This is a genomic window from Kribbella sp. NPDC051952, from assembly GCF_040680855.1.
In the GTDB taxonomy this organism is placed as follows: domain Bacteria; phylum Actinomycetota; class Actinomycetes; order Propionibacteriales; family Kribbellaceae; genus Kribbella.
The window spans coordinates 167818-224717 of sequence record NZ_JBFAXQ010000014.1 but is presented as its reverse complement, the minus strand read 5'-3'; the positions used below and the strand labels follow the sequence as shown (position 1 = coordinate 224717).

Sequence of the window (56900 nt, the reverse complement as noted above, 5' to 3'; positions counted from 1 at the left end):
GGCAGCAACTCCTCCATCGTGTCGGTGACGACCTTCCAGTTGGTCGCGTCCCCGGCGACGTGGCGACGGCAGGTGAACGTGCCCCAGGCCATGTGCCGGCGTTCGTCGTCGCCGATCCGGCGGATCAGTTCCTGCATGCCGGGCAGGATGCCGCGGGAGGTGCAGAGCAGGTTCCACGCGTGGTAGCCGGTCAGGGCCAGAGTCCCTTCCACCACGTGGTTGTACGTCACCGAAGCGCGGACCTGGTTCGACGGAGACGGGTCGTCGGCGAGCGATTTGAGGGCGACCGGCAAGGCTTCGTAGAAGATCGCGCGGTAGCCGGGATTGTTCTCGACGTAGTGGTGCAGGTCCTCGGTGACGCCGATCGCGTCCAGCCAGAGCCGGAAGACCGCGGTGTGCTTGGCCTCCTCGAAGCAGAACTGCGTCAGGTACATCTCGTCGCCGAACCGGCCTTCGGCCGCCATTGCCTGCAGGAACGGTTGCAGGTCCTCGGTCACCGCCTCCTCGCCGGCGATGAACTGCGAGCACAGCATCAACGCGTTGTCCTTGTCGTTGTCGCTGAGATCCTGCCAGTCCTTCGCGTCCTGGCTGAAGTCGATGTCGCGCGGGTTCCAGAACTTGCGGTTGCCCTTGTCGAACAGCCGCAGCGGCAGCGCGTCCCAGTTGAAGCCACCGGACCGGAGTGAGCTGAAACCCTGCCTGTGCAGCTGGTTCATACGTGTTGCCTCCGGTTCTCAGAAAGACTGTGTTCCTTCAAAAACGGTGACAGGACGCGAGCCAGTTGCGCGGCCACCTCCGCCGGGGGAGGGCCCGGGGTGACGATGTGGCTGATGACGACGCGCAGAGCGACGTCCACGCAACTGGTCGCGTCCTCCGCCGGGACCTCCGGCCAGTGCTCCCGCACGTGCGCATCAAGTCGGAGGTGGGCCAGGCCCAGCACCTGCTGCCCCCGTGTGGTCAGCAGCTGACTGGCCTGGTCCGATCCCGGCTGGCTCAGCGCCGCCCTCACCAGCGGGTTGACCGCAGCCAGCGTGAGCGCTCGCTCGACCGCGGCCCGGAGGCCGTCGATCGGGTCTGGCTGCTCAGCCAGCGCGGCGTTGACGTCCAGCAGGAACCGTTCGGTCTCACGGGCCGCGACCGCTTCGAGGACGGCCCACTTGTCGCCGAACTCGTTGTAGACGGTCTGCCGGGACACCCCGGTACGCCGGGCTACGTCGGCCATCCGGAGTCCGTCGTACCCGCCGGCGACGACCGCGTCGTACGCGGCATCGAGCAGTTCGTCCCGGAGACGGCGCTTGGTCCGGTCGCTGAACGAATCCATGACCTTGAGGGTTTACATTTCCATTCAGAATGTCAAGTAGCCAGACAGAGTGTCCTCAGTTGTCAAGTGCGGAGAAGTGCGCCGCATCGCCGGTGCGCGGCGTACTGCGGATGCCGTCGACGCTCACCGGGACGTCACCGGCCAGCGTGATCCGGTGCAGCCGGCGCGGCTGGTCGTCGTAGTCGGCGACGCCGTAGTGCTGGGTTGCGCGGTTGTCCCAGATCGCCAGATCACCTGGCTGCCACTGCCAGCGGACGGTGTTGTCCAGATTCGTCACCCGGTTCTGCAGCAGCTGGTACAGCGCGGTCGTCTCGGCGCTGCTCAGTCCCACGAACCGGCGGATGAAGTGTCCGAGCACCAGGGAGCGCTCGCCGGTCTCCGGGTGGATCCGGACGACCGGGTGCTCGGTCTCGAACAGCTTGGATTCGAACTGCTCGCGGTGCTCCTCCTCCTTCACGTCGATCCCGCCGATCCGTCCTTCGTCTGTATGGCCCGCGTAGTCGTAGACGTTGCTGTGCACTGCCCACAGTCGATCGACCAGAGCCTGCAACGGCACCGGCAGATTCGCGTACGCCGTGACCGTGTTGGCCCACGTGGTTGCGCCGCCGTACGTGGGCAGCGTGACCGCGCGGAGCAGGCTGATCGCGGGGATCCGGTCGACGAACGTGACGTCGGTGTGCCAGCTGTTCGCCTTGCTGTAGTCGGAGTCGATCGGCAGGACGTGGGCCGCGCCGTCGAGGCTCTTCGAGGTCGGATGCGCGAGGGTCGGCGTACCGAGCAAGCGGGCGAACGCGAGCTGGCCTGCGTCGTCCAGGTGGTGCTGCTCGCGGAAGAAGATCACCTTGTGGTCGAGCAGGGCTTGGCGGATCGCGGCGACGGTCTCCGGGCTCAGGTCCCCGCCGAGCTGGACGTTCCCGACGACGGCCCCGATCGCTCCGCCGGCCTTGGTGACGGTGATCTCGGGTGCTTCGAGCTGAGTGGTCATGGTGTGGACTCCTCATCCTCTCCTCCCCGCCCCGAGCGAAGCGAGGGTCATTGTTGGTCCTTCTCCATAATCCAACTGTTTTAGTAGACAATTCGTTCGTTTCGGGATGCGAGACCTGGCAGACGCACGGACGACGTAGGGTTGGGGACGTGTCAACCGCCGAGATCCAACCCACTGCCGCCACCGCCGATGTACCGGAGTTGGTGGTCGGGTTCGACCTGGACATGACGCTGATCGACTCGCGGCCGGGGATCCAGGCGGTCTGGGATCTGCTCGCCGCGGAGACCGGCGTACACATCGACTCCGAGTTGGTGGTGAGCCGGCTCGGGCCGCCGCTGACCTGGGAGATGTCCAACTGGTTCCCGCCGGAACAGGTCGACGCGATGGTCACGCGGTACCGGGAGCACTACCCGGCGCACGCGATCACCGGCAGTCTGCCGATGCCGGGCGTGACCGAATCGCTCGCCGCGATCCGGGCGCTGCGCGGCCGGACGATGGTCGTCTCGGCGAAGTACTCCCCGTCTGTGCGGCTGCACCTCGACCACCTCGGCCTCGACGTCGACGAGCCGGTCGGTGACCTGCACGGAGCTGAGAAGGGTACGGCGCTCCTCGAGCACAAGGCCACGATCTACGTCGGCGACCACACCGCCGACATCGACGGTGCCCATGCGGCCGGTGCGGTGGCGGTATCGGTCGCCACCGGCCCGTTCACCGCTGACGAACTCCGTGCGTACGGCGCTGACGTCGTACTGAACGACCTGACCGAGTTCCCGGCCTGGCTCGATGCGTACGTGCTCGAGCAACGGCTCGAAGCTTTGATGCGACGCCTGTCGAGCTACGACAAGATGGTCGTCGCGTTCAGTGGTGGCGCCGACTCGGCGTTCCTGCTCGCGGCCGCGGCCCGGGCGATCGGTCCGGCCAACGTCGTCGCGGCGACCGCGATCTCGCCGTCGCTGCCGGCGGCCGAGCTCGAGCCCGCGGCGCGGTTCGCTGACGGGATCGGCGTACGGCATGTCACGCCGCACACGCACGAGATGGAGCGCGAGGGGTACCAGGCCAACTCGGGTGCCCGGTGTTATTTCTGCAAGGCCGAGCTGATCGAGACGCTGCAGCCGATCGCGGACGAGTTCGGCATCACCGCGATCGCGACCGGGACGAACGCCGACGACGCGATCGCCGGCTTCCGGCCGGGCATCCGGGCCGCGTTCGAGCGGGGTGCGCTCACGCCGCTGAAGGATGCGCGACTGACCAAGGCGCAGATCCGCGAGGCGTCCCGCAGTTGGGGACTCGAGACCTCGGACAAGCCCGCGGCGGCGTGCCTTTCCAGCCGGATCGCGTACGGCATCCGGATCACTCCGAACCTGCTCGCCCGGGTCGATCGCGCCGAACAAACGGTCCGCTCACTCCTCACGCCGTACGACGTCCAGAACGTGCGCGTGCGTGATCTCGGTGAGTCGGCGAGCATCGAGATCGACGAGGCGTTGCTCGATCAGGTCGACCGGCAAGCGCTGGTGGATGCGGTCGTGGCGGAGGGATTCCAGACCGCGCAGGTGGACCCGCGCGGGTTCCGGTCGGGGTCGATGAACGAGCGGCTGAAGAATCCGGAGAAATACCGGTGAGGTGTGCGGTAACGCGGATGCGGGAAGCCTGCTCGTTCAGGTAGTTTCCCGGAGGCGCCACGGCGCCGGTTCACGTACGCTGGGTTTCCGTTCCGACGATTGACATGCTCCACCGGATTTCGATGTATAGAGGGGTTCCCGTGCCTGTTGGCAAGGTCAAGTGGTACGACTCCGAGAAGGGGTTCGGCTTCCTCAGCAAGGAGGAGGGCGGGGACGTCTACGTCCGCGCCGAAGCCCTGCCCGCGGGAGTGACCAACCTCAAGCCGGGCCAGAAGGTCGAGTTCGGTGTCGTCGAGGGACGCAAGGGCGAACAGGCCCTGCAGGTCCGGCTGATCGACCCGCCGCCGTCGGTGGCGAAGGCGATGCGGCCGAAGCCGGAGGAGATGCAGCTCGTCATCGAGGACCTGATCAAACTCCTCGACAACCTCGGCGAGAGTTACCGTCGCGGCCGCCAGCCCGACGGCAAGGCCTCCCGCCAGGTCGCCACCGTCCTGCGCGGAGTGGCCGACAAACTCGACGTCTGAGTTCAGCCCGCCCGTTCGATCCTGGCCTGGATGCCGTCGAGGACGGTGTTCAGGCCGTCGCGGAAACCCTCGGTCTCGAAGTCGACGTCGAGCTGCTCCGGAATCGGCTGCTGGGTGATGGTCGCGATGGCGGGGAAGCGGTCCTCGGTCGCGAGCATCCGCAGCCGGTCGTTGTAGAGCCGGTCCGCGGCCGCGGCCTCCTCGGGGGTGCGCGTCAGCAGGCCCATGGCCAGCTGGACCGTGCCGCGGACGTAGATGTTGACCAGCAGCATCGACGACAGCCGCTCGTTCGGTGCTAGTGGTGTGCCGTCGAACGCGTCCATGGCCGACTCCATCCAGGTCAGCTGGTTGGGTGACAGCGGCGGCTCCGTGACCGGGACCTGCAGGATCCACGGGTGCCGCCGCAGGCCGTCGCGGAACGCTTCGGCCCAGGCGGTGATCCGGCTCCGCCAGTCCTCGCCCGGGGGTGACCCGGGCGCCTCGCCGAACGCCTGGTCCAGCATCACGACGTACAGATCGTCCTTGGCGTCGATGTACCGGTAGAGCGACATCGTGGTGAAGCCGAGCTCGGCGGCCACCTTGCTCATCGAGACCGCGGCCAGCCCGCCGGCGTCGGCCAGCTTGATCGCGGCCCGCCCGATGTCGCTCAGCTGGAACGCCGGTTTCGGCCCCGGTCGCGCCGGCGCCTCGATGCCCCAGAGCCGCTGCAGCACCTGCGGCAGATCTGCCATCGCCTCGTCCACGGTGATCACTCCCATCCGACTTTCAGCTTATCTGTTTACATCATAGACAGTCTTGGCTATGGTCTGTCTATGGCGCACACAGTGTGCGGCATAGACAGATCGCCTGGGAGGGCATCATGAGCTCGACTGAACGAGCGGGACGCAAGGAATGGATCGCGCTCGGCGTGCTCGCCCTGCCGCTGCTGCTGGTCTCGATGGACGTCTCGGTGCTGTACTTCGCGGTCCCGTTCATCAGCGCGGACCTGGGCGTGAACGCGACCGAGCAGCTGTGGATCTTCGACATCTACGGCTTCGTGTTGGCCGGCCTGCTGATCACCATGGGTTCGCTGGGTGACCGGATCGGGCGGCGCAAGCTGCTGATCTTCGGTGCGATCGGATTCGGGCTCGCCTCGGTGGCAGCGGCGTACGCACAGAACCCGGAGCAGCTGATCGCGGCCCGCGCCATCCTCGGCATCGGCGGCGCGACCCTGATGCCGTCGACCCTGGCGCTGATCCGGAACATGTTCCACGACGCGGGGCAGCGGTCGAAGGCGATCGCGTTCTGGAGCGCGGTGATGATGGGCGGGATCACTCTCGGGCCGGTGCTCGGTGGGTTCCTGCTCGAGCACTTCTGGTGGGGTTCGGTGTTCCTGATCAACACCCCGGCGATGCTTCTGCTGCTGGTCCTGGCGCCGATGCTGCTGCCTGAGTTCAAGGCTCCGGCCGGTGGCCGGTTCGACCTGATCGGTTCGGTGCTGTCGCTGGCCGCCGTACTACCGGTGATCTGGGGGATCAAGGAGTTGGCAGCGAACGGGTTCTCCGCGCTGCCAGTGGTGTCGATCGTGGCCGGCGTCGTCTTCGGGCTGGTGTTCGTGCAGCGGCAGCGGACTGCGGCGTACCCGATGCTTGATCTGTCGATGTTCCGCAACCGCGCCTTCAGCGGTTCGCTCGCGGCCAACACCATCGGGACTTTGGCGCTGGTGGGCAACGCGGTCTTCCTGACCCAGTACCTGCAGTTGGTGCACGGGCTGAGCCCGTTGAAGGCGGCGCTGTGGTCGCTCGCACCGTCGGTCCTGGTTGGTGGCGCGGCTCCGCTGGCGACCGTGCTCGCGGGGAAGATGGACCGGGCGTATGTGATCGGTGGAGCGTTCGTGCTCGGTGCCTTCGGGTACGGCGTACTGACTCAGGTGCATGTGGGTTCGTCGCTGGCGGTGCCGCTGGTTGGTGCTGGTCTGCTGGCCGCCGGTCTGGTGATGGTGATGACTCTGGTGACCGAGGCCGTCGTTGGCTCGGTCGCTCCGGAGCGGGCCGGTTCCGCCTCTGCGGTGATGGAGACCTGCGCCGAGTTCGGTGGCGCGCTGGGCATCGCCGTACTGGGGTCCATCGGGACCGCGGCGTACCGGTCAGACCTTCCGGCGGATGCCGCCGCGCCGCTTCGTGAGGGCCTGCCGGCCGCGACTGCTGCGGCCGCACACCTCCCGGGTCAGGCGGCCGAGGCGCTGCTGGCGACCGCCCGTCACGCCTTCACCCACAGCATGAACGTCGTCGCGGTAGTCGGCTGCATCCTCCTGCTGGCCACCGCTGTAGTCACCACCCTCACCCTCCGAGGCACCACCCACACCCCGCAGCAGCCCACCCCCGCCCCCGTCGAAGACGACGCCTCCGCCGACCGCCTCCAAATGGCCTCCTGAACTGACTAGTTACCGGCAACCGGGGACCTCGTGGATGAGGTCCCCGGTTGCTGGTCGTAGTGGGGTGCGGGCCTGAGGCACTCACTAAAGGCGGGATTGTGGTCGACGCGAGGCTTGAGTGAGCGCGGGAGCTCTCGGCTCGCGAGGGTTAGTGAGTGGCACACGTCCGGCCCCCGAGCGCGCGAGTCGGCGCACGTCCTGGGTCCGAGCATGCGAGTCGGCGCACGTCCTGGGTCCGAGCATGCGAGTCGGCGATCGCGTCGGCGGCGGGCTCGTCCCCGTGGTGGGCGTCAGCGTGGTGGGCGGCGGCCGTCGGGGCGGCGGCGGGTGAAGAAGCCGCGGTCGCGGTCGCGTTCGACGGTGGGCTCTTCGGACCAGGGGGTCGTGTCTTCGCGGGTGTCGTCGGCGTCGTCCTCCGGCTGCCCACTCCACCACCGCCCGGCTGCCTGCGGTCCGCTTGATCCACTCACCGGCGGCTGCGGAGTCGTCCCACCGCGTCGTGCCTCCGGGGTTGTCCCACCGTGACGTGAATCCTCAGGAGTTGTCCCACCGTGACGTGAATCCCCAGGAGTTCTCCCACTGCCGCGTGAATTCCCAGTGGTTGTCCCACTGCCGCGTGAATCCTCGGGAGTTGTCCCGCTGCCGCGTGAGTCCCCCGGGGTTGACCCGCCGCGGTGGGGATCGTCGCCGCCTGGGTTCCATTCGACGGTGGGTTCGTCGTGGGTGGTGGAGCGTTGGGCTCGGTTGGCGCGTTGTTCGGCGACGCTGGTGGTGAGGATGGTCCGGCTCGTACTCCCGGGCCGCTGCTCCGAGCCCTGCGGCTGGGGCTGGTGCGTCCCGCCGGAGCGCGGGCCGCCGAGACCGCCCGGTTTGAGCGGGCCCGGGGTGGCCTTGTTCGTCGGGCGCATCCGGATCACCAGGAACACCACGACAAGGAGTACGGCGGCCAGGAACCCGAAGCCGAGCCGGGGGATCAGCGGAAGCACGATCCCGCACCCGCCACCGATGACCCAGGCCAGTTGGAGCACGGTCTCCGACCGCGCGAAGACCGACGTACGCACGGATTCCGGTACGTCGCGCTGGATCATCGCGTCCAGCGACAGCTTGCCGAGCGAACTGCACAGACCGGCGATCAGGCCGAGCGCGATCAGTAGCGGGAACCCGTAGAACACCGCGACCCCGACCGCGACCGTCGCGTCCGCGATCAGCACGATCAGTACGACGCCCTCGGGTTTTCGGGCCTTGAGCAACGATCCGATCAGGGTGCCGGCGCTGTTCCCGATGCCGGCCGCCGCGATCACCGCACCGGCCGCGATCGCGCCGTCGATCCCGCTGATCGGCTTGTCCCGGAGCAGGAACGCCAGATACATGGTCAGGAAGCCGGACACGAACCGCAGTCCGAGGTTGCAGCGGATCCCGCGCGACACCGCGGCCGTGATCGCGCGCCGCCTCGCGTCGCGTCCCTCCGTCCCCGTCATCTCCTCGCCGGCCGGTGAGTCGACCGCACTCGGCAACCGGATCGCCAGGATCAGGCCGACCGTGTAGACCACCGCGGCCCAGCGCAGTGACCACTGCGGCCCGATCGCAGCGAACGCACCCGCGATCCCGGCGCCGATCGTCGCGCCCGCGACCCCGGCCAGCGAGATCCGGGAGTTGGCCGTGACGAGCGTGATCTCCTTGGGCAGCAGCCGCGGTACGGCGCTCGCCCGGGTGACGCCGTACGCCTTGGACGCGACGAGACAACCGAGCGCGGCCGGGTAGAGCCACGCGGATCCGTTGCCGGAGATCGAGGCGGCCAGACTCCAGACGAGGAACCCGCGGAGTCCGAGCGTGGCACCGATGGCCCAGCGGCGACCGTGCCGGAACCGGTCCAGGATCGGGCCGATCAGCGGTGCCATCAGCGCGAACGGCGCCATCGTCAGCAGCAGGAACAACGCGACCCGATCACGGGCCTGGTCGCTCGGAACGGTGAAGAACACCGTCCCGGCGAGCGATACGGCGAAGGCGGTATCTCCCGCGGCGTTGACCGCGCCCAGCTCGATCAGCCGGGACAACCCCGACTCGCGGGCACCTTGCGCACCGGTCAGGCCCTGGATCCGCCGCCCGGTCGCGCGGCCGACCTTCCCGCTGACCTTGGCCGTCTTCTTCGACGCCGATGCGACACCACTCGCGCCGACCTTCGAGGCACGCCCGACCTTCTTGCTCGCCGTCCCCAGCTTCTCCCGCGCCTCGGCGAAGCGCTCACCCGCGGACTTCCCGTCACCCGTTGCCGGGCCGTTCCCCGGGGCGCCGCGGGAGGGATCGCCGGCGGGCTTGCCGCCGGGCGTCGCCTTCGGCTCGGCCGGATCCGGGGGATGCATAGAACCATCCTGCCTCGTCCCGGGGACAGACCGCAGTCACCGCGCGTACCAGCTGTGAATTGCGGACGTACGACGGGGGTTCGGAGCATTCGGCCCGGCGTGCGAGAATGGGCGATTGTGACTTCCGTCAGAACTCCGGACCCGGTGCGTGCCAAGGCTGACACCATCTGTGTCGCCGCCGTCGAACCGGCCCGTGAGGCCGCGATCGTGGAGGCCGGTGCCGCGCAGATCGGTGCTCACCTCGGCCATCTGGTCGAGGGTGAACGCCTCGTCACCCACTACTTCGCCTCGGCCCACCCCGGGTACCGCGGCTGGCGCTGGGCGGTCACGCTCACCCGCGCCTCCCGCGCGAAGACGGTCACCGTCAACGAGGTCGTCATGCTCCCCGGCGATGAGGCGATCGTCGCGCCGGAGTGGGTGCCGTGGTCCGACCGGGTCCAGCCCGGCGACCTGCGCCCCGGCGACCTGTTCCCGACCCACGCGGACGACCCGCGCCTCGAGCCCGGCTTCACCGACACCGGCGCCCCCGAGGACGTGCTCGCGGTCGTCGAGGAGCTCGGACTGGGTCGCGAGCGCGTCCTGTCGCAGTTCGGGCGTGAAGACGCGTCCGACCGTTGGTACGCCGGAGACTTCGGCCCGACGTCCGCGATCGCCCAGGCCGTCCCGTACAAGTGCAACTCCTGCGGCTACTGGATCCGCCTGGCCGACAGCCTCGGCCAAGCCTTCGGCGCCTGCACCAACGAGATGGCCCCCGGCGAAGGCCGCGTCGTCGCGTACGACTACGGCTGCGGCGCCCACTCAGACGCCGTCATCGACATCTCCGAGCCGCCGGTCGCCGAGCACGCCTTCGACACCACCGGCTACGACGCGATGGAACTGGCTGCCGAAGCCAAGACCGAGGCGCTCGAGGCCGGCGCAGTCGAGCCCGAAGTCACCGTGACCGAGCCCGCGGCCGAAGAAATTGCTGCCGCCGACCGCGCGGACGAGAACTAATCCGACGGCTTCGCTCGCCGGGCAATGCGGAGTAGAGCTTCGGCCGCGGCGGGTAGTGGGTGGGATTTGGGCCAGACGGCGCGGAGGCGGCGGTGCAGGTCGGCTTCGGCCAGGCGGACTTCGACCAGGTGACCTAGGGCCAGGTCGTCGACGACTGTGGCTGCGCTGAGTACGGCCGGGGCGATCCCGGCGGCAGCGGCACGGCGTACGGCGGCGTTGACCTCGAGGACCATCAGCGGCGGCACGGGCTTGAGGCCGGCGGTGGCGAAGATGCGGTCCAGGGTCTCGCGGGTCCCGGATCCGTGTTCGCGTACGACGAGTGGGGTGTCGGCCAGTTCGGTCAGCTGGACCGGCTGACGGCGGCGGGCCCAGGGGTGCGAACGCGCGACGACGACCGCGAGCCGGTCGGTGGCAACGGTCCGGGAACTGAGTCCGGCCGGCACGGTGGGTGCCTCGATGAAGCCGATGCTGATCTCGTGGCGCGCGGCGAGCGTGGCGACCTGCTCGGAGTTGGTCACCTTCAAGCTGAGCTGCAGGCCGGGCGTCTGCCGTTGCAGTTCGGCGACCCAGCCCGGGAGGTAGCTCTCGGCCAGCGTCATGCTGGAGGCGAGGCGCAGGTCATGGGTCCTGGCGTCGCGAAGAGCGGCGACGCCGGCCATCAGGTTCCCGGCCTCGGCCAGCACCCGTTCGGACCAGTGACAGACCGCCTTGCCTTCCGTCGTCAGAGCAGAGCCGCGAGTGCCGCGCTCGGCCAGCGGCAGACCGAGTCGGCGCTCCAGCATGCTCAGACGTTTGCTGGCAGCCGGCTGGCTGATCCGCATCCGCTCGGCGGCCTGGCCCAGGCTGCCGAGTTCCGCGACCAGGGTCAGCAGCTTCAGACTCTCGAGATCCGGCGGTACGTCGCTCATAACCATTGATTATGAGCAGTTGCCGGATTGGCGGCTACCCCCGCAGCGCCGGCACGGTGATGCTCGGTGGCGGACCGAATCCCACTCCGCGAAGGGAACCAGCCACCATGTCGCACCACCTCGATACCCCACTGGCCAGGCAGAACGGACAGCTCTACATCGACGACCTCTACGTGTTCGCCGGGCCGGAGAGCACGGTGTTCGTCATGGACGTCAACTCGACGATCTCCGAGCCCGATGTCCAACCAGGCTTCCATCACGAGGCCCGCTACGAGTTCAAGGTGCACGTCGACGGCGCGGAGTACGAGAAGCTCACCTACCGCGTGTCCTTCGGTGAGCGGGACGGCGATGGCCGGCAGTCGGTGGCGCTGCACGTGCTGACCGGCGACGACGCGCGCCACGATGACGCCGAGGGGGAGTTGGTACTGCGCGGTGCCACGGGCGAGCCCGTTGACGGGTCCGGCGTACGACTGTGGGCTGGGCGGATCGCCGACTCGTTCTACATCGACCTGTCCCTGCTCGCCCGCATCAACGGCGCCGTACACGATGGGGCCGCGGTTGATCTGTCCAGGTGGCAGCCCGAGTCCGCGGTCAACAGCTTCGCCGGTACGACGGTTGAGTCGATCGTGCTCGAGGTCTCGCATCAGGACGCGGTGCTCAGCCCGGGCACGTCCATCGGCGTGTGGTGTACGACGAAACTGGCCACCGATGCGGGTGGTTGGCGGCAGATCAACCGCGCCGGCAACCCGATGATGTGGCCGATCTTCTGGCCCGACGACACCCGCTTCACCTACCCGGCCAACACCCGGCACCCTTCCCAGGATTTCGAGGCCGACGGCAAGAACCTGGCCGAACGCGTCGCCGCGGTGGTCGCGGCGAGCGGTACGTCGGACGATCCGCAAGGGTACGGCGAGAACGTCGCCCGCCAACTGTTCCCCGACGTTCTCCCATACGTCGTCGGCACGCCCGCGACATTCGGCTTCGCCGGCCGCAACGGCAGAACCCTCGCAGACAACGCCCCCGAGCTCATGCTCTCGATGATCACCGGCACCGCAGTCCCGTCCGGCCTGAACCCCTCAACCGCCACAAACCTGAGGCAGAAGACCTTCCCGTATGTGACTGCCGGCTGACAGGGTTGGCGGCATGATCGATGAGCGGGCGAAGGAGTTCATGTACGGCGAGCTGCGGGACCTCCGGAAGGCCGTCGTGTGGAAGCTCGATGGGCTCAGCGAGTACGACGTACGCCGTCCGCTGACTGTGAGCGGGACCAACCTGCTCGGGCTCGTGAAGCACCTGACCCTGTGGGAGTCCCGGTACCTCGGTGAGGTCTTCGACCGGCCGTTCCCAGAGGCGCTACCGCGCTGGGACGACAAGGCTCAACGAGGCGCCGACATGTGGGCGACCGAGCACGAGACCCGGTCGGAGATCATCGACCGCTACCACCGCGTCTGGGAACACTCCGACGCAACGATCGCCGCCCTACCCCTGGATGCCCCCGGCCACGCCGCCTGGTGGCCGAGTCCCAGCGTGACCCTCTTCAACATCCTCATCCATCTGCTCCAAGAAACCAGCCGTCACGCCGGTCACGCCGACATCCTCCGAGAATCCCTCGACGGCTCCACCGGCACCATCCCATCCCGAGCAAACGCCGAACCCGCCTCGGCCCGAGAAACGCGCCACACCCGAATAGAACAAGCTGCCCGAGGCTGGTTGCAATAACCGTCTGAATCGCCCGTAGTCCTTTTGGCCGTGGAGCTTTGTGCGGACGGTTGATGTCGCGACCGAGCAGAAAACTAGATTTCTGATGACCGTACCCGGCGCCTTGTGCGCCCTGTTGGAGGACATCAGATGCACAGGACATTCACCCTCGCTCTTGCCGCGACCGCGGTAGTGGCGGCGGCCGTGCCGGCCGTGTCGATGGCGGCGACCAACGCCGACGCGAACGCCAAGACTGCGCCGAACACCCTGCACTGGGGAGCATGCCCGGCGGACGTTGTCGCCTCCGTGCCGCTGGAGTGCTCGACGGCCTACCGGAGGACGTGCAGAACGCGTACGACGTGATCGGCATGGACCCCCGCGGTGTCGGCCACAGCACACCGCTGACCTGCGACACCACCATGGAGCAGCAGGCCCTCGGTGGCTTCGCGACGTACGCGCACAGCGCCTCTGACGTCACCAAGGAGGCCACGTACGCGCGAACCCTCGCCAACCAGTGCGCCAACTCGAAGACCGGGTCGCTGCTGCCGCACATGACCACGCCGAACACCGCACGGGACCTGGACCGGGTCCGCGCCGCACCGCGTTCGCCACGATGTACTCGGATGTCGTCTTTGCGAACTTGGCCGAGCTCTGGCACAACCTCGACACGAACCAGCCGCTGAACCGGCCGCCGGCGACGGACGCCGACAACCTCATGTCCGCCCGCCTGACCGTTGCCTGCAACAACCCGGGCTGGCCGGAGCAGGTCCGCGAGTACCAGCGCGACGTCGCGGTCGACCGGATCAAGTACCCCATGCTGGGCGGAGCCGCGGCCAATATCGGACCGTGCGCGTTCTGGCCGAACGAGCGCCGCGAGCGGGTGAGGATCAACGACCGCGGCCCGGCGAACGTCCTCATGGTGCAGTTCGAGCGTGACCCGGGCACCCCGCTCGCCGGCGCCAAGAAGATGCGGCAGGCGTTCGGTCAGCGGGCCACGATCGTGACCGATCCCGGCGGCGGACACGGTGTCTACCCGCGGTCCACCAACCTGTGCTCGAAGAACGCGGTGACAACGTTCCTACTCACCGGAGCCCGCCCAGCCAAGGACCTCGCCTGTACGCCGAACATCTAACAGACGAAACCGCACAACCGAAGGGAGTACAGGCATGTTCCCCCAGTGGCAGCAGCACCGCGACAGCGACCGGAGGTCGTGGCGGTTCAGTCTTCGGTTTCGGGGCGGGTGCCGGCTTTGATGGCGGCCCAGCGGCGGCGGCAGTACCAGAGGCCGATCAGGCCTAGGCCGAAGCCGGCGACGGTGACCCAGAGCCACCAGTCGAGGCCGTCGTCCTCGAGTCGGCCGCGGAAGATCAGCAGGACCACGAACGCGACCGCCCAGGCGGCGATACCGGTGATGACGCTGGGGATGCCGGACAGGTCGAGCGGCTTGACCTCGGCGTGGACCAGCTCGCCGCGGGCGAGTTGACTCGTCGGGTCGGTGCGCTTCTTCGACCCCGCAGGCTCCTCCGTCACAGCACCAACCTTAGACCCAGCTTGAGAACACCTTGCCGTTAGTGCTCGCAACCGGCCGGTAAGAACTGGCATCATCCGCTCATGAGCTCGTCAAAGGCTGCCATCGCCCGCTCCCGTTCCGGCTTCCTCGACTCGTTTTTCAAGATCAGTTTCCGCGGGTCCACCGTCGGCCGGGAGGTCCGCGGTGGGTTGGTGACGTTCTTCACGATGGCCTACATCGTCGTGCTGAACCCGCTGATCATCGGCACCGTCCCGGACGGTGAAGGCCAACTGATCGGCGGCGGGACAGATCCGGCGGTGTCGATCGCCAAGGTCGCCGTCACCACCGCACTGGTCGCCGGCGTGGTCACGATTCTGATGGGCGTCGTGGCGAACTTCCCACTCGCCCTCGCCACCGGACTAGGACTGAACGCGTACGTCGCCTTCTCGATCGCCGCGATGAAGACACCGGGCGGCAACATGACCTGGGCCGACGCGATGGGCCTGGTCGTGCTCGAAGGATTGGTCATCCTGGTCCTGGTGCTCACCGGGTTCCGCAAGGCCGTGTTCGAGGCGGTTCCACTGCAGTTGAAGGTGGCGATCAGCGTCGGTATCGGCCTGTTCATCGCGTTCATCGGGTTGGTGGACGCAGGCGTCGTACGCCGTCCTGCCGATCCGACCGCCCCGCCGGTGGAGCTGGGCGCGGCCGGTGAGCTGCGCGGCTGGCCGGTCCTGGTGTTCGTGTTCGGCCTGCTGCTGATCGCCACGCTGTACGTGCGCAAGGTGAAGGGCGCGATCCTGATCGGCATCGTCGCCGCGACGGTACTGGCGCTCATCCTGCAGGCGATCTTCAGCCTCGGCCTTCGCAAGGACTCGCCCGGCGGTTGGGGTCTGACGATCCCGGAGCTGCCGGACAAGTGGTTCTCGACCCCGAACCTGGATCTGCTCGGCGAGTTCAACCTGTTCGGGTCGTTCGAGCGCATCGGTGTGATCTCGGCGCTGCTGATCATCTTCACGCTGATGCTGGCCGACTTCTTCGACACGATGGGCACGATGACCGCGATCGGCGCCGAGGCCGGGCTGCTGGACAAGAAAGGGATCCCGCCGAACTCGCAGCGGATCCTGATCGTCGACTCGGTCGCGGCCGCCGCTGGTGGTGCCGCCTCGGTCTCGAGCAACACGTCGTACATCGAGTCCGCGTCAGGTGTCGGCGAGGGGGCCCGGACCGGGCTGGCGAGTGTGGTGACCGGGATCTGCTTCCTGATCTCGATGGTGGTCGCGCCGCTGGTCACGCTGGTGCCGTACGAGGCGGCCACACCGGCGCTGGTCCTGGTCGGGTTCCTGATGATGACGCAGGTCAAGGGCATCGACTTCAACGATCTGGAGGTCGCGATCCCGGCCTTCCTGACCATCGTGCTGATGCCGTTCACGTACTCGATCTCGGCCGGTATCGGCGCCGGCTTCGTCTCGTACGTCTTCCTGAAGGCGGTCCGCGGGAAGGCCCGTCAGGTCCACCCGCTGCTCTGGACCGTCTCCGCCCTCTTCGTCATCTACTTCGCCATCCACCCGCTCCGCGACTGGCTCACCTGAGCGCGCGGAGTTCCAGATACTCGGCGCGGGCCGTGAAGAGGGTGCGGAGCTCGGTGCTGATGTTGTCGAGGAACTCCTCGCGGTACGTCGAATCCGTCAGCAACGCGATCGAGTAGTACAGCCCGGTGAAGTTGGCGATGCCGACGGCAACTTTCACCAGCGAGGCGCTGATCAGCAGTGGGTGATGCATCAGATCGAGGTGGTACGACCAGCCACCTCGGTCGATGCCCCACTGCTCGTAGATGTGGTCGCTGATCGCGAGCATGCCGAAGGCAACGAAGAACAGGCCGACGCCGGAGCTGACCACGAACACCTGCATCCACTGCCGGATCACCAGGCTGACGCTGACGTTGAACCGCTGGATCCGGCGTAGCGGCGGCCCGGTGCTGGCGTCCCGCTCGATCGTGTCCACCTCCCGCGGCAGCCGGATCAGCAGGAACAGCGTGCTGAGCACGGTGAACGCGAGTACGGCGAACACGATGAAGACGACCGGCATCCCGGCGAACACCTGCCACATCTCGGTGTTCACGAACAGCACCAGCGAGAACACCAGCAGCAACGGCAGCGCCCGGACCAGGCTGGCGACCGAGTTGGCCAGCTCGGTGGCCAGCGTCCGCAGGCCCCAGAACGTCGTACCGATCAGGCCGTAGCCGACGACGACGTACACGATGCCGACCAGTACCAAGTTGCCGAAGGCAATCCCGAAGAACTGCCGGAGCTGGCCCTGCGTGACCAGCGGGAACAGTGCCGGCAGCAGCACGAAGACGGCCAGTTCAGGGATCCCGAACCGGGTCGGCAGCGACCAGAACGGCCGGCCGCGGAACCCGTTCAGCAGGCCGGACCCCGCGATCAGCACCACCAGCGCACCGAGCGCCGCCAGCACGTTCACCCAGGTCGGCCAGTTCAGCGAGGTCGCCCCGAGCACCTCCGCCAGGAACACCACCACCAGCAGCGGGGTAGCCCGCGTGAAGATGTCATGCGTCGGCGAGAAGTCCTCGATGAACAGCGGCAACCCCGCCCGCCGGAACCGCTGCTCGTACCGCGCGAGCTCATCACTCGTCCCCATGCCCGCGAACTCTAGCGTCAACCGGGAATATCACGGCTCAAGCGTGCGTTTTCCTTAGCAAAGGTAATGAGTTAAGGTAAAGGTATGCCCGAAGTCGTAGCGCAGCAGGTGAAGAGTGACGTCGGGCTGGCGAGTGCCCTGCGGTCGTCGACCCTCAGGCTGTCCCGGCAGATCCGGCGGCAGCGTGAACCCGGTCACGACCTCACCGCGAACCAGCTCAGCGTGCTCGGCGCGTTGAGCAAGCACGAGGCGATGACGATCGGCGAGCTGGCGTCCCACGAACAGGTGAAGCCGCCGTCGATGACGAGGATCGTGACGGCGATGGAGGATGCGGGCCTGGTGGCCCGCAGCCCGCACCCGACCGACAAGCGCCAGATCATGGTCGAGCTCACCGCGCACGCGGACGAGCTGATCCTGGCCAACCGCCGGCGCCGCGACGAGTGGCTGCAGAAGAAACTCAAGCAACTGACTCCCGAGGAGCGCGACATCCTGCGCAAGGCAGCCCCTGTCCTCGAACGCCTGGCGGCCACATGAGCCCCACCTTCCGCGCGTTCAAGGTCCGTAATTTCCGTCTCTACGCCTCCGGTGCGATCGTCTCGAACGTCGGCACCTGGATGCAGCGCGTCGCCCAGGACTGGCTGGTCCTGGAGCTGACCCATTCCGGTACGGCGCTGGGCATCGTCACCGGACTGCAGTTCCTGCCTGCCCTGTTACTCGGCCCGTACGCCGGACTCGTCGCCGACCGCTTCCCGAAGCGGACCGTGCTGACCATCACCCAGATCGCGATGGCCACCGTCGCCCTGACTCTGGGTGGTCTGACGATCGGCGGCGTCGTCGAGACCTGGCATGTGTACCTGCTGGCCCTTCTCTTCGGAGTGGGTACCGCCTTCGACGCGCCGACCCGGCAGTCCTTCGTGGTCGAGATGGTCGGCCGCGACGAGCTGTCCAACGCGGTCGGGCTGAACTCGGCGTCCTTCAACGCCGCCCGGCTGCTCGGCCCGGCGCTCGCCGGTCTGCTGATCAACTGGATCGGCACCGGCCCGGTGATCCTGATCAACGGGTTCACCTACGCGGCCGTGATCATGTCGCTGCGGCTGATGCGGGTCTCCGAGCTGCACACGCCCAAGCCCGCCGGCCGGGACAAGGGCATGATCCGCGACGGCATGCGCTACCTGTGGCGCCGGCCGGACCTGATGATGGTGCTGGTCGCGGTGTTCTTCGCGGGCACCTTCGGGCTGAACTTCCAGCTCACCTCGGCGCTGATGGCGACGAGCGTGTTCCACAAGGGCGCGGGGGAGTACGGGATCCTCGGCTCGGTGCTGGCGATCGGATCGTTGTCGGGTGCGCTGCTCGCGGCTCGCCGGGTCCGGATCCGGGCTCGCCTGGTGATCGGCGCGGCGGTGGCGTTCGGTGCGCTGGAGATCGTGAGCGCCGTGATGCCGTCGTACCTGACCTTTGCCTTGGTGTTGCCGTTCGTCGGGCTGGCCTCGCTGACCATGCTGACGTCGGCCAACGCGACCATGCAGCTGAGCATCGAGCCGACCATGCGCGGTCGCGTGATGGCGCTGTACATGACCGTTCTGATGGGTGGTACGCCGATCGGGTCGCCGTTCATCGGGTGGGTCGGGCAGGAGTTCGGCGCTCGCTACTCGCTGATCGTCGGCGGTGGGATGACCGTGCTCGGCACGGTCGGATCGGTGCTGTACTTCTCCCGTCGGCGCGGTCTGTCGATCCGTCCGCGACTGCTTCCGCGACCGCGGCTCGAGGTGCTCCCGCAAACCGAGCTCCTCGGCGAGAAGGCCGTGATCGACGCGGCCCCCAAGGACGTCGGTCCCCGGGTCGCCTAAGGCCGGATGCGGGTTAGTAGCCGGGCTGCGAAGAACAGGGCGTCGACGTCCGTACGGCGTTCGGTCAGCATCGTGGCCGGGTCATGGCGCGGCTTCGGCGGCTCGGGTGGCGTTCGGGCCGTGCTGATCCGCAGGTAGCCGCCGATGCCGAGCCGGCGCTGGTTCGGCATCCACTCGACGTCGATGATGTCGGCCAGCGGTACCGGCCAAGGATCGCCGTTCGCCCGCTTCTTCCGTCCGGCCGTCCGCTTGTACGCGAAGACGAGCTGCCCGCTCTCCACCGACAGGATCGCGTCCCGGCCCTCGAGCCGGTCCGGCGCGACCGGTGGTGCGACCAGCCAGCGCGCGGCGGTCGTCGGTACGTCGCGGCGAGCGAGCTTCGAGCGCAGGTCGATGGCGAGGCGTTCGGCGAGGTCCCGATCGGTGACCGGGAAGGTGTACGGAGTGACGAGCTCGTCGAAGTACCCGCCGGAGACGGCCAGCAGCGGGTCGGCCTGATCCCGCAGCACCAGCTGGAGCAGCGGCGCGTCCGGGCCTGGGCTCAGCTCGACTGCTTTCAAGGCCTCGACGGGTACGACGCGTTCACCGAGTCGGGTCCGCAACGAGCTCGCGAGTCGGCCGAGCCCTTCGACGGGTGCGTCGTACCGGAGCCGGAGCGCGCCGACGCCGTCCCAGCCGATCGTGCCGTTGCTGCTCTCCAACTGCATGGTCAACGGCCGGCCATCGACAGCACTCGGGCGCCGAAGAACAGCGCGTCGGTCTCACTCAGCGGCTGGGTCACAAGCGTCTCCGGGTCCTTGGCCGGCTCCGGCCGTTCGGCCGGCGTGCGGGAGCTGGTGATCCGCAAGTACCCGTCGTTGCCCCACTTACTCGTGATCGGTTTCCACTCGATCGCCGTGACGTCGGCGACGGGGAGTCGCCACGGGTCGCCGTACACCTTCTTGTCCTTCGGTGCCGCGAAACCGTAGTCGAAGACCAGGTCGGTGCCGTCGAGGGTGAGTTTCATGCTCTGGCCCTTGAGGGTCGCGGGGGCGGGTGGTGGTTCGATCAGCCAGTGGTCGGCGGGTTCGGACGCGACCTGATGGAGGGCGATCGACGTACGGATCTCCTGGGCGTAGTAGTCCGCGAGCAGCCACTGGTCGTTGGAGAAGTCGAAGCGGTACGGGTCGATCAGTTCGTTGAGTTGCCCACCGGCGACGGTCATCAGCGGGTCGGCGCCGTCGCGGAGGACGAGCCGGATGGTCGCGTCCTCGGTCCCGCCGGGCATCACCAGCTCGACACCCGCGAGCGCCTCGACCGGGACGGTTCGTTGCCCGAGCTTCTTCAGCACGAGATGTGTCAGCGTGCTCTTCTGCTTGATCCACGCACCTTCATACCGAAGCTGCACCGTCCCCAGCCCGTCCCAAACCAACACCGCATTCCGCCCGCGCAACTCATCCCCACTCACCACCCCCACATCCTCCAGCCAACCAGGGTCAGCCCACCAATCCCCCCTCACCCCAGGCGAGGTTATGGGTCAACGACACAATCCTCGGCCCCGATCCGTTCTTTCCCTACCCCTCGCCCGAGGTCAGCCCGCACCCTCGGCGCCACAATCTCTTCCCTTCCAGTCTTTCCCTTTTGCCCCTCGCCGCAGGCGAGGTTGTGGGTCGGCGCCACAATGGGGTGTGACTCATTTCGATCTCGTCATCATCGGGACTGGTTCGGGTAACACGATCGTCAACCACCGGTTCGCGGACTGGAAGGTGGCGATCGTCGAGCGTGGCACGTTCGGCGGTACCTGCCTGAACGTCGGCTGCATCCCGACCAAGATGTTCGTGCACACCGCCGACCTGGCCGCCACCCCGTCGGTGAGCTCCCGGTACGGCGTCGACGAGCAACTGCTCGGGGTCCGCTGGCCGGAGGTCCGGGACCGGATCTTCGACCGGATCGACCCGATCGCGGCGGGCGGTTCGGAGTACCGGCACCACCACCCCGACAACGCCAACGTGCACGTGTACGACGGCACCGGCCGGTTCACCGGCGACAAGGAACTGACCGTCGACGGCAAGGACGGGTCGACGAGCGTGTTCAGCGCCGACCGGTTCGTGATCGCGGCCGGCAGCCGACCGGTGATCCCGCAGATCCCCGGCCTCGAGGAGGTCGGCTACCACACCTCGAACACGATCATGCGCATCCCCGAGCTGCCCCGCCGGCTCGCCATCATCGGCAGCGGCTTCGTCGCAGCCGAGTTCGCGCACATCTTCTCGTCGTACGGCGTCGAGGTCACGGTGATCGCCCGCTCCGACCGGCTGCTGCGGCACGAGGACACCGAGATCTCCGAGCAGTTCACCGAGGTTGCCCGCGGCAAGTACGACGTCCGCCTGGAGCACGAGACGATCGGCGTCGACCGCCAGCACGACGGCTCGATCCGGGTCCGGATGCTGGACCCGGACGGCCGCGACGAGGTCATCGTCGACGAGCTCCTGGTCGCGGTCGGGCGTACGCCGAACTCCGACCTGCTCGACCTGGATGCGACCGGGGTCGAGGTCGACAAGGACGGCCGGGTGGTCGTGGACGAGTACCAGCAGACCGCCGTCGACGGCATCTACGCGCTCGGCGACGTGACCACGCCACACCAGCTGAAGCACGTCGCGAACCACGAGGCCCGGGTGGTCAAGCACAACCTGCTCAACCCGGACGACCGGATCAAGGCCGACCACCGCTTCGTCCCGCACGCCGTCTTCAGCTCCCCGCAGATCGCCGCCGTCGGCCTGACCGAGGACGAGGCCCGCGAACGCGACATCCCCTATGTGGTGGGGATCGAGCGGTACGCCGATATCGCCTACGGCTGGGCGATGGAGGACACCACCGGGTTCGCGAAGATCCTGGCCGACCCGAAGTCCGGCCAGATCATCGGCTGCCACATCCTCGGCCCGCAGGCGTCCGCGGTGATCCAGCCGGTCATCCAGGCGATGAGCTTCGGCCTCGACGCCCACTCGATGGCCCGCAACCAGTACTGGATCCACCCCGCGATGTCCGAGCTGATCGAGAACGCGTTGCTCAAGCTGAAACTAGACCCGAAAAGCTGAGATCACGTCGGCGACCGTGTCGAGGGTGTCGAGGTCGGGCAGGCTGATCATCACCTCGGCGACGCCTGCCTCGGACAGTTCGCGGAACCGGCCGATCTGATCGTCGACCGTGCCCGCGTTGACGGAGGCAGCGTACCGGGCGGGGTTCTGGTTGCGCGGTCGCAGCTTCTCGACGAGGCCGTCGACCTCGTGATGGTCCTTGCCGACCAGCGTGGTGGACAGGTGCGTGACCTCGACCGGGCGGTCGGTGAGTGAGCGGAGGTAATCGGCGCGTTTGCGGACGGTGGCGACGTCCCCGAAGACGTTGACGGCATCGGCGTACCGCGCGGCCAGCCGGAGCGTACGGCGGCCACTCCCGCCGACCAGCAGGGGCAGATGCTCCTGCAACGGCCTGGGATAACAGGTGGTGTCCGGCACCTCGAGCACCTTGCCATGGAACGGTTTGTTGCCTGGTCCCCATAAAACCGGCAGGAGCTGCAGCCCGTCCTCGAGCAGCGCATAGCGTTCCCCGACCGACGGGAAGTCCCATCCGTACGCGAGATGCTCCGCCTCGAACCACGCCAGCCCGACACCGCAGACCGCGCGCCCGCCACTGAGTACGTCGATCGTCGCGGCGATCTTGCCCAGATGAGCAACGTTCCGGTAGGTGATCCCGGAGACCAGGGTCCCCAGCCGGACTCGCGTCGTACAGGCGGCCAGGTACCCCAGCGTCGTCCAGCTCTCCAGGAAGTCGTCCCAGGCCCGGCCCACCTGCGGAATCTGCCGGAAGTGATCCATCACGTAGATCGAATCGAACCCCGCGGCCTCAGCCTTCGAAGCAACCTCGCGAATCCATGCAGCCGTTCCGGTCCGTCCAGCCTTGTGCATGTAGCTGCTCAACTGCAGCCCGAATCGCAGCCCGGTCGGAGTCTCGACCTGTCGTGCCGCGGCCGCTCCCGTCTCCACGAACGCCTCCGGTACGACGCGCAACGCGGTCGGCTGCAGTACGTCGTCGTACCCCTCGGTCGGTAGCTCCTTCTTCACCGCGTTCCACGTCCGCAGCTGCGTCGTCAGTACGTCGGCCGGGATCCGCTTGGCCCGGGACCGATTCCGCCGACGGCATTCGGCCGCCGGAGTGTCGAAACCGACCGCAACACAAGGCATTCCGGCCTCTCGCGCCAGCCCGAGCCATCGCAATCGGCGGTCGCGATCCAACCCGAGCGTGTCGATCACCGTCGTCAGCCGCCGCCCGATCCGTTGCCGCACCACCTCTTCCAGCAATGCGAACGCGTCCGCACTGGCCGCGAGGTCGTCCTCCCCGGCCCCGACCAGCGCCCGCAGCCGATCGCTCGACACGATCAACTCCGCCCCGAAATGCTCCGCCGCCCACGTCGACTTCCCCGACGCGCCCGGCCCCACCAGCACGACGACGCACGGCGACGGCAGCTTCAGTTCGTCCACAGGTGCAGTCTGACCTGCAGTCACCGCGAAGCGGAAGACAATCTCAGCAGCGCAGCAGCAAGTCCGACTGCGACTGAAGGTACGACGAACGCCGCGACCGGACCGCCGTGGTCGATCAACGCCCCGCCGAGCGCGGATCCGAGCGCGGTCCCGATGGCTTGCCCGGTCGAGAGCCAGGAGAAGGCCTCGGTACGGGAACCGGCAGATGTCTCCGTCCGGATCGGCAGATATGCCGCGGCCGCGAGCGGAGTGGTCAGCAGACCGGTCGCCAGCAGTGTGAGGGCAAGTCCCACGAGCCCAGCCGGTGACTCGATCATCGCGAACAGCGGCAACGGCAGCAGACAGAACGAGTACCTCGCCATCAGGCCCAGGTAGGAAGAACCTTCAACGGTTCGGAACGTGCCCACCACCCCGCCGAACGTCAACGCGGCCTGCACGATCCCGGCCGCGGCGGGCAGCCCCGCCCGCGTCGACGCAGCCACCAGTGCGACCGGCATGACACCAAAGGTCATGCTCTGCAGCAACGTGCTGACGCACAGGATCCGTACGGCGGCAATCCGCAACGCACCGTGGAGGCCCGGCGTGCGCCGATCCGGGCGCGAACCCCTGATCGCGACCACGAAAGCAACGGTGCCTCCGGCAAGTATCGCCGCGGCAACGGCAGTCGCGACTGCCGCGCCGGCCAACGCGATCAGGCCGGTTGCCGCGAGCCCCAGGAGTCCGACCACGGCCAGCAAGTGCAGCACCACGGCCGGGACGAACGTGCGGGCAGCGCCGTACCGGTCGACGAGCCACCCCTTCCAGGGCGCGGTCGCGGCGTCTCCGGCCGCGAAGAGTGCGGCGACCGCGCCGGCCACGGCGTACGAACCTGTCTGCCGGCCGACCAGCACGACAAGCGTCAGCGGCAGCATGCCCTTGGGCAGGCGCGCGAGCAGGGAACTGACGACCAGCGGCCGCACGCGGGGGAGTAGAAGGACCGATCGGAAAGAGCCGAACACGGGGATCACCTCGGGCGATTGACGGGCACAGTGAACTGCGCCGACGTCGCCCTACCAGGCTTTTGCCCCTTCAGATGCCCACCGTCGTGGTGGGTCGTGGCGCTCGGACCAGCCCGCCCGAAGGCGGCGGAACCCTAGCCACGTCCTGTCGATCGAGCCCAAATTAACACGCGGCCAGGACCGCCGACCCCCTAATCTCGGGGGATGCGATTGTTCGTGGCCGTGGTGCCACCCATCGAAGTTGTGGAGGATCTGAGCGAGTTCGCGGAGCCGCGGCGGGAGTATCCGGACGAGGACATCCGGTGGGCCGCGGACGAGCACTGGCACATCACGCTGGCGTTCCTCGGCGACGTGCCGGACTGGAAGACCGATGAACTGGGGGAGCGGCTGGAGACGGCCGCCAAGCGGCAGAAGCCGTTCGAGCTGCAACTGACCGGAGCCGGCGCGTTCCCGGGTGTCCCCGACGCCCGCGTCCTGTACGCCGGGGTCCGCGACGACACCGAATCACTCAAACACCTCGCGATGACGACGCGTTCCGCCGCGAGCCGGTCCGGCGTCGAGGTCGACGGCCGGAAGTTCACCCCGCACGTCACGCTCGCCCGGCTCCGCCGGCAACTCGACGTGACCCGGTGGGTCAGAGTCTTCGACACGTACGCCGGTCCGGTCTGGACCGCCGAGAGCGTTCAACTGATCGAATCCCGGCTCGGTGAGGGTCCGGGACACAGTGCGGCGTACGCCACAGTGGGCGAATGGGACTTCTTAGGTTAACCTCAGGAAGGTTAGCCGTACCTAATGACGTGAGAGAGTTCCGCCATGCTCGCGAACTACCTGATCGGACTCCGTGAAGGACTGGAGGCCTCGCTGGTCGTCAGTATCCTCGCCACCTTCCTGGTCAAGTCAGGGCACCGAGATCGGCTCAAACTGGTCTGGATCGGAGTCGGTGCGGCTTTGGCAGTGGCGGCCGCGGCGTGGGGCCTGTTGCAGTTCGTCACCGCCCTGACCGCCAAGTCGTTCACGACCCAGGAGACCGTCGGCGGGGTGATGTCGATCCTCGCGGTCGGCTTCGTCACCTGGATGATCTTCTGGATGCGCAAGGCGTCCCGCAGCATCGCCAGGGAGCTGCGCGACCGGATGAGTCAGGCGCTCGAGATCGGGTCCCGGGCCGTCGTCATCCTGGCGTTCCTGGCGGTGTTCCGCGAAAGCATCGAGACCGCGTTCATCGTGTACGCGTCGGCCGCCACCGCGACCACCGCCGTACCGTTCGTCGGCGTACTGCTCGGCCTGGCCACCGCGGTGGTGCTCGGGTTCGCGATCTACAAGGGCGCGGTCAAGATCAACCTGGCCGTGTTCTTCAAGTGGACCGGCGCGGTGCTGATCCTGGTCGCGGCGGGCATCTTCGCCTACGGCTTCCACGACCTGCAGGAGGCGAACATCCTGCCCGGTCTGCAACACCTTGCCTTCGACATCTCGAACGTCATCCCGCCGGACAGCTGGTACGGCGTACTCCTCAAGGGCATCTTCAACTTCAACCCGGCCCCGACCGTGATCGAGGCGATCGCCTGGGTCGCGTACCTCGTCCCCGTCATGGTGCTCTACTTCCGCCCGGTCAAGACCAGCACGCCACCCGCCGTCGCGGCGAAGACCGCTGGAGAAGCGGCCTGATGTCCATCTCACCGCTCAGGAGAAACATGTTCACGTCCACGGCCCGACGGGCCACCGTTGTCGGCGTTGTTCTGGGGCTCGCCACACTGACCGCCTGCGCCGACGACAAGCCGGCCGCGTCCTCCGACGACGGCACCGGCCCGGTCTCGGTGAAGGCCAGCGACTCGGGCTGCGACCTGAGCCGCCGCGACGTCAAGTCCGGGACCAGCACGTTCTCCGTCGCCAACGGCGGGAGCAAGGTCACCGAGTTCTACGTGTACGCCGAGGGCGACCGGGTCATGGGTGAGGTCGAGAACATCGGCCCCGGCCTGAAGCGCGACCTGATCGTCGAGCTGCCGACCGGCAAGTACCAGGCGGTCTGCAAGCCGGGCATGGTCGGCGACGGTATCCGCGGCGACCTGACCGTCTCCGGTGACGCGGCCGCGCAGGTCGACGAGGACACCCTGCTCAAGCAGGCCACCGAGAGCTACCAGCGGTACGTGAACTCGCAGGCCGTCGCGCTCGAGCAGAAGACGACCGAGTTCGTCACCGCGGTCAAGGCCGGCGACGTCGCGAAGGCCAAGGAGCTGTTCCCGGTCTCGCGCACGTACTGGGAGCGGATCGAGCCGGTCGCGGAGTCGTTCGGCGACCTCGACCCGAAGATCGACGCCCGGGTCAACGACGTCGAGCCGGGCACCGAGTGGACCGGGTACCACCGGATCGAGCAGGCGCTCTGGGTCTCGAACACCACCAAGGGCATGGAGAAGTACGCCGACCAGCTGCTCGTCGACGTGAAGACGGTCGTGGCGAAGGCCAAGGTCGTGAAGCTCAACCCGCTGCAGCTGGCCAACGGTGCCAAGGAACTGCTCGACGAGGTCGCGACCGGCAAGATCACCGGTGAAGAGGACCGCTACTCGCACACCGATCTGTGGGACTTCCAGGCCAACGTCGAGGGTTCGCAGGCCGCCGTACAGGCGCTTCGGCCGGCGCTGCAGGCCCGGGACGCCGCGCTGGTCACCCAGCTCGACACCAACTTCAAGGCGGTCTTCGCCGCGGTCGACAAGTACCGTGACGACGCCGGCTTCAAGCCCTACCAGGTCAGCGAGGCCGAGAAGAAGGAGCTCAGCCGCGTCGTCGACGGTCTGGCCGAGCCGGTCAGCAAGGTCGCCGGAGTGATCGCGAAGAAATGAGTCAGGGCAAGGGAATCTCGCGCCGCGGCCTGATCGGGGCCGCGGGCGCGGCGGTGGCGACCGGGGTGGCCGGATACGCCGCTCACTCGGTGCTGTCGGGTGAGGAGTCGCAAGCGGCGGACACTAACGGACCGGTCGAGTTCCACGGTCCGCACCAGGCCGGCATCATCACGCCGGTCCAGGACCGCCTGCACTTCGCCGCGTTCGACGTCACCACGACGAGCCGCGCCGATCTGATCGCGTTGCTGAAGGAGTGGACCGCCGCGGCCGCGCTGCTCACGGCCGGCCGCGACATCGGTCAGTACGGCGCTGTGAACGGACCCGACGAGGCTCCGCCGGAGGACACCGGCGAAGCGGTCGGTCTGCCGCCGGCGCGGCTGACGCTGACGATCGGGTTCGGGCCGTCGTTGTTCGACAAGCGATTCGGGCTCGCGGCGAAGCGGCCCAAGGCACTGGTGGATCTGCCGCACTTCATCGGGGACGACCTGGAGCCGGCGCGGTCGGGTGGCGACATCGCCGTACAGGCGTGCTCGGATGATCCGCAGATTGCGGTGCACGCGATCCGCAACCTGGCCCGGATCGGGTTCGGCCGGGTCGCGATCCGCTACTCGCAGCTGGGGTTCGGGCGGACGTCGTCGACGTCGCGTGCGCAGACCACACCGCGGAACCTGTTCGGCTTCAAGGACGGGACGAACAACCTCAAGCTGGAGGACGCGGACAAGGTCGAGCAGCAGGTCTGGGTGCAGCCGGAGGACGGCCCGGACTGGATGGTCGGCGGCTCGTACCTGGTGTCGCGCCGGATCCGGATGAACATCGAGATCTGGGACCGTACGTCGCTCGGCGAACAGGAAACGATCATCGGCCGGGGCAAGGGCACCGGCGCTCCGCTGGGCAAGGCCGACGAGTTCGACGCGATCGACTTCACCGCGAAGAACGCCGACGGCGAGCCGAAGGTCCCGATGGATTCACACGTCCGGCTCGCGCACCCACAGTTCAACAAGGGCGCCGAACTGCTGCGTCGCGGCTACAACTTCGTCGACGGCTCGGACGGCCTCGGCCGCCTGGACGCCGGCCTGTTCTTCCTCGCCTACCAACGGGACCCGCGCAAACAGTTCATCCCGATCCAGAACCAACTGGCGAAGAACGACACCATGAACGAATACATCCACCACGTCGGCTCCGGCATCTTCGCCTGCCCCACCGGCGTAACCCCCGGCACCTACTGGGGCGAAAAACTCTTCACCTGACGGCTGCGGACCGCCAGCACTCACCAACTCCGCCTGCTGAGCGGCGCCCGCGCTCGAGAATGCCTACCGAGCGAGGTTGATGAGTGCTGCAGGTCCGCTTACTTCACAGCTCCGGCGGTTACGCCGGCTACGAAGTGGCGTTGGGCCAGGAGGAAGCCGATGACCACGGGGACGCTGACGACCAGGGCCGCGGCCATGATCTGGTTCCAGTAGATGTTGGTCTGGGTGGAGTACTGGCGCAGTCCGACCGCCAGTGTGCGGTTGGCCTCGGTGGTCATCACCGACGCGAACAGGACCTCACCCCAGGCGGTCATGAACGAGTAGATCGCGACCGCGATCACACCGGGCCGCGCGGCCGGCAGGACAACCCGCCAGAGCGCACCCATCGGACCGCAGCCGTCCACCAGCGCCGCCTCGTCGAGCTCGCGCGGAATGCTGTCGAAGTACCCGGCCAGCATCCAGATCGAGAACGGCAGGCTGAAGGTCAGGTACGTGATGATCAACCCGAGCCGCGATCCGACCAGCTGCAGGCCGAACGTGTTGTTGATGTTCACGAAGATCAGGAACAACGGCAGCAGGAACAGCACACCCGGGAACATCTGCGTCGACAGCACCGTCGTGGTGAACACCGTCCGCCCACGGAACCGGAACCGCGACACCGCGAACGCGGCCAGGATCGCCAGCGCCACCGAGAACAGTGTCGCGACCACGGACACGATCGTGCTGTTCACGAAGTACCGGGCCAGCGGCACCGTCTTCCACATGTCCACGAACGGCGCCAGCGTCAGGTTCGACGGCCACCAGGTGAACGCGCCCTGCACGTCCTTCAACGGCTTGAGCGACGAGGTCGCCATCACGTACAGCGGAATCAGCACGAACAGGCCGAGTACGACCAGCACGACACCGCGGTAGAGCTTGAATCCTCTGGTCTCACGCACGACGTGACCTCCTTCCGGTGACGAGCAGGTAGGTGCCGGTGACAATCATCAGGAAGATCAGCAGCAGCACGGACATCGCCGCACCACTCCCGAAGTTCCAGGTCAGGAACGACGCGTTGTAGATGTGGAAGGTGATCAGGTCACCCGCCGGCGGTTGCGCCGTACCGAACAGCACGTACGGCGTGTTGAAGTCGCTGAACGTCCACAGGAACAGGACCAGCACGAGCACCAGGTTGACCGGACGCAGCGACGGCAGCGTGATGTTGCGCCACTGCCGCAGGTTGCCGGCGCCGTCGACCGCCGCGGCCTCGTAGACGTCCCGCGGGATGCTCTGCAACCCGGCCATCAGGGTGAGGAACGCGAACGTCCACAGCTTCCAGGTCGCGACCGTGATCAGTGAGATCAGTGCGTTCCCGCCGATCAGCCAGAACGGCCGGTCCGAGGTCAGGTGCAGGTTGTCCACGATCACGTGGTTCACCACACCGGTGTCCCGCTGCAACATGAAGTTCCAGGTCAGGATCCCGGCGTACGCCGGAAGCGCGTAAGGCACCAGGAACAGGGTCCGGACGAAGCTCCGGCCGCGGAACGGCGGCTGCAGTGCGACCGCCGCGGCCATGCCGAGCCCCCAGGACAGCGCGAGCGTGATGAGCGAGAACGCGACGGTGACGCCGAAGGACTTCAACAGCCCCTCGCCGACCGCGTTGTCGAAGTCGAGCGCGACCTTGTAGTTGTTGAACCCGGCCCACGGTGCGGCGGACCAGTTCGCGATGAAGAACTTGGTCAGCTTGACGAAGCTCATCCAGATCCCGACCAGCATCGGGATGATGTGGATGAGCAGTTCGGCCAGCACGGCCGGTGCCAGCAGCAGATAGGGGAGCCACCGGTTCAGACCGGGACGGTGCTCCGGGCCGCGCTTGGTCTTCTTCGCAGGCTTCGCGGCGGCCGGCGTCGCTTCCTGTGTGGCGACGGACATCCTCGGTGTCGCCTCCTGTCTGTCGGGATCGGTGGGCGGACGTGGTCAGTGGCCCGGACGGGTCGTCCGGGCCACCGATCCTGGGTCAGCTACCTGCGGCCACTTGATCCTCGGCGGTCTTGAGGGCCGCCTTCACATCATCGGCCGTGACTGTTCCGCCGGTGGCGATCTTGGCGAACATCGTGTTCATCGCCTTGCCGACGGTGCTCTCGAACTGGTCCTCGGCCGGCACCAGCGGCAGCGGCTTGGACTTGGTGTTGTAGACGTCGGCGAAGGTCGCTGCCTCGGCCGCGTCGGTGGTGAAGACCGGCTTTGCGTCCTTCAGTACCGGCAGCGAGGAGAACGGCTTGCCCAGCGTGGTCTGGGTGGTCGCGTCCGTCATGTACTTGACGAACTTCAGCGCCGCGTCCTTGTGCTTGGTGTTCTTGAAGATCGACAGGTTGATACCGGCCACGTGGCTGGCCACCTGCTCGCCACCGGACGGGGCCGGGAACGGCACGACGCCGTACTCGCCGGCCTTCATGCCGTTGGCAACGATCGAGGAGTCGGCGTTGTTCTGGTTGATCACCATCGCGACCTTCTTGGTGGCGAAGTCGTTCACCGACTTGGTGCCGTTGTCGTACTGCGCGTTCGACGGGTTCGCGACCTTGTCCTTCTGCATCAGGTCGAGGTACCGCAGTACGCCCTGCACGTTGCCGTCACCGGTGAAGGTCGGCTTGCCGTCCTGGTCGAACCAGTCGGCCTTGTTCTGCGCGGCGTTGATGAACGCGAAGTGCACGTTCTCGGTGTAGCTACCGGCCGCCAGCGCCATGCCCCACTGCTTCTTCGCGGGGATGGTCAGCTTCTGCGCGTCGGTGACCATCTCTTCCCAGGTCTTCGGCGGCTGCAGACCGGCCGCGGCGAACATCGCCTTGTTGTACTACAGGCCGTAGGCCAGACCGTAGAGCGGGACCGAGGTCGGGTCGGTGCCCTCCTTGCCGCCGGTCGCCAGAGCCGTCGGCACGAACTTGTCCTTGCCGCCGATGGCGGTCATCGCGTCACCGTCGAACGGCAGGAACGCGTTGGTGGCCTGCAGCGAGGCCGCCCAGGTGTTGCCGATGTTGACCACGTCCGGACCCTGACCGGAGGTGGTCGCGGTCTGGATCCGCGTCTGCAGATCGTTCCAGCCGATCACCTCGAGGTTGACCTTGATGCCGGTGTCCGCGGTGAACTTCTGCAGGACCGGGGTCAGCACCTCCTTGTCGTTGTCCAGGCTGGTGCCCTGGTTGCTGGCCCAGTAGGTCAGCGTCTGGTCGCCACCCGAACTGTCGCCGGAGGAGTCGCCCGAGTCGCCGCTGCCTCCGCAGGCGGCCAGGCTGATTCCCAGGGCGGTCGCCGCTGCCGCGGCTACAAACGAACGCAGTCTCACGTCGGACTCCCTCGTCCTGTCGAGCCTTCACAGACCTGCGAAGGCGGATCGGCCCCATAGTGACCTAACCGGTTAAGTTTCGAAACCCTAACCGGTTCAGTAGAGGCATGTTCGTTATTACCTCGTGACTCATCCAACCTCTACCGAGACCCCGGCAAACGCAATCCAACACTCTCCGAATCCACCCGAATTCACAGAGTCTTGAACTCGTCCGCCCGGAGTCTCGCCGGGATATCCCCTCGTGTTGACCGTTCTCCCCTCTCGCACGAGCGGAGAACGGTGTATTCGCGGGGATATCCCCCGCCGGTGCCGGTGCCCCCGCCGGTGCCGGTGCTAGCGGGGTGCCGGGCCGGAGGATTCTCTTGCTCGCAGTTCCCCGGCGGGGGCCTGTTCATGCAGGTCGGGTTCGCCGGCTGCTATCCGGAGCAGGAGATCGGCGGCCGCGCGGCCGCGTTCCATCGTTTTCTGGTCGATCGCGGTGATCCCGGGCCGGGCGAGCTCGCACAGCGGGGAGTCGTCCCAGGCGAGGATCGAGACCTCACCGGGCACCGCCGTACCGAGGTCCATCGCGACCCGGAGGGCGGCGACCGCCATCAGGTCGTTGCCGAGCACGATCGCGGTCGGCGGGTTCGGAGCGGTGAGCAATTGCCGGGTCAGTTCGGCGCCGTCGTCGTACCGGTAGCTGCCCTCGACGTGCCGCACCGTGATCCCGTGCTGCGCTGCCTGTTCCTGCAGCATCCGCACGCGCAGTTGCTCGTGGACGAACGTGAACGGCCCGCTGATGTGCGCGATGTCGCGATGCCCCAGTGCGACCAGGTGGTCGAGCAGGAGCGTGACGGTCTCCTCGGGCGAGCTGATCAGCCGCCCGACAGCGTCGTCCGGATCGTTCGAGCTGACCACCACGCACGGCACCCCGAGCTCTTTGAGCACAGGGATCCGCGGGTCGTCGTTGTGCTCGTCGAACAGGATGAACCCGTCGACCCGCCCCTGCCGGGACCAGCGCCGCAGTACGTCGAGATCTTCGCCGTGCTCGCCCGTGAGTCGGAGCAGCAGCGACGAGTCGACCTCGTTCAGGTACTGCTCGATGCCGACCAGCGTGCGCATGTAGAACGCTTCGGTCGAGATCAGCGCCGGGTCACGGGCGACCACGATGCCGATCGTCCGGGTCCGGCTCGCGGAGAGGGCGACGGCGGCCGAGTTCGGGTGGAAACCCAGCTCCTCGGCGAGATCGAGCACCCGTTGGCGGGTCTCCTCGGAGACGCCGGCCCGGCCGTTCAGTGCGTACGAGACCGAGGCCTTCGAGATGTGCAGACGGCGCGCGAGATCGCTGATGGTGACCCGGTGACTCCGGCGCCCACTGGTGCTCGCCGTACCGTCGTCGTCACCTTCACCGCCGGCCAGAGTCCCGGTTGTCGTCATCGTTGCCTGCTACCCCGCACAGACGGGAGATTAGCAGCGGCATCCGTGGGCAAGGGTTGGTTCGATCACTCCTCGGATCGGGCCTAGCGGTAGTCTCGAGATTTGGATAGCGTTTTCCCATGACCTCTGACGAGCCGTTGCGACTGGATTTCCTGCCGTGGGAGTACGCGCGGAAGGCCTCGGAGGAGGAGCGCGCGCGCCAGGCCGAACGCCAGTCGGGTCTCGACGGGACGGTCGAACTGGCCGCCGACGTGTACGTCGCCGAGTCGGCCGCCGTGTACTGCGACGAGCTCCGGATGGGGGAGCGCTCGTACATCGCCGCGCACGCCTACGTGACCGGCCAGATCGTGCTCGGATCCGACTCGACGATCAATCCGTTCGCCACCGTCCGCGGCCGGATCACCATCGGCGACGGTGTCCGGATCGGCGCCCACACCTCGTTGCTCGCTTTCAACCACGGCACCGAGCCCGGCCGCCCGATCTTCAAGCAGCCACACACGGCGATCGGCATCACGATTGCCGACGACGTCTGGATCGGCTCGAACGTCACCATCCTCGATGGCGTCACGATCGGCCCGCACACGATCATCGGCGCCGGCGCGGTCGTCACGAAGGACGTTCCCGCCAACACGATCGCAGCAGGTAATCCCGCTCGAGTGCTGAGATCCCGCGAGCCGGCCCTCACCACCACAGCTACCGAAGCGACGCCGGCCGCCCCCATCATCTCCGCCTCGTTGATTGCTTCCGGCGATCTACCTGAGCGTCTGACCACCTTCGCCGCCAAAGCCCGGGATCAGGTGGACGACCTCCTCGCCAGGTCCTGGGATGGCGAACGGTTCGTCGACCGCCCCGGACTCAACCACGAGCCGGCCATCCGCCCGTGGTGCGATGCGATCGAGATTGCCGACGTACTGCTCCGTCGTACGCCGGCCGGTCACACTCGCGACGACCTGGTCCGCCGGCTCCGCGCCCGCCAGGATCCGACCACCGGACTGGTCGCGCCCGGAGACCTCTCCGACGCCGGTCTCGAGCTCCCGTCCGACGCGGAACTCTCCGTTCTGAAGGGCCCGGCGAGCTACCACATCCTGTGTGTCGGCTACGCACTCCAGGTCCTCGACAGTTCCTTCGAACACCCCATCCGGACGGACTTCACCTTCGACCAGCTCGACAACTTGCCCTGGGCAAGAAATGCCTGGTCGGCCGGTTCCGGAATCGATGCCCTCGGCACCGCTCTGGCCCGGAACCTCCACGACCACAAGGAGTCCGGCCCGTTGGAGCCTCTGATCGGCTGGCTCACCATCGCCGCCGACCCATCCACCGGAGCTTGGGGGCAGCCGCATCCCGACGACGGCTGGCTGCAGGTGGTCAACGGCTTCTACCGCCTGACCCGCGGCACCTACGCCCAGTTCGGCCTACCGCTGCCGTACCCCGAACAGGCCGTCACCACGGTGCTTGCTCACAGCAATGACCGGCGGATGTTCACCGGCGACAACTACAACTCGTGCAACGTCCTCGACGTGATCCACCCGCTCTGGCTCGCCCGCAAGCAGACCGAACACGGTCAGCAGGAGGGCCTCCGCTGGGCCGAGGACCAGCTCACCCGGATCCTCGACCGCTGGGTCGACGGCGCCGGTTTCGCCTTCGCCCCGGACGGCACCGACGACCGCGCAATCCCTGGCCTGCAAGGCACCGAGATGTGGCTGTCCATCATCTGGTTGCTCTCCGACTACCTCGGCCTGTCCGACGACCTCGGCTACCGCCCCCGCGGCGTGCACCGTCCCGAGCCGCTGGTCACGCCGAGGTAGGGGCCTGAGAGGTAGATCACGCGCCGGGACGTCACAAGCGCGACGGTGGGCCGTGTCCTGGGGTGCGGTGGCTGACCCATTGGGGGTGGCCCAAGCATTCTGGAGATCGAAGTGCGACACCTCATCACCTTCATCGCCGCGGCTGCGGCGGTGACGGGCCTGGCCGCCCCGGCACAGGCGGCCGACTGCGATGTGCAATGCCAGCTGGATCTGCAGCAGCAGAACGCCGTACCACGAACCTCGTTCTACGATCCACCACCGGCGTCGCCCTGGGCGCTGCCGGGAACCGTGATCCGGAAGCAGGTGACGACCGACTACAGCGTCGGCGGGGTCACTGTGCCGGCAACGCGCATCATGTACCACTCGCGGACCTCGTCCGGTCGCGATGTGGCCACGACCGCCGTCGTCCTGGTGCCGAAGGGCAAGGCGCCGGCCGGTGGCTGGCCGGTCGTCGTGGACGCGCACGGCTCGAGCGGGATCGGCCGGCCGTGTGCGCCGTCGCTGATGAAGGACCTCTACCACGGCAACCAGATGCTGGCCTTCGTCAACCGCGGCTTCGCGGTCGTCGCGCCCGACTACGCCGGCCTCGGCACCGACGGTAAGCCTGAGCTCGTCAACAAGACCGCCGAGGCGAACGACGTCATCTTCGGCCAGCAGGCCGCCCGTCGGGTGCGGTCGGACCTGTCGTCCCGGTGGGTGCTCTGGGGTCACTCACAGGGTGGCGGGGCGGCAATGGGCGTTGCCGAGCGGCAGCGCATCCTCCCGCAGCCCGGGTACCTCGGGACCGTCCTCACGTCTCCGGTCGCCGACCTGTCCGAGGTCGTCGCCCACGTTGCCGCGACCCCCGGGTACGGCGCCTTCGCGGCGATGATTGCCCAGGGCGCGCACTTCAGCGACCCGTCGGTCCAGCCCCAGCGCCTGCTCAGCGCCGAGGCCTACTCCCGGATCGGCATCACCGCGGTCGGCTGCCTGGGTGCGGCGTTCGCGGCGTACGCCGATCTGACCGGGCCGCAGCTGGTCACCCCGGCGTACTCGACCGACCCCGCCTTCCGGAAGTACCTGCGGGACAACTCGGCCGGGACCCGGGCGCTCGGCGGACCGGTGCTGCTGCTCCAGGGCGAGGCCGACACCGTCGTTCCGGTCGGCGTCACCGACCAGATCGCGAAGAACCTGTGCCGGCTCGGGACGCGCCTGACCTACAAGACTTACCCCGGTCTCGAGCACGACACCTACCCGTGGGTGCAAGGCATCGACGACGGCGCGATGCCCGACATCCTCGCCTGGACCGCCGACCGCTTCGCCGGGCGCACCGCCCCGGCAACCTGCACGTCCTGATCCCTGGTGTGAGCGACCCGGACGGGGGTCCACTAGCCTGAGCGAGTGGACCCCCGGACCCGTCGACTCGTCACCTCTGTCGTACTGGCAGCGCTCGTCGCGATCGTCGTGATCGCAGCGTTCATGCGCTGACGGTCGCGGAGCCCAGGACGACGTACGGCTGGTTGGACAGGTCGGCGGCCAGACCCGGGTAGAGCGCCTGCCCGCCGTCACGGTGCCGCACGCTGAAGAAGTACATCAGCGGGTACGTCGAAGCCGTGTAGTCACCGTCGATCTGTCCGGACAGGGTCTGCCCGGACAGCTCCATCGGGACCTGCTGCCAGGACTCGGACTGGTCCACGTGCCGGTAGTGCAGGGTCGCGCCGACCACCGCCGGAGCCACCACGTCCAGGGTGAGCGTGACCGGTTTGCCCCTGTCGAAGCTCTCCGGCACTGTGTGCTCCACGCCGGGCGCAATGGGCCGGATCGGTGCCGCCAGCAACGCGGCCGCCGGTTCCGTGCCCGCCGCGTCCCGCAGTTCCTCGTTGAGGGCGGCCAGGTCGGCGTCCATGTCCGGGACTCGATCCGCCCAGTGGCCGTGTTCGGAGGCCTCGATCCCGAAGCGGAGGTCCCGCTGGTACACACCCTCGACGATGCCCGGGATCTCGGCGTACGCGTCCCGTGCGACCCGGTAGTGGCGTAGGGCCGACTGCAAAGAGCTGATGTCCTCGGTGGTGCGGAAGATCGAGTAGTCGACCGCCGCCCGGAACTTGCCGGCGAAGAACCGGCCCAACCGGACCAGGATCTCCAGGTCGATCATCATCCGGCGTACCTGCGCGTCCGACTGGTCCGCTGACGCTTGGGCTCGCGCGAGGGCCTGTTGTCCGTCGGTGACCAGTTGCTCGATCCATGCGGCCACTTCCAGCGGCGTGTACTTCGCGGAGAGCGTCCGACCGGCCAGAGCCGCGACGTACTCGTCGATGCCGTAGAAGGTGGTCGGGTCGAACGGGCTGACGCCACCCCAGTTCGCCGGCGGCTCGGTGTCGCCGGCGTAGTGATCCGAGTGCACGCGCGACGAGATCGGGAGGTTGAGGTAGACCTCCGGCCAGTAGCCGTTGTTGGACCCGCCGACGCCGTGGACCACGGTCACCAGGGGGAGGATCCGGCTGAGCGGACTCAGCGCGTCCTCCACGTCCGCCGCGGCCTCGCCGTACGTCGACCGCAGATGGCGGCGCCACGTCTCGGGCTCGGCATCGGGGTTGTAGAGCAGCCGGCCCCACAAGAGGTAGCCGTAGCGGTATTTGGTCCACTCCCGGTTGCCGGGGAGCTTGAGGTCCTCGCGGACGTACGGATCGCGCCCGCCGACTTCACCACTGCCGTGGCGGCCCTTGAAGAACAGGGGTTCACACAGGTCGACTCCGCGGGATCCACCGAACGTGGACAACCGTCCGTACCCGGCCGCGATCGCGGGATCGCCCCACGCGAGGAGCTTCTGTGTTCCCGGCCAGACCCGGAACATCAGGTCGACCGTCCGGTCCTCGCGCAGGAAGTCGCCGTACCCGTAGCGGGTGAACCGGCGGGAGAACTCGGTGATGCCCTTCATCTCGTGGCCGGCCGGGATCGGCTTGGCGGTCTCCTTGGCCCGGATCGAGGCCTGGTGGTACGGGAGCCCGACGTGCTCGGCCCAGTACTTCGCGGACAGCACCGGGGACAGGTTCGGCAGGTCGACGGCGTCCAGCAGAGCCTGGTCGACACCCTTGGCGTGCATGTCGATCTCGAGCGGCCGGCCGACCGAGTTGGCTCCCTCGAACACCGCGCGCCAGAAGATCTCGTGCTTGTCGTCGGGGATGCCGCCCTCGTAGTGCACCCGGAACGTGAGCCCCTCGATGTCAGGAACGTCGGTGAGCAACCGAGCGATGCCCGCCTTGCAGTACGCCGCGTGGTTCTCCGCGTCGATCCCCGTGATCGGGTATCGGTGCACCGAGTCCCGGCCGTAGTCGTACGCGTGGTTCCACAGACCGAGCTGGAACTTCAGCCCACGCCGCTTGCTCTCGGCGGCGATGAAGCGCAGTGTCTCCAGGTTGCGCTTCTGCTCGTCCGCGTCGACCCCTTCGGCCCGTACGTCGTAGCCGTCGACGTCGAACAGGAACGGATAGGCCAGACAGAGGTAGTTGTCAGTGGCACCACGCCGGTCGGCGCCGTAGTTGTACTGCATGCCGAGCGCCAGGTGGAACCGGTTGAACCGGGACGCGGCCAGCCAGGTCAGGTAGTCGGTCCAGAACTGCTTGTCGTGGAACCAGGGCGTGTCCTCGTCCACGCTGGAGAACGACCGCACCACGCCCCGGACCGGTACGGCGGGCTGCTCGGCGAAAGGCGTCGTACTCGCGAGGTCCTGGCCGGCCGCGACCCGGTCCGCGAGCTCGAGCAGCGCGCACCGGAGGCCCACCTCATCGTTGCTGACGACAACGATGTCGCCGTCGACGCGGAGGACGGCGTACGACTCGGGTACGGCGGCGAGGTCGGCGGCGGGGACCTCGTCCGGGGTGGCCGGCCGGATCACCGGCGCATCGGTGATCCCGTTCGCTGCCAGGGCTTGGGCGAGTTGCTCGGTCGCCCAGGTGACGACGGGGCCGGTGGTGGTCTCAGACATGGGACTCCAATCACTTGCCGTCAAGGGTTTTGCCGGCGTCGGCGATGAACTTCGGTACGCCCTGCTTGATCGAGATCTTCCCGAAGGCGATGTCCTGGCTGGTCTTCAGCAACAGGTCGCCGACGGCGGTCGACGCGGCCGGACTGGCCTGCGGCGGGGCGAAGGCGTTCTTCAGGGCCAGGTCGGTATAGGCAAGCACCTGCTTCTCGCTGGCCGACAGGTCGCTGCCCTTCAGCAGCACGTCCCGGCCGGCCGCCGAGGCGGGCGGTCCGCTGATCAGCCGCAGGGTCTTCGCGGCCTCCTCGCCGTTGGCGAACCAGTTGATGAACCCGGCGGCGTCGTCCGCGCGCTGGCTCTTGGCGTTCAGCGACAGGTAGCTGCTCGGCGCCGGGAACGTTCCGCACTTGCCGTCCTTCGTGTTCCGCGGCGGCAGGGTGATGTCGATGGTGTTCTTGGTCAGGTCCTGGAAACCGCCCTTGAGGTTGGGCGTGTGGATGTGCGCGAGCGCGGCCTGCTTCTTGACCAGCGGGCTGGTCGGCCAGTCGCCGTACTTGGCCTGCGCGGCGATGTCGGCGGGGATCGTGCCGCCGGTCGCCCGCAGCGCGGCCCAGTACTCGAACCACTCGGTCAGCGAGGCCTCGGTGAACGCGAGGGCGCCGTCCCTGTACAGGTCCTCGCCCTTGCCCCGCAGGAAGATCTGCAACGACGCAGTGTCCCCACTGGGGTCTTCCGCGCCGTAGATCTTCTTGCCGGACTTCTGCCGGATCTCGTTGGCCAGGGTCGCGAAGTCGGACCAGGTCCAGGTCTCCTTCGGGTGCTCCAGACCGAGCTTGTCGAGTACGGTCACGTCGTACCCCATGCTGTAGGCACCCATCGCGACCGGGATGCCGAACTGCTCGCCCTTCAACTGGCCCTGGCTGAGCAGGTTCTTGTCGAACGGTTTGGTGTCGATGGTGTCCGGGATGTACTTTTCCAGCGACTGCAGCGCACCGGCCGCGCCGTACTGGCCGATCCGGGCGATGTCGATGTTGATCACGTCCGGCGCGTTGCCGCCGGCCATCTGGGTGGCGAGCTTGTCCCAGTACTCCGCGGTCGCGGTGCCCTCGAAGACCATCTTCACGTCCGGATGGCTCGAGGTGTACTGGTCCGCGAGCTTGCTGCGCAGCCCGAGCTTGGTCGGGTCGCCGTAGCTGCTGAACCGGACCGAGTTCTTCGCGTCCTTGGCCGCGGGGTCGAGGTTGCAGGCCGACAGCAGGGGTGCGAGTACGCCGGCCGCGAGTCCGGCCTGCAGGAAGCGCCGCCGGTTGAGTGGTGTGGTCATGACTGAGGTCCTTTCGGGCTAGCCCTTGAGGCCGGTCGTGGCGATGCCCTCGACGATCCGGCGCTGGGCGAGGAGGAAGACGATGAAGGTCGGCACCAGCGACAGCACCGACATGGCCAGCAGTTGCCCGTACGACGAGTCGCCGGTCGCGTCGACGAAACGCCGCAGGGCGACCGGTACGGTCTCGCTGCTGGGATAGGACAGGTAGATCAGCTGCGCGAAGAAGTCGTTGTAGGTCCAGATGAAGGTGAAGATCATCGTGGTGATCAGCACCGGCCCGGTCAGCGGCAGGATGATGCGGCTGAAGATGCGGACCTTGCCGCAGCCGTCGATCATCGCGGCCTCGTCCAGCGTGCGCGGGATCGTCCGGATGAACTGGACCATCAAGAAGATGAAGAACGCGTCGGTGGCCAGGAACTTCGGCACCACCAGCGGGAGATAGGTGTTCACCCAGCCGAGGTGGAAGAACAGCACGTACTGCGGGATCAGCAGCGCGTGCGCCGGCAACATGATCGAACCGAGCATGATGCCGAAGAACACCTTCTTGCCGCGGAACTCCAGCCGGGCGAACGCGTACGCCGTGAGAGTGCACGCGATCACGTTCCCGGCCACCGCGAGTACGGCGATCAGCAGCGAGTTGACGTAGAACCGGGTGAAGGTCGGATCGGTCGCGGTCCAGCCGGCGATGTAGTTGCGCGGATCCAGCGAACCGGGGAACGGATTGAGCTGGGAGAAGATGTCCTGCTCGTTCTTGAACGATCCGCCGACCATCCAGAGCAGCGGATAGACCATCACCAGGGTTCCGGCGATCAGTGCGAGGTGGGTCAGCCACCGGCGTCCGCGCCGGCGGTCTGCGGGAAGGTGCTGGAGAGTCGTCATCAGCGGTCCTCGTAGTAGACCCAGCGGCGGGCGAGCCCGAAGTTGATCAGCGTGAAGGTGGCGATGATCAGCAGCAGCACCCACGCCATCGCGGACGCGTAGCCCATGTTCAGGTTCGTGAAACCCTGCTGGTACAGGTACAGCGTGTAGAACAACGTGGAGTCCGACGGGCCACCGCTGCCGCCGCTCACGACGTACGCGGGGGTGAAGGCCTGGAAGGCCTGGATGATCTGTAGCACCACGTTGAAGAAGATGATCGGGGTCAGCAGCGGCACCGTGACCGACCAGAACCGCCGCCAGGGATTCGCCCCGTCCACCGAGGCCGCGTCGTACAACTCCTGGGGGATCTGTTTGAGCCCGGCCAGGAAGATCACCATCGGCGAGCCGAACTGCCAGATGTTCAGTAGTACGAGCGTGTAGAGCGCGGTGTCCGGGTTGGAGATCCAGCTGCGGCCGCCGACGCCGAAGAACGCGAGGAAGGCGTTCAGTACGCCGTCGTCGTCGAACAGTTGCCCCCAGATCACCGCGATCGCGACACTGCCACCGAGCAGCGAGGGGATGTAGTAGATCGACCGGTACCACGCCATTCCGCGCAGTGGGCGGTTCAGCATGACCGCGACCGCCAGCGCGAAGCCCAGCTGCAGTGGGACGGTCAGCGCGACGTAGATGAAGGTGACCTTCAACGACTGCAGGTAGCGCGGGTCGTCGGTGAACATCTTCACGTAGTTGCCGAAGCCGTTCCACGCGGGTGGCTGCAGCAGGTTGAACTTGGTGAACGACAGGTACAGCGACCCGATCAGCGGTCCCGCCGTGAGCAGGATCAGCCCGACGAACCACGGGCCCAGGAAGAGATACGCGACCCGATCAGTGCGTCGACGGGGTCTGGGTCGTGCCGCCGGGGGAGGGATCTCAGCTGTCGGTGCGCGGCCCGCCGGAGCAGAGAGCTCGGTTCTCATGCTCATGGTGGCCTCCTTTCAAAGTCCTTCTTCACCGATGTAGAAACCGGCCGGAAAATCGGCCGAAGCCTTCAGTTCGGGTCTCTCGAAGGACTTCGGCCGGTGGGGTTGCGGGCAGGCTGCAATGCCGCAGAGTTACCACTTGGTGGAAGTGATGTTCCGCTACGCGAGAGATTAGGTCGCTCTCGGTAGATGCGCAATACCGGAGTGCATTCGTATTCATGAGCGTGAAACGGGCCTTGGGCGGTGAGTTGGCGCCAAGACGGGTAACGTCCCGCCAATGACGAGCACCACCGGCACGCGATCGTCGTACCTGATGAGGGCCGGGCTGGTCCGCAACGTGCGGTCGGCCGAGCACCTGACCACCTTCGTGGTGTCCGGGGTAGCGACGGTGCTGGTGACCCGCCTGATCCTGAGTCTGAGCGGCTACCCGCAGATCGGCGGGAAGGGCCTGCACATCGCCCACGTGCTCCCGGGCGGACTGTTGATGCTGGTGTCGATCTCGCTGCTGCTCGGGTACGTCGGACCCGTCGTACGTCCCGCGGCCGCACTGGTCGGGGGCGTCGGCTTCGGCCTGTTCATCGACGAGGTGGGCAAGTTCGTCACCTCGGACAACGACTACTTCTACCAACCGACCGCGGCGATCGTGTATGTCGTCTTCGTGCTGATCGTGCTGGCAACCAGGTTCCTCACCACCCGGCGGCCGATCGACGAGCGGGAGCAGCTCGCAAACGTGATCGACCATGCGGTGGAGGGTGTTGCGGGCGGACTGTCCCGGCGGCGGTTGGCGAAGGCCTCGGAGCAACTGCGCCAGGTCAGGCTGGAGGTGGCCGGGCGTCAGGAGACGCGGGCGCTGCTGGCGGCGTGCCCTCCGGACGAGGTTGAGCTGGCCGCTCCGGTGGATATGACGTGGCGGGCGATCCAGCGCGGGTTCGACCGGCTGGCCACGCATCCACTCGCGCCTCGCGTGGCTGTCGTCGTACTGGTGATCCAGGCGATCGGTGCGCCCGTGATCGCGGCCGGGGTGCGGTTCGACAACGGTGTCTTCACCGACTTCGCCGTACTAGGAGTGGCGGCCGGGAGCTTGCTGTCGGCATCCTTCACGGCGCGGGGTGCGTGGCAGCTGCGGAGGAGGAATCGGACCCGGGCGGTCCGGCTGTTCGAGCTGGCGGTGCTGGTGTCGTTGTTGATGACCCAGGTGTTCCAGTTCGCCGGGACGCAGTTCGCGGCGGTGTTCGGGATGCTGCTCGACCTGGTGCTGCTGGGGTTGCTGAAGGCCGAGCGCGACCGGATCCGGCGCAAGGAGACCGAGGCGACCAAGGCTAAGACGCTGCGACTGCCACCGGATCCCGATCAGCCTCCGTTCCCTTTGGATCCGTCGGATCCGGTGTAGCTTTCCAGTTCTCGTGGCGGCCGATCAGCACCGGTGACATGGTCGCGACCAGGTAGACCGCGCCGGCTCCGAGCAGTGCGGGAGCCAGGCCGATCCCGGCGATCGCGGCGCCGGCCAGGACGCCGCCGAGCGGTACGCCGGTCCAGCAGACCGCGTCGGCCAGCGAGTTGACCCGGCCCAGCATCGGCCGGGGGATGCGTTCGATGAAGAGCGCTCCGAGCACGGGGTTGATGAACCCGGCGCCGATACCGCCGATGGCGTAGATGCCCATCACTGCCCAGATCGGAGCGTCGAACGCCATCACGACGAAGCGTGGCGCACCGCAGATCAGGAACGCGAGGGTGAACACCAGCTTGCGTGGGATGCGCTCGCCGACCGCGGACGCGAGCAGCGCGAACAGCGTGGCCGTCACACCGAACGACGTGAGAATCAGGCTGGTATGGCCGGGGCCGAAGCCATGGTCCTTGATCCAAACCGGAAGCAGTACGGCGCCAACGGCCGCGTCGAGCAGGTTGGTCACGGCGATCATCAGCACGAGCGGCATCATCAGCTTGTCCTTGCGCAGGAACTGCCAGCCCTCCAGAAGCCGCCGGCCGTAGCCTTCCTCGGTCTTCGGAGCCTTCTCGTGGTGAGCGGGGATCCAACGGGCAATGAGTACGGCGCAGACCCCGAAGGAGGCGGCGTCGATCCACAGGGCGTTGACCGAACCGACGAGGGTGATCAGGCCGCCGGCCAGTGCGTAGGCGAAGAAGCTGGCCAGGCGCTCCGTCGTACTCTCCAGCCCGGTCACCCGTTCCAGCGGCACCTTGGCCGCTCGGGCGATGTCCGGGACCAGCGTGCCCTTGGCCGCATCGCCCGGTCCTCTGAGTGCTCCCGCGATCGCCACCAGCACGAGCAGGGTGGGGAAGTGCAGCAGGTACAGCGTGTGGAGGAGGGGGATCAATGCGACTACGCCCGTACTCGCGGTGTCGGCGATCACGCTGATCCGGCGAGCGCCCACGCGGTCGATCCACGGTCCGCCGAAGGCCTTGACCAGCACCAGCGGGGTCATCTCCGCGAGAGCCACCATGCCTGTCTTCACCGGGGATCCGGTGGTGATCAGGACGAACCACGGCACTGCGATCGCACTGACCCGGGTCCCGCAGATCGACACGACGTTCGCGACCAGGAACGCCACCAACGGCGCCCGGTACCGCTGCTCGGGCTGCACGGTGCTCTCAGGTTCCATCGCGCTCTCGGGTTGCATCGCGGTCACCTGGTTTCGCGTGGGAAGGCCTGGAGTTGCACGGTGACCTGCTCGGCCCCATCGGGCAGCGGAGCGGTGAGGTCCGCAGTCTTGTACTTCTCCATGACCGCCATGACCTCGCGCATCATCGCCGCCAGCTCCTCCGGCCGCAGGTGGAAGATGAAGTCCGACAGCAGACTCGCTTCCTGCCACTCCGGCGGGAGCGTCTGCATCGCGTCGATGAAGCTGAAGATGTTCTCGGTGTACGTCTGCCCGATGCCGTGCAAGAACCCCAGCGCCAGCTCGGGCTCCTGCTCCAGCAGCTCGGCCGCGTCGAACTCCGTGCCTTGGTGAGCTGCCTTCCACCACCGGTCGCGTGCGTTCCCGCGACTGTCGTCTTCTTCCACCAGGCCCGCGTCAGCGAGCTGCCGGAGGTGATAGCTGGTCGCTCCGGTGTTCACCCCGAGACGCCCGGCCAGGGTGGTGGCGGTCTGCGGACCGTAGATCCGCAGCAGCCCGAGCATCCGGTTCCGCATCGGGTGCGCCAGTGCGCGGACCAGCTCCCGATCCAGCCGCACCGACCGTCCGGCGATCAGCGGCTGGGACACCACTTGGGGCTCGTGCTTCTCGGTCATGGTGCCTAGCGTAGGACTGCAAAGACTCTTTGCAAAGAGATTTTGCAAACATTCTGTGCGATGGGTTGTCCACAGGTTGCGATTCGGTCCGGGGATTGGTGGGGAATCGCGGCATCTTCTCTGTCGACCAGGGACCAACCCCACAGAAACCGGAGATCCGACCATGCTGCGAGTGCTGCTCGACGACGCCGACTACTACGACGTCAACGCCGATCTGCTGACGTTCGACGAGGAGGCGGTGCTGTTCTGGCGCGACGGGGAGGAGGTCGGCCGGCAACGGCAGGCCCGGATCCGGTCGCTCGAGTTCATGGACCCACGTTCGATGACCCGCAAGATCAAGGCCGCCCGCCGGAACCATCCGAACGCGTTCCGCCCGTGGACCTCCGAGGACGACCACACGCTGGGGGAGATGTTCCGTGACGGCGCCACCAAGGACGCGTTGGTCGACGCCCTCGGCCGGCAGGAGGGCGGGATCGCGCACCGGCTCCGGGCCCTCGGGCTGCTCAGCGAGGACCAGAAACTGGTATGAGTCCACCGACCACGGTTACTGCGAATTTCCCCGCCGCGACTCCGCGTCGACGAGACCCTTTTGTGATCGGGTGGAGCGGTCGGAGACAATGGCGCGATGCAGGCAGACGTGCACTCCGATCCGCTCGCCGGCGGCTCGACCCCGGATCCGCAGGGGGAGCCCGGCGCGTGGTCGGTGATCCGTGCGGCGTTGCTGGACCAGACCGGTCTGGTGCGCGCGCTCGCGTCCGGCCGTCGCCGCGGCCTGGAGCCGCCGCACTACGTCCGGACCGAGTTGAGGTACGTCGACCTGAAGGGGCAGCGCCACCTCCAGATCACGGAGTACGACGAACGCCAGGCCCACACCCGCAATGTCACCGGGGCGGACGCGGAGAAGGCGGTCGACGAGCTGATCGACCTGCCGTACGGGTCGTGGCATGTCGAGACGACGACCGAGACGGTGCGGCTGCGGTACACGAAGAAGGGCAAGGAGCTGCTGCAGCGGCAGGAGGACAGCCGCGAGCAGGAGACCGGGCACGACCGCGTGAAGCAGCGGATGCTAGACCCGGCCGCGCCGTTCCTGATCGAGCTCGGGATCAGCGACCACCTGGGCAAGGTGAAGCCGTCACGGCAGTCGAAGTACAAGCAGATCGACGAGTTCTGCAAGCTGCTCGCACCGGCCGTCGACGAGGCGATCGCGGCGGGGCGGATCAAGACCGGGCGGCCGCTGCAGGTGGTCGACCTGGGTTGCGGCAACGCTTACCTGACCCTGGCGGCGTACCACCTGCTGAGCGAGGCTGGGCACGACGTACGGATGACCGGGATCGACCGCACACCGGCCGCTCGGACTCGCAACACACGGGTGGTCGAGGCGCTCGGGTGGCAGGAGCACCTGCGGTTCGTCGACGCGACGATCCAGGATGCGGAGCTCGACGTACGGCCAGACGTCGTACTGGCGCTGCACGCCTGCGACACGGCGACCGACGACGCGCTGGCCCGGGCCGTCGGCTGGGAGGCTCCGCTGGTGCTCGCAGCTCCGTGTTGTCATCACGACATCCAAAAGCAGCTCAAGAGCGTCACACCACCGGCGCCTTATGCGCTGATGACCAGATATGGCATCGTTCGTGAGCGGTTCGCCGACGTCCTGACGGATGCGCTGCGGGCGGCGGTGCTGAGACAGGTGGGCTACCGGGTGGAGGTCGTGCAGTTCGTGGACAGTCAGCACACGCCGCGCAACCTGCTGCTCCGGGCCGCGCGGACCGGGGCCATGCCGACCGACGACCTACGCTCCGAGTACGAGGCGCTGACCGGCGAGTGGCAGGTAACCCCACGCCTGGCCCAACTCCTCCTGGACCCGTCCAATGTGCCTCCAGCTGGGGTGGTGTCGTGAGGGGTCTTCGGACTGCGTTGGCCCTGACCGCCGCGAGCCTGCTGGCTGTGGCGGGAGCCGCGCTTCCCGTGACCGCCTCGGCGGCTGGATCAGCGGCTGACGGTGTAGCGGTTCCGCAGGCGGATCCGACGCCGGCGCCGAAGAAGCTGTTCACCATTCGGGACGAGCGGATCCAGGAGTCCTCGGGGCTGGCGAAGAGCCGCAAGCACGAGAACCTGTGGTGGACGGCGAACGACTCGGGCGACACCGCGAGGGTGTTCGGCATCGACACCACCGGCAAGGTGAAGGTCGAGGTCGGTTTCAAGGCGAAGGTGAAGGACGTCGAGGCGGTCGGCGTCGGCGACGACGGGACGATCTACGTCGCGGACATCGGCGACAACAAGGCCAACCGGGACCAGGTCGAGATCTTCACGATCCCGGAGCCGACAACGCTGCAGGACGAGCCCAACATCAGCTACCACCGGTACGACTTCACCTATCCGGACGGGGCACACGACGCCGAGACGCTGCTGGTCGAGCCCGGGACGAGCCAGTTGTTCATCGTCACCAAGGCGACCAAGGGCACCGGCTCGATCTACGCGGCGCCGCCGGCCCCGTCCCGTGGGGGCACGAACAAGCTCACCAAGCTGGCCACGGCGCCGTCCGGTGTGATCACCGACGGCACGTTCCTGCCGGACGGTCAGCGGGTGGTGCTGCGTACGTACGTCGATGTCGCGACCGTCGCGTGGGGCGAGACCCCGACCGTGGTCGCCCGTGCCGCCGTACCGTTCGGCCAGGGGGAGACCGTTGCCGTCGGCCCCACCGACAGCACCGTCCTGACCGGCAACGAGGGCGCGAACTCGGCCGTCTACCAGGTCCAGATCCCCGCAAAACAAGCCGCCTCGCAACCTCCCGCGAGTACCAGCGCGACGCCCAAACCCACCACCGGAGCCGACACCGCCGGCGACACCAGCAGCGGCAAGAGCCACAACCTCCGCTGGATCATCATCGGCGCCGCCGTCTTCGCCTTCATCATCACCATCCTCACCTTCCCCCCAGGCCGCCGAGAACGCCAAGACCGCCAAGCCGAAAACGCCCGCCTAACCGGCCAATCCCCCCCAACCCCCCACGGCCGCCACCACGCCTAGCCCACCCCCCCGAACGGCAAACAGCCGCCGTCCCGGGGGATCGGCGGCTGTTTGGGGGAAAAGGGTTAGTTGAGGTTGTCGACTACGTAGTCGATGGCTTGGGTTAGTTTCTCGACGTCGTCGGGGTCTACGGCGGGGAACATGGCTACGCGGAGTTGGTTGCGGCCTAGTTTGCGGTAGGGCTCGGTGTCTACGATCCCGTTCGCGCGCAGCGTCTTGGCGACTGCGGCCGCGTCGATGGCGTCGTCCAGGTCAATGGTGCCGATGACGAGCGAGCGGGCGTCCGGGTCCTCGACGTACGGCGTTGCGTAGTCGGACTTCTCGGCCCACGTGTAGAGCCGGTTGCTCGAGTCGGTGGTCCGGCCGACGCTCCACTCCAGCCCGCCCTGGTTGTTGATCCAGTCCGTCTGCTCCGCCATCAGGAACAGCGTCGCCAGCGACGGCGTGTTGTACGTCTGGTTCTTGCTCGAGTTGTCCACCGCGGTCGCCAGATCCAGGAACGCCGGGATCCACCGGCCGGACGCGGTGATCTCCTCGACCCGCGCCAGCGCGGCCGGGCTCATCACCGCGATCCACAGCCCGCCGTCCGACGCGAAGCACTTCTGCGGCGCGAAGTAGTACACGTCGACCTCGTTGATGTCGACCGGCAGACCGCCCGCACCCGACGTCGCGTCGATCGCGACCAGCGCACCCTCGTCGGCGCCCTCGACCCGCTTGACCGGCGCCATCACCCCGGTGGAGGTCTCGTTGTGCGGCCATGCGTACAGGTCCACGCCCGCTTCAGCGACCGCAACCGGCCGCGTCCCCGGGTCAGACTTCACCACGGTCGGGTCGCCGAGGTGCGGCGCCAGCTGAGCAGCCTTGGCGAACTTCGAGGAGAACTCACCGAAGCTCAGGTGCTGGCTCTTCTCCCGGATCAGCCCGAACGTCGCGATGTCCCAGAACGCGGTCGACCCGCCGTTCCCGAGCACCACCTGGTAGCCGTCCGGCAGCTGGAACAGATCGGACACACCCTGCTGCACCCGGCCCACCAGGTTCTTCACCGGCGCCTGACGGTGCGACGTACCGAGCAGCTTGGCGCCCTCGGTCGCCAGCGCGGCCACGGCTTCCGGACGTACCTTCGACGGACCCGCCCCGAAGCGGCCGTCAGCGGGCTTGAGCTCCGCAGGAATCACAATCTCGCTGGTCACCAGCGTGTTCCCTTCGTCGTCTGCGTTTCAGAAAGCCGACGACGCTGTCAGCGCGCTCCATCCTCCCACACCACCCCCAAGCCCTGCCGCAGGGTGTCTCACCACCGGCGCCCGCGGCTACTCGTGCTTGCGGGTGATCGTCTGCAGGCCGGTCAGTACGGCGACCGGTCCGTCCGGCGTGTCCGTCCACTCACCACACTCACCGCCGCCCTCGGCCACGTCGAGCGTCAGCTCCGACCCGTCCATCCGCAGCGCCGGGTGGTAGTACGACGCGACCTTCTCGGCCTCGCCCTCGATGTAGTGACCGATCAACGCCCGCCGGAACCGATCCGTGGTGACGTTCGGGTTGCTGCCATGCACCAGCGCACCATGGAAGAACAGCACGTCTCCCGGCTCCATCACGACCGGTACGGCGGCCTGTGGGTCAGGCAGCGGGACCGTGACATCGGTGAAGCTGACCGTCGTGTCGGCCTTCTCGGTGCACAGGATCGGCCACCGGTGACTCCCGGGCACAACCTCGAGGCACCCGTTGTCCCGATCAACGTGATCGAGCGCCATCCACGCCGCCACGCACGTCCCCGGCTCGGCCTTCAGGTAGAAGTTGTCCTGGTGCAGCGCCTGCCCCCGCGAGCCCGGCGGCTTGAAGTAGATCATCGTCTGCACCGCGTACGGCGACCTGCCGAGCAGAGTCGTCATCACCTGGTCGATGCGCGGGTCGATCATCCACTGCAGCGACGTGTCGTCCCACCGGTGCATCTGCGCCATCCGCGGGTACCGGCGGAGCGGATCACGGTCGTTCCCGTTGTGGCCGGAGAAGTCGTTCTTGTACGAGCCGCGGTTCCGCAGCTCCATGTAGTGCTCCCGCAACCGTTCGGCCTCGTCGGCACTGAACAGCCCTCGCACGAGTGAGTACCCGGTCTGCTCGAACTCGTCCCGGTACGCCGTGGCCTGTCCGTCGATGTTGTATGAAACGCTCATGCACGACTCCTGCGTGTCTGGCTTAGTCTGCCCCTAGGCACTAATTCTCCTGCCCTGGTCACGCGCCAGGCCACGGACGATCGACGCGAGGAGTTGAACTTTTGTCGCATCAGCCCGCCGTCCACGAGCAGCTGGCAATCAGTCTGCACTCGCGGCCCACGTTCTGGCGCTGCGAGCCGAGCTGGTCGTGGACGTCCCGGCCGCTGCGCGACCACCTGCTCTGGTGCGTTCTGGACGGCCGCGGGCTGCTGGAAATGGCCGGGGAGCAGCGCGACCTGCATCCCGGCGTCTGCGCGGTGTTCGCGCCGGGCGATGCGCCGCGAGCGACCCACGATCCGCGTCGCCGGCTGCTTGTCTTCGGCATGCACTTCCAGGTCGAGCCGGCCGGGGTCGCGCCGACGCCGCGCTGGGGCGAGGTGATGGACCGGGAGCTGCTCGGCGTACTCGCGCGGACGTGCGATGCGGCGTACCGGCGGCAGGATGCGCTCGGCCGGCGGCAGGCGGAACTTTGCCTGGAGCAACTGCTTACGGTGATCTGGGACGCGGTGCACAACCCCGGCCGGAGTGTGACCGATGCCGCGGTCGACGACGTGGCGCGGCAGATCCGGCAGGATCCCGGTCGGGAGTGGACGGTGGCCGAGATGGCCCGGCACGCGGTGCTGTCCAGGGCGCAGTTCACCCGGCGCTTCGTCGCGCAGCTCGGCATGTCCCCGGCGCAGTACCTGATCCAGTCCAGGATCGACCGCGCGCATCAGCTCCTGACCGAGAGCGGCATGACGGTCACGCAGACCGCCGCCGCCCTCGGCTACACCGACGTGCCCTACTTCAGCCGCCAGTACAAGCAACGCACCGGCCGCTCACCCAGCCAGGACCGCTGACCCCACCCGCGGGACCGTTAGGCCCAGCCCGGATCCCAGCCTTCGATCGAGGTAGCCGGCCGTGAGCTCGGCCCGGAGTAGATCGCCGACGGACGGATCAGCCGCCCGGTCCGCTTCTGCTCCAGCACATGCGCACTCCACCCGGCGGTCCGGGCGCAGGTGAACATCGAGGTGAACATCGGCGGCGGTACCTCCGCGAAGTCGAGGACGATCGCCGCCCAGAACTCCACGTTGGTCTCGAGCACCCGGTCCGGCCGCCGCTCCCGCAGCTCTGCTAGCGCGGCCTGCTCCAACGCCTCCGCCACCTCATAACGTGGCGCGTCCAGCTCTCTCGCCGTACGACGAAGCACTCGAGCGCGCGGGTCCTCCGCACGATAGACGCGGTGCCCGAAGCCCATCAGGCGCTCGCCCTGGTCCAGCAAGCCCTTCACGTACGCACGGGCGTCGCCGCTCTTCTCCACGCCCTCGATCATCGTCAGCACCCGCGCCGGCGCTCCACCGTGCAACGGACCGGACATCGCACCAACAGCACCGGACAGTGCAGCGGCGACATCAGCACCGGTCGACGCGATCACCCGTGCGGTGAACGTGGATGCGTTCATGCCGTGCTCGGCCGCGGACGTCCAGTACGCGTCAACCGCCTGCACGTGCTTGGGATCCGGCTCACCACGCCACCGGATCATGAACCGTTCGGTGATCGTGGTCGCCTTGTCCACCTCGCGTTGCGGCACCATCGGCTGCCCGGTGCCCCGCGCGGCCTGGGCGACGTACGAGAGCGCCATCACCGCGGCCCGGGACAGGTCGTCACGAGCCTGTACGTCGTCGATGTCGTAGAGCGGCCGCAGACCCCAGGCGGGTGCGAGCATCGCGAGCGCGGACTGTACGTCGACCCGCACGTCGCCGGTGTGGACCGGCAACGGGAACGGCTCGGCCGGCGGCAGGCCCGGGGTGAACGCACCGTCGACCAGCAGGCCCCAGACGTTCTCGAACGGCACCCGGCCGACCAGGTCCTCGATGTCCACGCCGCGGTAGCGCAGCGCCGAACCTTCCTTGTCCGGCTCGGCGATCTGCGTATCGAACGCGACCACGCCTTCCAGCCCGTGCTGCACCTCGGTCCTCGGATCTGACATACGACTCCCTCGTCCTCATGGTCGGTACGCCGAGCCACCAGAGCCCACGTGTACCGCTAGGCGCCCAGGCAGCATAGTTCTCGCCGGTAACCTGCGGACAGATCTGTGACCCGGTCGGCACGTCGCCGCCTGTGTGCGAGGGGTGACCGGCGCGCGCGGGGAGCGGCGGTGGACCGGTCGCGGGTCTACGCTCGACGGCATGGCTACCAAGCCCGTTCCCGTCCTCGGATTCGTGATCGGTGTCATCGCCACGTACGCCGGCATCGTCGGTGCGTCGTACGCGACGATCCGGCTGATGCAGCGCGTGATGGTGTTCCAGAACAACGTCGGCCGGATGCTGCCCTGGCTCGCCTTGTTGCTGGCGATCGCGGTGGTGCTCGGCGTCCTGATGATGGTGCCGGCGATCGGGTCGGGGGTGACGACCGGTGCGGGTGCGTTGCTGACCGTGGTCGGCCTCGCGGTCCTGCTGCTGCCGGTGCGGCAGGCGTTCGACCTCTCCAAGCTCTTCCAGATTCCCGGTACGCGCTACAACGGGTCCTACCTGTTGTTCGACGGGTCGATCGTCCTGTTCGGCGTGATCCTGCTGCTCGTCGGCATCCGCCGCTGGGCCGTCGACGCCAAGGTCTACAAGCTCCTCCGAAGCCAGGGACAAGGCTTGGGACAGTTCCAGGACACCCGCGGCTACCAGTCCACGTTCCCGACCCAGCAGCCGCAGCAGTACGGCGGTTATCCGGGCCAGCAGCAACAACCGCCGTACCCGGGCCAGCAACCACCCCCGGGGCAGCAGCACCCCGGCCAGCAGCCGCCGTACCAGGGCCAGCAGCAGCCGCCCAGATAACTTTCGCCGCAGAGCCCGCATCTGGCTCTGCATGGAAACACTGATCGCCTACACCTTCGCCCGGGACAGTGTCCTGCGGGCCGCCGCGGGCCGGGCCCGCGTGGAGGCGTACTACGGCGACCTCTGGGACCATGAGGCCAAACACCAGGGGTACGACGGCACCTCGATCGGCTTGCACGTCTGGGACAGGTCCGACGGCCACTGCTACTGGCCGTCCTGGCACGACACCGGCGACCTCCGGGTCGGCAGCCTGCACACCCCACTCGGCTACCAGCGAGTGATCGGCGACGTGGCCCCGTACGACGCTCCTAGCCGGCTCGCCAAGGCAGTACGGCGTACGCCGGCGAGCTTTCTCGAACTGGCGCCACCGTTCACCATGGCCGTGGTTGACCCGGCCCAGGAGCGGTTGGAGTTGTTCACCGACTCCATCGGCGTCGGCCGGCTGTTCCAGTTGCGGATCGCCGATGGCTGGGTGTGGAGCAACCGCCCGGTCGCTGCGCTGCTGTTCGCCGGTGTACCCGCCGCAGCGTCGAAGCGCGGGTGGGACTTCGCCGCGGCGTGCGGCTGGTTCATGGACGACAGCACGCCGTACGACGGAGTCCTGGCTGTACCCGGTGCGTCTCACATCGTTGCCGATGGGGGCCGACAGCAACGGACTGTCAGTCGGGTCGAGGCAGCCAGTCTGTGGTCGACCGACAGCACGGACACCGTGGACGAGACCGCCGAAGCACTGCAGGATGTGGCGCGATCAGTGGGACGGCTGTGGCCCGGGCAACCGATCGTCGACCTCAGTGGTGGGAGGGACTCCAGGGTGGTCGCTGCGGCGTTTCTTGCGGCCGGTGTGGATCTCAAGCTCAACAGCTACGACGCCGTACCCGGTGAGCTGGAAGTGGCCGAGTCACTCGTACAGGCGCTCCCGAGCCCGGTCGAGCACGTCGTAACCCGCAGGGCGCCCGGCAAGGCCCCGGTGAAGCCGCAACAGGCCAAACAACAGCCGCCCGAACTGGTGGAGCGCGCACGGCGGTGGCATCGGTACGCGGAAGGGCTGCGGCCGGCCAGCTACCTCTTCCATGCCCCGCCGAAGAACCTCACCACGGTTGCCCATCTCGCGATCGGCGGCGCCGGCGGTGAAGTTGCCCACGGCCACTTCTACCCGTCCGACGTACTGCAACTCGACGCCCTTCCGCTGCCGCAGAAACTCCACGCCTTCGGCAACCGCCTGCAGGCTCGGCTGACGCCAACGGCAGGCCCGGCCGAGCCGGCCCGGGCCGCGGTGGCGGATCAGATCGAGCGAGTACTGCGGACCGCCGTTCACGGTGGAATCGAGAACGCGACGATGCTCGACTATTTCTACGTCGACGAACGCCTGCGCCGGTGGGGTACGACGGGGGAGCGGAGTGGGGTCGTCTCGCCGCTGCTGATCCCGGCGTTCGTCCGGGCCGCGTTCGCCCTCAATCCGGCCCAACGGGTCGACAACGCCTTGCACCGGGAGCTGGTCCGTCGGCTCGTTCCGCAGTGGGCGGACACCCCATTCTTCAAGCCCAGCCAGCCCGCACCGCGACGAGCGTCGACCCGAATCCGCTGCCTCGCAGACGCCCCCGATCGCACACTGATCGAGCAGCTCGTCACCGACGTCGACGGCTTCGATCCGCGCGCACTCAACACCCTGTGGGCCGCGTCGGCAGCCGGCGCGAGCTCAGCCGCCGGCGAGGCAACCCTCCGCCAGGCGCTCTGGCGGGCAACCTTCGCCGACCACCTCGCCGAGGTCAACCAGCACCTGCCCGCCCACACCTTCGGCACGGACAAAGGACGAGTAGAGGCAAGCGCGGCGCCCCAGCCAGCGGCGCCGCGCGCTCCAAAGCTGACCCGGAGGCCGGTCGTGCGTCGGTTCGCGCAGACCCGCCTGTGGCGGGCCTTCCGGCGGAGTGGGATCGGCCGGCGGTGGCGGAGCCTGAGTAAGTAGGCTCGGGGTGTGGATCTTGCGGAGATGCGGCGTACGTACGGGCTCGGAGAGCTGCTCGAGACTCAGGTGGACCCCGATCCGATCGTCCAGTTCCAGACCTGGCTCGCGCAGGCGACCGAGGTCGGCCTGCCTGAGCCCAACGCGATGGTGCTCGCCACCGCGGACGCCGACGGCCGCCCGTCGGCACGGACGGTGCTGCTGAAGCGCATGGACGAACGCGGCCTCGTGTTCTACACGAATCAGCAGTCCCGCAAGGCCGACGACCTCGCCGCGAATCCGCACTGCGCGCTGGTCTTCCCGTGGCACGCGATGGAGCGCCAGGTCCGCGTCGAAGGCACCGTGACGAAGCTCCCCGCCGAAGAGGTCGACGAGTACTTCGCGAGCCGCCCGCGCGGCTCACAGCTCGGCGCCTGGTCCTCGCAGCAGAGCCAGCCGGTCGACTCCCGCGAGGAGCTCGACCTGCAGTACGCGTCGTACGAGCGGCAGTGGCCGGAGGGCACCGAGATCTCCACGCCGCACTTCTGGGGCGGCTATCTGGTCGAGCCGCAGGCGTTCGAGTTCTGGCAGGGCCGCACCGGCCGCCTGCACGACCGTCTGGCCTACCGGCGGACGAGCTCCTCCTGGGAACTGGTCAGACTCCAGCCCTGAGGCTCCTCGCGGAAGCCGTTGCGCTCCCACCACCGCACCAGCGGCCGAGGTGCCCACCAGTTCGCCCGCCCGAGCAGCCGCATCGTGGCCGGCACCAGCAACGCCCGGACGATCGTCGCGTCGAGTGCGATCGCGATCACCAGGCCGACGCCGATCATCTTCACGAACACGATGCCCGAGGTGGAGAACGCCGCCACCACGATGATCAGCAGCAACGCCGCACTGGTGATGATCCCGCCGGTCCGCTGCAGCCCCAGTGCGACCGACTGCGTGTTGTCACCGGTCCGGTCGTACTCCTCCCGGATCCGGCTGAGCAGGAACACCTCGTAGTCCATCGACAGCCCGAACAGTACGGCGAACAGCAGCACCGGGTTGGTCGCGTCGAGGAAACCGGCCGAGGTGAAGTCGAGGAACCCGGACAGATGCCCATCCTGGAAGATCCACACCATCGCCCCGAACGCCGCCGACAGCGACAGCACGTTCATCACCAGCGCCTTGGCCGGCAACACGAACGACCCGAAGGCCATGAACAGCAGGACGAACGTGATCAGCACGATGAACCCGGCCATGTACGGCGCCCTCGCACCGAGCACGTCCAGCAGATCGATCACCCCGGCCGTCTCACCACCGACCTCGACCTGCGTGCCGGCCGGCGGCGTCACCGCACGCACCCCATGGACGACATCCCGAGCAGGCAACTCCTGCGCGGTGAAATGCGTATGCACCACGACCGAGGCGATGCCCTGGGCAACTCCACCGATCCGGACGTTCTCGACATCGTGCAGCTGTCGCAACGTCTCGACGTACGGCGCCAGTGCGGCCGACGGATCGCTCGGCGGTGAGTCGAACCGCACCGCCACGAAGATGTCCGATCCACCTGCGCCGGCGAAGTCCTGCTGCAGGGTCTCGGTCACC

At 67.7% G+C, this 56900-nt stretch carries 51 protein-coding genes and 1 pseudogene (2 of these 52 only partly in view); 26 read left to right on the top strand and 26 right to left on the bottom strand.

What is annotated here, in order from left to right; all coding sequences use genetic code 11:
• The 3 genes in view from AB0L70_RS25805 to AB0L70_RS25795 are tightly spaced (at most 55 nt apart) and all read right to left on the bottom strand, a layout consistent with a single transcriptional unit that may run on beyond the window.
• Positions 1-716, bottom strand: partial view of a R2-like ligand-binding oxidase gene (locus AB0L70_RS25805; RefSeq protein WP_363688363.1) — the 5' portion only. It extends 232 nt beyond the left edge of the window; the window shows 716 of its 948 coding nt (coding positions 1-716); the start codon lies at positions 714-716; its stop codon lies off the left edge, out of view.
• Positions 713-1321: a TetR family transcriptional regulator gene (locus tag AB0L70_RS25800; protein ID WP_363688361.1), complete on the bottom strand. Its 609-nt coding sequence runs from the start codon at positions 1319-1321 to the stop codon at positions 713-715. The genes AB0L70_RS25805 and AB0L70_RS25800 overlap by 4 nt, the downstream gene beginning before the upstream one ends.
• 55 nt (positions 1322-1376) lie before the next feature.
• Positions 1377-2306, bottom strand: a complete 930-nt coding sequence (locus tag AB0L70_RS25795; RefSeq protein ID WP_363688358.1) for a TauD/TfdA family dioxygenase — start codon at positions 2304-2306, stop codon at positions 1377-1379.
• 149 nt (positions 2307-2455) lie between these two features.
• Here AB0L70_RS25795 and larE point away from each other — a divergent pair, with 149 nt between their 5' ends.
• Positions 2456-3925, top strand: a complete 1470-nt coding sequence (gene larE, locus AB0L70_RS25790; RefSeq protein WP_363688356.1) for an ATP-dependent sacrificial sulfur transferase LarE — start codon at positions 2456-2458, stop codon at positions 3923-3925.
• A gap of 140 nt (positions 3926-4065) precedes the next feature.
• Positions 4066-4449 carry a cold-shock protein gene (locus AB0L70_RS25785; protein WP_363688354.1) on the top strand — a complete coding sequence of 128 codons (384 nt, stop codon included), beginning with the start codon at positions 4066-4068 and terminating at the stop codon, positions 4447-4449.
• 2 nt (positions 4450-4451) lie between these two features.
• Here AB0L70_RS25785 and AB0L70_RS25780 read toward each other — a convergent pair whose 3' ends face one another.
• On the bottom strand, positions 4452-5207 hold the full coding sequence (locus tag AB0L70_RS25780) for a TetR/AcrR family transcriptional regulator (RefSeq protein WP_363688352.1): 756 nt from the start codon (positions 5205-5207) through the stop codon (positions 4452-4454).
• A gap of 101 nt (positions 5208-5308) precedes the next feature.
• Between AB0L70_RS25780 and AB0L70_RS25775 the strand changes: the two genes are divergently transcribed.
• Positions 5309-6862, top strand: coding sequence for an MFS transporter (locus AB0L70_RS25775; protein WP_363688350.1), 1554 nt, complete (start codon positions 5309-5311; stop codon positions 6860-6862).
• A gap of 290 nt (positions 6863-7152) precedes the next feature.
• Here AB0L70_RS25775 and AB0L70_RS25770 read toward each other — a convergent pair whose 3' ends face one another.
• A complete protein-coding gene (locus tag AB0L70_RS25770; protein ID WP_363688348.1) occupies positions 7153-9222 on the bottom strand; it encodes an MFS transporter in 2070 nt (689 codons plus the stop codon).
• A 117-nt stretch (positions 9223-9339) separates the two neighbouring features.
• Here AB0L70_RS25770 and AB0L70_RS25765 point away from each other — a divergent pair, with 117 nt between their 5' ends.
• Positions 9340-10215 carry a DUF3027 domain-containing protein gene (locus AB0L70_RS25765; RefSeq protein ID WP_363688346.1) on the top strand — a complete coding sequence of 292 codons (876 nt, stop codon included), beginning with the start codon at positions 9340-9342 and terminating at the stop codon, positions 10213-10215.
• Here the strand turns inward: AB0L70_RS25765 and AB0L70_RS25760 are convergent.
• A complete protein-coding gene (locus AB0L70_RS25760; RefSeq protein WP_363688344.1) occupies positions 10212-11123 on the bottom strand; it encodes a LysR family transcriptional regulator in 912 nt (303 codons plus the stop codon). The genes AB0L70_RS25765 and AB0L70_RS25760 overlap by 4 nt on opposite strands.
• Positions 11124-11230: 107 nt before the next feature.
• On the opposite strand from AB0L70_RS25760, the gene AB0L70_RS25755 reads away from it, so the two are divergent.
• From AB0L70_RS25755 to AB0L70_RS25740, 4 genes are all read left to right on the top strand, one after another.
• Complete coding sequence (locus AB0L70_RS25755) at positions 11231-12253, top strand: DUF4331 family protein (RefSeq protein ID WP_363688342.1); 1023 nt, start codon at positions 11231-11233, stop codon at positions 12251-12253.
• A gap of 13 nt (positions 12254-12266) precedes the next feature.
• Entirely contained in the window at positions 12267-12842 is a 576-nt protein-coding gene (locus AB0L70_RS25750; RefSeq protein ID WP_363688340.1) for a DinB family protein, read from the top strand.
• Between the two features lie 129 nt (positions 12843-12971).
• Positions 12972-13184: a hypothetical protein gene (locus AB0L70_RS25745; protein WP_363688338.1), complete on the top strand. Its 213-nt coding sequence runs from the start codon at positions 12972-12974 to the stop codon at positions 13182-13184.
• 151 nt (positions 13185-13335) lie between these two features.
• Complete coding sequence (locus AB0L70_RS25740; protein WP_363688336.1) at positions 13336-13953, top strand: alpha/beta hydrolase; 618 nt, start codon at positions 13336-13338, stop codon at positions 13951-13953.
• 86 nt (positions 13954-14039) lie between these two features.
• Here the strand turns inward: AB0L70_RS25740 and AB0L70_RS25735 are convergent, their stop codons facing one another.
• The gene (locus AB0L70_RS25735; protein WP_363688334.1) at positions 14040-14351 is read right to left on the bottom strand and encodes a DUF2530 domain-containing protein; all 312 of its coding nucleotides are present in this window, start codon (positions 14349-14351) and stop codon (positions 14040-14042) included.
• A gap of 81 nt (positions 14352-14432) precedes the next feature.
• Here AB0L70_RS25735 and AB0L70_RS25730 point away from each other — a divergent pair, with 81 nt between their 5' ends.
• A complete protein-coding gene (locus AB0L70_RS25730) occupies positions 14433-15920 on the top strand; it encodes an NCS2 family permease (protein WP_363688332.1) in 1488 nt (495 codons plus the stop codon).
• Here AB0L70_RS25730 and AB0L70_RS25725 read toward each other — a convergent pair.
• A complete protein-coding gene (locus AB0L70_RS25725) occupies positions 15913-16986 on the bottom strand; it encodes a hypothetical protein (protein WP_363688330.1) in 1074 nt (357 codons plus the stop codon). The two genes, AB0L70_RS25730 and AB0L70_RS25725, sit on opposite strands and share 8 nt — an antisense overlap.
• Positions 16987-17070: 84 nt before the next feature.
• On the opposite strand from AB0L70_RS25725, the gene AB0L70_RS25720 reads away from it, so the two are divergent.
• A complete protein-coding gene (locus AB0L70_RS25720; RefSeq protein WP_363688328.1) occupies positions 17071-17520 on the top strand; it encodes a MarR family transcriptional regulator in 450 nt (149 codons plus the stop codon).
• Positions 17517-18833 (top strand): MFS transporter, encoded by a 1317-nt coding sequence (locus tag AB0L70_RS25715; RefSeq protein WP_363688326.1) that lies wholly within the window; start codon positions 17517-17519, stop codon positions 18831-18833. Before AB0L70_RS25720 ends, AB0L70_RS25715 begins: the two co-directional genes overlap by 4 nt.
• On the opposite strand, the gene AB0L70_RS25710 is transcribed toward AB0L70_RS25715, so the two are convergent.
• Together AB0L70_RS25710 and AB0L70_RS25705 are read right to left on the bottom strand one after the other, a co-directional pair.
• Positions 18830-19540, bottom strand: coding sequence for a DUF4429 domain-containing protein (locus tag AB0L70_RS25710; RefSeq protein WP_363688377.1), 711 nt, complete (start codon positions 19538-19540; stop codon positions 18830-18832). The two genes, AB0L70_RS25715 and AB0L70_RS25710, sit on opposite strands and share 4 nt — an antisense overlap.
• Before the next feature lie 2 nt (positions 19541-19542).
• Positions 19543-20220 carry a DUF4429 domain-containing protein gene (locus AB0L70_RS25705; protein WP_363688323.1) on the bottom strand — a complete coding sequence of 226 codons (678 nt, stop codon included), beginning with the start codon at positions 20218-20220 and terminating at the stop codon, positions 19543-19545.
• Positions 20221-20500: 280 nt separating this feature from the next.
• On the opposite strand from AB0L70_RS25705, the gene AB0L70_RS25700 reads away from it, so the two are divergent.
• Positions 20501-21904 carry a mycothione reductase gene (locus tag AB0L70_RS25700; protein WP_363688321.1) on the top strand — a complete coding sequence of 468 codons (1404 nt, stop codon included), beginning with the start codon at positions 20501-20503 and terminating at the stop codon, positions 21902-21904.
• Here the strand turns inward: AB0L70_RS25700 and AB0L70_RS25695 are convergent.
• Both AB0L70_RS25695 and AB0L70_RS25690 read right to left on the bottom strand, forming a co-directional pair.
• Positions 21887-23344: an LLM class flavin-dependent oxidoreductase gene (locus AB0L70_RS25695; protein WP_363688319.1), complete on the bottom strand. Its 1458-nt coding sequence runs from the start codon at positions 23342-23344 to the stop codon at positions 21887-21889. The two genes, AB0L70_RS25700 and AB0L70_RS25695, sit on opposite strands and share 18 nt — an antisense overlap.
• A gap of 20 nt (positions 23345-23364) precedes the next feature.
• The gene (locus AB0L70_RS25690; protein WP_363688317.1) at positions 23365-24303 is read right to left on the bottom strand and encodes a hypothetical protein; all 939 of its coding nucleotides are present in this window, start codon (positions 24301-24303) and stop codon (positions 23365-23367) included.
• A gap of 243 nt (positions 24304-24546) precedes the next feature.
• Between AB0L70_RS25690 and thpR the strand changes: the two genes are divergently transcribed.
• From thpR to efeB, 4 genes are read left to right on the top strand one after another with little or no spacing between them, the layout of a single operon-like run.
• A complete protein-coding gene (gene thpR, locus AB0L70_RS25685) occupies positions 24547-25110 on the top strand; it encodes an RNA 2',3'-cyclic phosphodiesterase (protein ID WP_363688315.1) in 564 nt (187 codons plus the stop codon).
• Positions 25111-25155: 45 nt separating this feature from the next.
• Positions 25156-26004, top strand: coding sequence for an iron uptake transporter permease EfeU (efeU, locus tag AB0L70_RS25680; protein ID WP_363688313.1), 849 nt, complete (start codon positions 25156-25158; stop codon positions 26002-26004).
• A gap of 26 nt (positions 26005-26030) precedes the next feature.
• Positions 26031-27173, top strand: coding sequence for an iron uptake system protein EfeO (efeO, locus tag AB0L70_RS25675; RefSeq protein ID WP_363688311.1), 1143 nt, complete (start codon positions 26031-26033; stop codon positions 27171-27173).
• The gene (efeB, locus tag AB0L70_RS25670; RefSeq protein WP_363688309.1) at positions 27170-28420 is read left to right on the top strand and encodes an iron uptake transporter deferrochelatase/peroxidase subunit; all 1251 of its coding nucleotides are present in this window, start codon (positions 27170-27172) and stop codon (positions 28418-28420) included. Before efeO ends, efeB begins: the two co-directional genes overlap by 4 nt.
• Positions 28421-28518: 98 nt before the next feature.
• On the opposite strand, the gene AB0L70_RS25665 is transcribed toward efeB, so the two are convergent.
• From AB0L70_RS25665 to AB0L70_RS25650, 4 genes and pseudogenes are all read right to left on the bottom strand, one after another.
• Positions 28519-29358 carry a carbohydrate ABC transporter permease gene (locus AB0L70_RS25665; RefSeq protein ID WP_363688307.1) on the bottom strand — a complete coding sequence of 280 codons (840 nt, stop codon included), beginning with the start codon at positions 29356-29358 and terminating at the stop codon, positions 28519-28521.
• Positions 29351-30331: a sugar ABC transporter permease gene (locus AB0L70_RS25660; RefSeq protein ID WP_363688305.1), complete on the bottom strand. Its 981-nt coding sequence runs from the start codon at positions 30329-30331 to the stop codon at positions 29351-29353. The genes AB0L70_RS25665 and AB0L70_RS25660 overlap by 8 nt, the downstream gene beginning before the upstream one ends.
• An 85-nt stretch (positions 30332-30416) precedes the next feature.
• Positions 30417-31565, bottom strand: a pseudogene (locus tag AB0L70_RS25655) (sugar ABC transporter substrate-binding protein).
• Between the two features lie 507 nt (positions 31566-32072).
• Complete coding sequence (locus AB0L70_RS25650; RefSeq protein WP_363688303.1) at positions 32073-33158, bottom strand: LacI family DNA-binding transcriptional regulator; 1086 nt, start codon at positions 33156-33158, stop codon at positions 32073-32075.
• Between the two features lie 119 nt (positions 33159-33277).
• Between AB0L70_RS25650 and AB0L70_RS25645 the strand changes: the two genes are divergently transcribed.
• Both AB0L70_RS25645 and AB0L70_RS25640 read left to right on the top strand, forming a co-directional pair.
• Complete coding sequence (locus tag AB0L70_RS25645) at positions 33278-34963, top strand: acyltransferase (RefSeq protein ID WP_363688301.1); 1686 nt, start codon at positions 33278-33280, stop codon at positions 34961-34963.
• Positions 34964-35074: 111 nt separating this feature from the next.
• Positions 35075-36298, top strand: a complete 1224-nt coding sequence (locus tag AB0L70_RS25640; RefSeq protein WP_363688299.1) for an alpha/beta fold hydrolase — start codon at positions 35075-35077, stop codon at positions 36296-36298.
• 121 nt (positions 36299-36419) lie between these two features.
• Here AB0L70_RS25640 and AB0L70_RS25635 read toward each other — a convergent pair whose 3' ends face one another.
• From AB0L70_RS25635 to AB0L70_RS25620, 4 genes are read right to left on the bottom strand one after another with little or no spacing between them, the layout of a single operon-like run.
• Entirely contained in the window at positions 36420-38927 is a 2508-nt protein-coding gene (locus AB0L70_RS25635) for a hypothetical protein (RefSeq protein WP_363688297.1), read from the bottom strand.
• Positions 38928-38937: 10 nt separating this feature from the next.
• Positions 38938-40248: an extracellular solute-binding protein gene (locus tag AB0L70_RS25630; protein ID WP_363688295.1), complete on the bottom strand. Its 1311-nt coding sequence runs from the start codon at positions 40246-40248 to the stop codon at positions 38938-38940.
• Between the two features lie 18 nt (positions 40249-40266).
• On the bottom strand, positions 40267-41127 hold the full coding sequence (locus AB0L70_RS25625; protein WP_363688293.1) for a carbohydrate ABC transporter permease: 861 nt from the start codon (positions 41125-41127) through the stop codon (positions 40267-40269).
• Positions 41127-42089 (bottom strand): sugar ABC transporter permease, encoded by a 963-nt coding sequence (locus AB0L70_RS25620; protein ID WP_363688291.1) that lies wholly within the window; start codon positions 42087-42089, stop codon positions 41127-41129. Before AB0L70_RS25620 ends, AB0L70_RS25625 begins: the two co-directional genes overlap by 1 nt.
• Positions 42090-42363: 274 nt before the next feature.
• Between AB0L70_RS25620 and AB0L70_RS25615 the strand changes: the two genes are divergently transcribed.
• On the top strand, positions 42364-43476 hold the full coding sequence (locus tag AB0L70_RS25615; RefSeq protein ID WP_363688289.1) for a hypothetical protein: 1113 nt from the start codon (positions 42364-42366) through the stop codon (positions 43474-43476).
• Here AB0L70_RS25615 and AB0L70_RS25610 read toward each other — a convergent pair.
• Together AB0L70_RS25610 and AB0L70_RS25605 are read right to left on the bottom strand one after the other, a co-directional pair.
• Complete coding sequence (locus AB0L70_RS25610) at positions 43406-44722, bottom strand: MFS transporter (RefSeq protein ID WP_363688287.1); 1317 nt, start codon at positions 44720-44722, stop codon at positions 43406-43408. The two genes, AB0L70_RS25615 and AB0L70_RS25610, sit on opposite strands and share 71 nt — an antisense overlap.
• 5 nt (positions 44723-44727) lie before the next feature.
• The gene (locus tag AB0L70_RS25605) at positions 44728-45336 is read right to left on the bottom strand and encodes a helix-turn-helix domain-containing protein (RefSeq protein WP_363688285.1); all 609 of its coding nucleotides are present in this window, start codon (positions 45334-45336) and stop codon (positions 44728-44730) included.
• Positions 45337-45499: 163 nt separating this feature from the next.
• On the opposite strand from AB0L70_RS25605, the gene AB0L70_RS25600 reads away from it, so the two are divergent.
• From AB0L70_RS25600 to AB0L70_RS25590, 3 genes are all read left to right on the top strand, one after another.
• Positions 45500-45865, top strand: coding sequence for a hypothetical protein (locus AB0L70_RS25600; protein WP_363688283.1), 366 nt, complete (start codon positions 45500-45502; stop codon positions 45863-45865).
• A gap of 96 nt (positions 45866-45961) precedes the next feature.
• Positions 45962-47233, top strand: a complete 1272-nt coding sequence (locus tag AB0L70_RS25595) for an SAM-dependent methyltransferase (protein WP_363688281.1) — start codon at positions 45962-45964, stop codon at positions 47231-47233.
• Entirely contained in the window at positions 47230-48360 is a 1131-nt protein-coding gene (locus AB0L70_RS25590) for a hypothetical protein (RefSeq protein WP_363688279.1), read from the top strand. The genes AB0L70_RS25595 and AB0L70_RS25590 overlap by 4 nt, the downstream gene beginning before the upstream one ends.
• Before the next feature lie 65 nt (positions 48361-48425).
• Here the strand turns inward: AB0L70_RS25590 and serC are convergent, their stop codons facing one another.
• Both serC and AB0L70_RS25580 read right to left on the bottom strand, forming a co-directional pair.
• Positions 48426-49553 (bottom strand): phosphoserine transaminase, encoded by a 1128-nt coding sequence (gene serC / locus AB0L70_RS25585; protein ID WP_363688375.1) that lies wholly within the window; start codon positions 49551-49553, stop codon positions 48426-48428.
• A gap of 114 nt (positions 49554-49667) precedes the next feature.
• On the bottom strand, positions 49668-50528 hold the full coding sequence (locus AB0L70_RS25580; protein ID WP_363688277.1) for a phytanoyl-CoA dioxygenase family protein: 861 nt from the start codon (positions 50526-50528) through the stop codon (positions 49668-49670).
• A 101-nt stretch (positions 50529-50629) separates the two neighbouring features.
• Here AB0L70_RS25580 and AB0L70_RS25575 point away from each other — a divergent pair, with 101 nt between their 5' ends.
• A complete protein-coding gene (locus AB0L70_RS25575; protein WP_363688275.1) occupies positions 50630-51406 on the top strand; it encodes an AraC family transcriptional regulator in 777 nt (258 codons plus the stop codon).
• A gap of 17 nt (positions 51407-51423) precedes the next feature.
• On the opposite strand, the gene AB0L70_RS25570 is transcribed toward AB0L70_RS25575, so the two are convergent.
• Positions 51424-52536 (bottom strand): citrate synthase 2, encoded by a 1113-nt coding sequence (locus tag AB0L70_RS25570; protein ID WP_363688273.1) that lies wholly within the window; start codon positions 52534-52536, stop codon positions 51424-51426.
• Between the two features lie 199 nt (positions 52537-52735).
• Between AB0L70_RS25570 and AB0L70_RS25565 the strand changes: the two genes are divergently transcribed.
• The 3 genes from AB0L70_RS25565 to pdxH are packed head-to-tail and all read left to right on the top strand — an operon-like array spanning position 52736 to position 55985.
• Positions 52736-53374: a hypothetical protein gene (locus AB0L70_RS25565; protein WP_363688271.1), complete on the top strand. Its 639-nt coding sequence runs from the start codon at positions 52736-52738 to the stop codon at positions 53372-53374.
• Positions 53375-53405: 31 nt separating this feature from the next.
• Complete coding sequence (locus tag AB0L70_RS25560; protein WP_363688269.1) at positions 53406-55337, top strand: hypothetical protein; 1932 nt, start codon at positions 53406-53408, stop codon at positions 55335-55337.
• Positions 55338-55346: 9 nt separating this feature from the next.
• Positions 55347-55985, top strand: a complete 639-nt coding sequence (pdxH, locus tag AB0L70_RS25555; RefSeq protein WP_363688267.1) for a pyridoxamine 5'-phosphate oxidase — start codon at positions 55347-55349, stop codon at positions 55983-55985.
• Here pdxH and AB0L70_RS25550 read toward each other — a convergent pair.
• Positions 55937-56900 carry the 3' portion of an MMPL family transporter gene (locus tag AB0L70_RS25550; protein WP_363688265.1) on the bottom strand. The gene runs 1208 nt beyond the window's last position, so the window shows 964 of its 2172 coding nt (coding positions 1209-2172); its start codon lies beyond the right edge, outside the window; the stop codon is at positions 55937-55939. The genes pdxH and AB0L70_RS25550 overlap by 49 nt on opposite strands.

What these genes read in the sequence shown, in the direction of transcription:
- AB0L70_RS25800 (WP_363688361.1), bottom strand. Translation starts at nt 1,321, where the DNA reads ATGGATTCGTTCAGCGACCGGACCAAGCGCCGTCTCCGGGACGAACTG.
- AB0L70_RS25795 (WP_363688358.1), bottom strand. Translation starts at nt 2,306, where the DNA reads ATGACCACTCAGCTCGAAGCACCCGAGATCACCGTCACCAAGGCCGGC.
- AB0L70_RS25780 (WP_363688352.1), bottom strand. Translation starts at nt 5,207, where the DNA reads ATGGGAGTGATCACCGTGGACGAGGCGATGGCAGATCTGCCGCAGGTG.
- AB0L70_RS25775 (WP_363688350.1), top strand. Translation starts at nt 5,309, where the DNA reads ATGAGCTCGACTGAACGAGCGGGACGCAAGGAATGGATCGCGCTCGGC.
- AB0L70_RS25770 (WP_363688348.1), bottom strand. Translation starts at nt 9,222, where the DNA reads ATGCATCCCCCGGATCCGGCCGAGCCGAAGGCGACGCCCGGCGGCAAG.
- AB0L70_RS25760 (WP_363688344.1), bottom strand. Translation starts at nt 11,123, where the DNA reads ATGAGCGACGTACCGCCGGATCTCGAGAGTCTGAAGCTGCTGACCCTG.
- AB0L70_RS25755 (WP_363688342.1), top strand. Translation starts at nt 11,231, where the DNA reads ATGTCGCACCACCTCGATACCCCACTGGCCAGGCAGAACGGACAGCTC.
- AB0L70_RS25750 (WP_363688340.1), top strand. Translation starts at nt 12,267, where the DNA reads ATGATCGATGAGCGGGCGAAGGAGTTCATGTACGGCGAGCTGCGGGAC.
- AB0L70_RS25745 (WP_363688338.1), top strand. Translation starts at nt 12,972, where the DNA reads ATGCACAGGACATTCACCCTCGCTCTTGCCGCGACCGCGGTAGTGGCG.
- AB0L70_RS25730 (WP_363688332.1), top strand. Translation starts at nt 14,433, where the DNA reads ATGAGCTCGTCAAAGGCTGCCATCGCCCGCTCCCGTTCCGGCTTCCTC.
- AB0L70_RS25725 (WP_363688330.1), bottom strand. Translation starts at nt 16,986, where the DNA reads ATGGGGACGAGTGATGAGCTCGCGCGGTACGAGCAGCGGTTCCGGCGG.
- AB0L70_RS25720 (WP_363688328.1), top strand. Translation starts at nt 17,071, where the DNA reads ATGCCCGAAGTCGTAGCGCAGCAGGTGAAGAGTGACGTCGGGCTGGCG.
- AB0L70_RS25715 (WP_363688326.1), top strand. Translation starts at nt 17,517, where the DNA reads ATGAGCCCCACCTTCCGCGCGTTCAAGGTCCGTAATTTCCGTCTCTAC.
- AB0L70_RS25710 (WP_363688377.1), bottom strand. Translation starts at nt 19,540, where the DNA reads ATGCAGTTGGAGAGCAGCAACGGCACGATCGGCTGGGACGGCGTCGGC.
- thpR (WP_363688315.1), top strand. Translation starts at nt 24,547, where the DNA reads ATGCGATTGTTCGTGGCCGTGGTGCCACCCATCGAAGTTGTGGAGGAT.
- efeU (WP_363688313.1), top strand. Translation starts at nt 25,156, where the DNA reads ATGCTCGCGAACTACCTGATCGGACTCCGTGAAGGACTGGAGGCCTCG.
- efeO (WP_363688311.1), top strand. Translation starts at nt 26,031, where the DNA reads ATGTTCACGTCCACGGCCCGACGGGCCACCGTTGTCGGCGTTGTTCTG.
- efeB (WP_363688309.1), top strand. Translation starts at nt 27,170, where the DNA reads ATGAGTCAGGGCAAGGGAATCTCGCGCCGCGGCCTGATCGGGGCCGCG.
- AB0L70_RS25660 (WP_363688305.1), bottom strand. Translation starts at nt 30,331, where the DNA reads ATGTCCGTCGCCACACAGGAAGCGACGCCGGCCGCCGCGAAGCCTGCG.
- AB0L70_RS25650 (WP_363688303.1), bottom strand. Translation starts at nt 33,158, where the DNA reads ATGACGACAACCGGGACTCTGGCCGGCGGTGAAGGTGACGACGACGGT.
- AB0L70_RS25645 (WP_363688301.1), top strand. Translation starts at nt 33,278, where the DNA reads ATGACCTCTGACGAGCCGTTGCGACTGGATTTCCTGCCGTGGGAGTAC.
- AB0L70_RS25635 (WP_363688297.1), bottom strand. Translation starts at nt 38,927, where the DNA reads ATGTCTGAGACCACCACCGGCCCCGTCGTCACCTGGGCGACCGAGCAA.
- AB0L70_RS25630 (WP_363688295.1), bottom strand. Translation starts at nt 40,248, where the DNA reads ATGACCACACCACTCAACCGGCGGCGCTTCCTGCAGGCCGGACTCGCG.
- AB0L70_RS25625 (WP_363688293.1), bottom strand. Translation starts at nt 41,127, where the DNA reads ATGACGACTCTCCAGCACCTTCCCGCAGACCGCCGGCGCGGACGCCGG.
- AB0L70_RS25620 (WP_363688291.1), bottom strand. Translation starts at nt 42,089, where the DNA reads ATGAGCATGAGAACCGAGCTCTCTGCTCCGGCGGGCCGCGCACCGACA.
- AB0L70_RS25615 (WP_363688289.1), top strand. Translation starts at nt 42,364, where the DNA reads ATGACGAGCACCACCGGCACGCGATCGTCGTACCTGATGAGGGCCGGG.
- AB0L70_RS25610 (WP_363688287.1), bottom strand. Translation starts at nt 44,722, where the DNA reads ATGCAACCCGAGAGCGCGATGGAACCTGAGAGCACCGTGCAGCCCGAG.
- AB0L70_RS25605 (WP_363688285.1), bottom strand. Translation starts at nt 45,336, where the DNA reads ATGACCGAGAAGCACGAGCCCCAAGTGGTGTCCCAGCCGCTGATCGCC.
- AB0L70_RS25600 (WP_363688283.1), top strand. Translation starts at nt 45,500, where the DNA reads ATGCTGCGAGTGCTGCTCGACGACGCCGACTACTACGACGTCAACGCC.
- AB0L70_RS25595 (WP_363688281.1), top strand. Translation starts at nt 45,962, where the DNA reads ATGCAGGCAGACGTGCACTCCGATCCGCTCGCCGGCGGCTCGACCCCG.
- AB0L70_RS25580 (WP_363688277.1), bottom strand. Translation starts at nt 50,528, where the DNA reads ATGAGCGTTTCATACAACATCGACGGACAGGCCACGGCGTACCGGGAC.
- AB0L70_RS25570 (WP_363688273.1), bottom strand. Translation starts at nt 52,536, where the DNA reads ATGTCAGATCCGAGGACCGAGGTGCAGCACGGGCTGGAAGGCGTGGTC.
- AB0L70_RS25565 (WP_363688271.1), top strand. Translation starts at nt 52,736, where the DNA reads ATGGCTACCAAGCCCGTTCCCGTCCTCGGATTCGTGATCGGTGTCATC.
- AB0L70_RS25560 (WP_363688269.1), top strand. Translation starts at nt 53,406, where the DNA reads ATGGAAACACTGATCGCCTACACCTTCGCCCGGGACAGTGTCCTGCGG.